Source organism: Salinispora sp. H7-4, assembly GCF_013416675.1.
In the GTDB taxonomy this organism is placed as follows: Bacteria; Actinomycetota; Actinomycetes; order Mycobacteriales; family Micromonosporaceae; genus Micromonospora; species Micromonospora vitiensis.
In genome coordinates this window covers 1-57,671 of record NZ_JABZED010000009.1, presented here as the reverse complement: position 1 = coordinate 57,671, position 57,671 = coordinate 1, and the positions used below count along the sequence as shown (strand labels likewise).

Annotated in this window: 40 protein-coding genes (1 of these 40 running past the window's edge); 14 read left to right on the top strand and 26 right to left on the bottom strand. The window is 70.4% G+C overall.

The window, feature by feature from the left end; genetic code table 11:
- Positions 1-124, top strand: the final stretch of a protein-coding gene (locus H0524_RS10705; RefSeq protein ID WP_180198528.1) for a lantibiotic dehydratase. The gene continues 2,126 nt to the left of window position 1, outside the view; the window shows 124 of its 2,250 coding nt (coding positions 2,127-2,250); its start codon lies beyond the left edge, outside the window; its stop codon occupies positions 122-124.
- Positions 125-181: 57 nt separating this feature from the next.
- Here H0524_RS10705 and H0524_RS10700 read toward each other — a convergent pair whose 3' ends face one another.
- Positions 182-3,088 (bottom strand): condensation domain-containing protein, encoded by a 2,907-nt coding sequence (locus H0524_RS10700; RefSeq protein WP_180198527.1) that lies wholly within the window; start codon positions 3,086-3,088, stop codon positions 182-184.
- Positions 3,089-3,320: 232 nt separating this feature from the next.
- On the opposite strand from H0524_RS10700, the gene H0524_RS10695 reads away from it, so the two are divergent.
- Positions 3,321-6,851 carry a WD40 repeat domain-containing protein gene (locus H0524_RS10695; protein ID WP_180198526.1) on the top strand — a complete coding sequence of 1,177 codons (3,531 nt, stop codon included), beginning with the start codon at positions 3,321-3,323 and terminating at the stop codon, positions 6,849-6,851.
- Here H0524_RS10695 and H0524_RS25395 read toward each other — a convergent pair whose 3' ends face one another.
- From H0524_RS25395 to H0524_RS24595, 15 genes are all read right to left on the bottom strand, one after another.
- On the bottom strand, positions 6,852-7,118 hold the full coding sequence (locus tag H0524_RS25395) for an NIPSNAP family containing protein (protein ID WP_309225067.1): 267 nt from the start codon (positions 7,116-7,118) through the stop codon (positions 6,852-6,854). It abuts the gene before it with no gap.
- A 485-nt stretch (positions 7,119-7,603) separates the two neighbouring features.
- Positions 7,604-8,881 (bottom strand): methylaspartate mutase, encoded by a 1,278-nt coding sequence (locus H0524_RS10685; protein ID WP_180198524.1) that lies wholly within the window; start codon positions 8,879-8,881, stop codon positions 7,604-7,606.
- Positions 8,878-9,375 carry a cobalamin B12-binding domain-containing protein gene (locus tag H0524_RS10680; RefSeq protein ID WP_180198523.1) on the bottom strand — a complete coding sequence of 166 codons (498 nt, stop codon included), beginning with the start codon at positions 9,373-9,375 and terminating at the stop codon, positions 8,878-8,880. The genes H0524_RS10685 and H0524_RS10680 overlap by 4 nt, the downstream gene beginning before the upstream one ends.
- Positions 9,372-11,195: a non-ribosomal peptide synthetase gene (locus tag H0524_RS10675; RefSeq protein WP_180198522.1), complete on the bottom strand. Its 1,824-nt coding sequence runs from the start codon at positions 11,193-11,195 to the stop codon at positions 9,372-9,374. Before H0524_RS10675 ends, H0524_RS10680 begins: the two co-directional genes overlap by 4 nt.
- Positions 11,196-11,223: 28 nt before the next feature.
- Positions 11,224-11,436, bottom strand: coding sequence for an MbtH family NRPS accessory protein (locus tag H0524_RS10670; protein WP_180198521.1), 213 nt, complete (start codon positions 11,434-11,436; stop codon positions 11,224-11,226).
- Positions 11,437-11,477: 41 nt separating this feature from the next.
- The gene (locus H0524_RS10665; RefSeq protein ID WP_180198520.1) at positions 11,478-18,803 is read right to left on the bottom strand and encodes a non-ribosomal peptide synthetase; all 7,326 of its coding nucleotides are present in this window, start codon (positions 18,801-18,803) and stop codon (positions 11,478-11,480) included.
- Positions 18,800-23,404, bottom strand: coding sequence for a non-ribosomal peptide synthetase (locus tag H0524_RS10660; protein ID WP_180198519.1), 4,605 nt, complete (start codon positions 23,402-23,404; stop codon positions 18,800-18,802). The genes H0524_RS10665 and H0524_RS10660 overlap by 4 nt, the downstream gene beginning before the upstream one ends.
- Positions 23,401-23,625, bottom strand: a complete 225-nt coding sequence (locus H0524_RS10655; RefSeq protein WP_180198518.1) for a hypothetical protein — start codon at positions 23,623-23,625, stop codon at positions 23,401-23,403. Before H0524_RS10655 ends, H0524_RS10660 begins: the two co-directional genes overlap by 4 nt.
- A 35-nt stretch (positions 23,626-23,660) precedes the next feature.
- A complete protein-coding gene (locus tag H0524_RS10650) occupies positions 23,661-25,535 on the bottom strand; it encodes a non-ribosomal peptide synthetase (RefSeq protein ID WP_180198517.1) in 1,875 nt (624 codons plus the stop codon).
- Positions 25,532-26,443, bottom strand: a complete 912-nt coding sequence (locus H0524_RS10645) for an LLM class flavin-dependent oxidoreductase (protein ID WP_180198516.1) — start codon at positions 26,441-26,443, stop codon at positions 25,532-25,534. Before H0524_RS10645 ends, H0524_RS10650 begins: the two co-directional genes overlap by 4 nt.
- Complete coding sequence (locus H0524_RS10640; protein ID WP_180198515.1) at positions 26,440-27,798, bottom strand: FAD-dependent oxidoreductase; 1,359 nt, start codon at positions 27,796-27,798, stop codon at positions 26,440-26,442. Before H0524_RS10640 ends, H0524_RS10645 begins: the two co-directional genes overlap by 4 nt.
- Entirely contained in the window at positions 27,795-28,922 is a 1,128-nt protein-coding gene (locus tag H0524_RS10635; RefSeq protein WP_180198514.1) for an aromatic ring-hydroxylating dioxygenase subunit alpha, read from the bottom strand. Before H0524_RS10635 ends, H0524_RS10640 begins: the two co-directional genes overlap by 4 nt.
- 1,205 nt (positions 28,923-30,127) lie before the next feature.
- Positions 30,128-30,610 carry a Clp protease N-terminal domain-containing protein gene (locus H0524_RS10625; protein ID WP_180198513.1) on the bottom strand — a complete coding sequence of 161 codons (483 nt, stop codon included), beginning with the start codon at positions 30,608-30,610 and terminating at the stop codon, positions 30,128-30,130.
- 2 nt (positions 30,611-30,612) lie between these two features.
- Positions 30,613-30,840 (bottom strand): hypothetical protein, encoded by a 228-nt coding sequence (locus H0524_RS10620; protein ID WP_180198512.1) that lies wholly within the window; start codon positions 30,838-30,840, stop codon positions 30,613-30,615.
- A gap of 121 nt (positions 30,841-30,961) precedes the next feature.
- Positions 30,962-31,237 (bottom strand): hypothetical protein, encoded by a 276-nt coding sequence (locus H0524_RS24595; protein WP_255435879.1) that lies wholly within the window; start codon positions 31,235-31,237, stop codon positions 30,962-30,964.
- A 246-nt stretch (positions 31,238-31,483) separates the two neighbouring features.
- On the opposite strand from H0524_RS24595, the gene H0524_RS10610 reads away from it, so the two are divergent.
- A complete protein-coding gene (locus H0524_RS10610; protein ID WP_309225066.1) occupies positions 31,484-32,458 on the top strand; it encodes a hypothetical protein in 975 nt (324 codons plus the stop codon).
- Positions 32,459-32,562: 104 nt separating this feature from the next.
- On the opposite strand, the gene H0524_RS10605 is transcribed toward H0524_RS10610, so the two are convergent.
- Positions 32,563-33,348 carry an SUMF1/EgtB/PvdO family nonheme iron enzyme gene (locus H0524_RS10605; RefSeq protein ID WP_180198510.1) on the bottom strand — a complete coding sequence of 262 codons (786 nt, stop codon included), beginning with the start codon at positions 33,346-33,348 and terminating at the stop codon, positions 32,563-32,565.
- Between H0524_RS10605 and H0524_RS10600 the strand changes: the two genes are divergently transcribed.
- From H0524_RS10600 to H0524_RS10585, 4 genes are all read left to right on the top strand, one after another.
- Complete coding sequence (locus H0524_RS10600; protein ID WP_180198509.1) at positions 33,334-33,933, top strand: hemerythrin domain-containing protein; 600 nt, start codon at positions 33,334-33,336, stop codon at positions 33,931-33,933. The genes H0524_RS10605 and H0524_RS10600 overlap by 15 nt on opposite strands.
- Before the next feature lie 296 nt (positions 33,934-34,229).
- Complete coding sequence (locus tag H0524_RS10595) at positions 34,230-36,020, top strand: HSP90 family protein (RefSeq protein ID WP_180198508.1); 1,791 nt, start codon at positions 34,230-34,232, stop codon at positions 36,018-36,020.
- Complete coding sequence (locus H0524_RS10590; RefSeq protein WP_255435877.1) at positions 36,017-38,065, top strand: hypothetical protein; 2,049 nt, start codon at positions 36,017-36,019, stop codon at positions 38,063-38,065. Before H0524_RS10595 ends, H0524_RS10590 begins: the two co-directional genes overlap by 4 nt.
- A gap of 12 nt (positions 38,066-38,077) precedes the next feature.
- On the top strand, positions 38,078-38,419 hold the full coding sequence (locus H0524_RS10585) for an HIT family protein (RefSeq protein WP_180198507.1): 342 nt from the start codon (positions 38,078-38,080) through the stop codon (positions 38,417-38,419).
- Between the two features lie 81 nt (positions 38,420-38,500).
- Here H0524_RS10585 and H0524_RS10580 read toward each other — a convergent pair whose 3' ends face one another.
- The 3 genes from H0524_RS10580 to H0524_RS10570 are packed head-to-tail and all read right to left on the bottom strand — an operon-like array spanning position 38,501 to position 44,786.
- A complete protein-coding gene (locus H0524_RS10580; RefSeq protein WP_180198506.1) occupies positions 38,501-40,141 on the bottom strand; it encodes a hypothetical protein in 1,641 nt (546 codons plus the stop codon).
- 11 nt (positions 40,142-40,152) lie between these two features.
- Entirely contained in the window at positions 40,153-43,227 is a 3,075-nt protein-coding gene (locus tag H0524_RS10575; RefSeq protein ID WP_180198505.1) for a helicase-related protein, read from the bottom strand.
- Positions 43,224-44,786: an RNA polymerase sigma factor RpoD/SigA gene (locus tag H0524_RS10570; protein ID WP_180198504.1), complete on the bottom strand. Its 1,563-nt coding sequence runs from the start codon at positions 44,784-44,786 to the stop codon at positions 43,224-43,226. Before H0524_RS10570 ends, H0524_RS10575 begins: the two co-directional genes overlap by 4 nt.
- A 302-nt stretch (positions 44,787-45,088) precedes the next feature.
- On the opposite strand from H0524_RS10570, the gene H0524_RS10565 reads away from it, so the two are divergent.
- The 4 genes from H0524_RS10565 to H0524_RS10550 all read left to right on the top strand — a co-directional run bounded on the left by H0524_RS10565 (position 45,089) and on the right by H0524_RS10550 (position 47,937).
- Positions 45,089-45,250: a hypothetical protein gene (locus H0524_RS10565; RefSeq protein WP_180198492.1), complete on the top strand. Its 162-nt coding sequence runs from the start codon at positions 45,089-45,091 to the stop codon at positions 45,248-45,250.
- 64 nt (positions 45,251-45,314) lie between these two features.
- Positions 45,315-46,007: an ATP-binding cassette domain-containing protein gene (locus H0524_RS10560; protein WP_180198503.1), complete on the top strand. Its 693-nt coding sequence runs from the start codon at positions 45,315-45,317 to the stop codon at positions 46,005-46,007.
- Positions 46,004-47,320, top strand: a complete 1,317-nt coding sequence (locus H0524_RS10555) for a hypothetical protein (RefSeq protein WP_180198502.1) — start codon at positions 46,004-46,006, stop codon at positions 47,318-47,320. The genes H0524_RS10560 and H0524_RS10555 overlap by 4 nt, the downstream gene beginning before the upstream one ends.
- A complete protein-coding gene (locus tag H0524_RS10550) occupies positions 47,317-47,937 on the top strand; it encodes a hypothetical protein (protein ID WP_180198501.1) in 621 nt (206 codons plus the stop codon). The genes H0524_RS10555 and H0524_RS10550 overlap by 4 nt, the downstream gene beginning before the upstream one ends.
- Positions 47,938-48,028: 91 nt before the next feature.
- On the opposite strand, the gene H0524_RS10545 is transcribed toward H0524_RS10550, so the two are convergent.
- Both H0524_RS10545 and H0524_RS10540 read right to left on the bottom strand, forming a co-directional pair.
- Positions 48,029-50,359 carry an ABC transporter permease gene (locus H0524_RS10545; protein WP_180198500.1) on the bottom strand — a complete coding sequence of 777 codons (2,331 nt, stop codon included), beginning with the start codon at positions 50,357-50,359 and terminating at the stop codon, positions 48,029-48,031.
- On the bottom strand, positions 50,356-51,042 hold the full coding sequence (locus H0524_RS10540) for an ABC transporter ATP-binding protein (protein ID WP_180198499.1): 687 nt from the start codon (positions 51,040-51,042) through the stop codon (positions 50,356-50,358). Before H0524_RS10540 ends, H0524_RS10545 begins: the two co-directional genes overlap by 4 nt.
- A 138-nt stretch (positions 51,043-51,180) precedes the next feature.
- Between H0524_RS10540 and H0524_RS10535 the strand changes: the two genes are divergently transcribed.
- The 3 genes from H0524_RS10535 to H0524_RS10525 are packed head-to-tail and all read left to right on the top strand — an operon-like array spanning position 51,181 to position 52,860.
- Entirely contained in the window at positions 51,181-52,014 is an 834-nt protein-coding gene (locus H0524_RS10535) for a sensor histidine kinase (protein ID WP_180198498.1), read from the top strand.
- Complete coding sequence (locus tag H0524_RS10530; RefSeq protein WP_180198497.1) at positions 52,011-52,676, top strand: response regulator transcription factor; 666 nt, start codon at positions 52,011-52,013, stop codon at positions 52,674-52,676. Before H0524_RS10535 ends, H0524_RS10530 begins: the two co-directional genes overlap by 4 nt.
- A gap of 1 nt (position 52,677) precedes the next feature.
- Positions 52,678-52,860 carry a hypothetical protein gene (locus tag H0524_RS10525; protein WP_180198491.1) on the top strand — a complete coding sequence of 61 codons (183 nt, stop codon included), beginning with the start codon at positions 52,678-52,680 and terminating at the stop codon, positions 52,858-52,860.
- A 354-nt stretch (positions 52,861-53,214) separates the two neighbouring features.
- Here H0524_RS10525 and H0524_RS10520 read toward each other — a convergent pair whose 3' ends face one another.
- The 4 genes from H0524_RS10520 to H0524_RS10505 form a co-directional block, all read right to left on the bottom strand.
- Positions 53,215-54,282 (bottom strand): MerR family transcriptional regulator, encoded by a 1,068-nt coding sequence (locus H0524_RS10520; protein WP_180198496.1) that lies wholly within the window; start codon positions 54,280-54,282, stop codon positions 53,215-53,217.
- Positions 54,283-54,387: 105 nt separating this feature from the next.
- Positions 54,388-54,996, bottom strand: a complete 609-nt coding sequence (gene prfH, locus H0524_RS10515; protein WP_180198495.1) for a peptide chain release factor H — start codon at positions 54,994-54,996, stop codon at positions 54,388-54,390.
- Positions 54,993-56,180, bottom strand: coding sequence for an RNA ligase RtcB family protein (locus tag H0524_RS10510; protein WP_180198494.1), 1,188 nt, complete (start codon positions 56,178-56,180; stop codon positions 54,993-54,995). The genes prfH and H0524_RS10510 overlap by 4 nt, the downstream gene beginning before the upstream one ends.
- 296 nt (positions 56,181-56,476) lie before the next feature.
- Complete coding sequence (locus tag H0524_RS10505; protein WP_180198493.1) at positions 56,477-56,866, bottom strand: VOC family protein; 390 nt, start codon at positions 56,864-56,866, stop codon at positions 56,477-56,479.
- Between the last annotated feature and the right edge of the window lie 805 nt (positions 56,867-57,671).

The window sequence follows — 57,671 nt, the reverse complement described above, 5'->3', positions numbered from 1 at the left end:
CGACGATGGTCAAGACGTGACGATCAGTGAGATGCTCCCGGCCCCGAACCGCACCTGGCTGCCGGACGCGCAGGGCCGCCGATACACGAGCGAGCTACGCCTGGTCGCCATCGCCCGCCCGTGAAGGCGATCGGCACAACATCGGCGCCGTTCACGGTGGGCTGGGCGGCTGATTCGGATGTCAGGCGAGCCGAGCCGCGAACTCCGGCACCGTGGGGGCATCGAAGATCCAACGAGCAGGGACGTCCACTCCGAACGCCTCGCTGACCCGTAGCGCGACCGACAATGCGAACAGTGAATGCCCGCCCAGCTCGAAGAAGTCTCGGTCGCCGGTCGCCAGTTCGCGCTCCTCGTCCGGTCCGCAGCCGAGTACGTCGGCCCAGATAGCGGCGATCCGGCCTCGTATCCCCTGATCGTCGGGGTCCTCGTCGACCGGCGGCGCGGCCGCGACCAGCCCGGCCAGCGCGACCGGATCGATGCCACCGGCACCGGTACGTGGCAGCCGGGGCGCGACCACCACCCCGCCGAGGGACTGCCGGCCGGTCGATGTTGCGCGGGTGCGGCGCAGCAGGAGCGCGGGCGCGATCGTGGCACCCGGTGCGGGCACCACCACCGCCACTCGTCGGCCGTCGACTGTGGTGACGGCCGCGTCCGCCACGTCCGGCTCGGCCGTCACGGCGTCGGCCGGTGACGCCGGCAGCTCCAGGTCGCCCTCCGGTGAGACCCGGGCGACCTCGTCCCCGAGGAACACCCGTGCGCCGCGCCGGTCTCCGAATGGGTCCGGGCGGAACCGGTCAGCGGTACGCACCGGATCTCCCGCGTAGCCGATCGCCAGTCCCGCGCCGGTCAGGCACAGCCGTCCGCTGTGCCCGGCAGGCATGAGCCGTCCCAGGTCGTCAACCAGGTAAGCCCCGCCGCTGCCGAGGGTCTTCGCGGTGCGAGTAGGCGTCGTGCAGTTCACCGGGTAGCCCGCCTCGACCGGGCCGGCGAGGCATTGCACGGGGAACGGGAGCCGGACCTGGTCACGTCCGGCGACCACGGCGGCTCGCAGCCGCGAACCGTGTGTCGCCGCCCAGAATCCCAGCTCCGCGACGTCCGCACCGCCGGCGAAGGCCACCATGGTCCGCGTCCTCGCGGTACCCGTCTGCAGGACCGCACCGGAGGACAGTGCGGAACAGACCTCCAGCAGCCAGGCTGCCGGTCCGGCCGCGCGCCACGCCACGACATCGGCTGGTGTGAGCCCGGACAGCGTGGCGGCGCGCCCGGCGAGTTCCGCGAGGACGGACCGGGGAAGGACGACCGGCGCGGGCGGGGAGCCGTCACCCGCCGCGTCAAGCAGCACGGCTGCGGCGGTCGCCCGGACCACGCTCGGCAGTACCGGCACGTCCGGCGCAGCATCGGGATCCACCGTGGTTAGGTGTGCTGGCCACTGGCCGGACGGGTCCGAGCCGGCCAGCAGCACTGTGGCACCGGCCCGATCGGCCAGCGCGGCTCGTCGCCCCGGTGGCGTCTCCGGGTCGAGCAGCAGGCAGGCCGCACCGGTCCTCAGGATCCCGAGCAGCCCGGCTGCGGTACTCGGCGTCGCCTCGGCGTGCAACGCCACCACGGTGCCCGCGACGCAGCCGACCGCGCCGAGAGCACCGGCCACCCGCCACGCCCTGCGGTCCAGCTCGGCCCAGATGACCTCGCCCGTGCCTGCGTCCACCGCGACTGCGTGCGGTGTGGCGCTCGCTCGCTCCGCGACAACCGTGCTCACGTCCGGATGCCCGTGCCCGGCAGCCGGCCTGATCACCGCACGTGCCACCTGTCCCGCCGGCAGCGCCGCAAGGTCCGCGAGCGGCCGGTCCGGGTCGGCGGCGATCGCGGTCACGATCTCGTGCAGATGCTCGGCGTAGCCGGCGATCGTCCCGGCCGGGAACCGGGATTCGTCGTGCAGCAGCTTCAGCAGGACCGCGCGCTCTGCGAAGACCTGGAGAACCAGCGGATAGTTCGGTTGGCGCAACACCCGAAACCGCCGCCTCGTCCAGGCGTCTCCCTGGGCCCGCAGGGCCGCGTCGAGCAGGAAGTTCTCGAAGACCACGAGCGTGTCGAACAGGCGCTCGCCGGCTGCGGCGCGCTGGATCTCCATCAGCGACGCGTGCTGATGGTCGCGGACCTGTACGGCCTGGCCGCGCAGCGCGACGATCAGCTCCCGAACGGTCGACGAGGCGCCGACCCGGGCCCGTACCGGCAGGGTGTTGAGCATCAGGCCGATCATCGTGTCCGATCCGGGAACGGTGTTCCGCCGCACCGACCGTACCGCTCCGAAGACGACGTCCTCCCGGCCGTGACAGCGGCCGAGTAGCACGGCCCAGGCCGCCTGCATCACCGTGTTGAGCGTACCGCCGCACTCATGCGCGACCTCGCGCAACCGCTCGGACAGTTCCTCCGTCAATTGCAGGTCGTGCTCGGTGTGCTGGATACCGGAGGTCTCCCGCCGATCCCCGGCGATCAACGTCGGGCCCGGCAGATTGCTCAGCGTCGCCCGCCAGAAGTCGCGCTCGGCCGTATCATCCCGCGTGGACAGCCAGTCGATGAACGCGCGATAGGGCACGGCCGACGGCAGGTCAGGGACCGTGCCGGTCCGCAGCGCGTCGTACGTCGCGAAGACCTCCCGCAGGAGCAGCAGCAGCGACCGCCCGTCCAGCACCGAGTGGTGGAATGTGAGCAGGAACCGCACCGCACCCGCCTTCCGCTGGACGGCACCACGCACCAGCGGTAGTCGATCCACCCGGAATCCGTGCGCCCGATCGGTACGCAGAAACCACTCCCAGTCCCCGGTTACCACGGTGATCGGGAACGGCATCGGCGGATACAACTCCTGACGCACCTCGCCGTCCCCGCCGATCCGGAAGGCGGTCCGCAGGGCGCCGTGCCGGTCCGCTGCCCGCTGCCATGCCGCGCCGAAAGTGTCGACGTCCAGATCAGACTCCAGGTCGCACTCCAGCTGTATGACGTCGAGGCTCGGCCCGTCCGCGAGCGGGTTGTCCGCGACGATGCCCAACTGCATGGGCGAGAGGGAATAGGTGTCGATCGGGCCGTCGGTCATGGCGGTCCTCCCGGGCGCGAAAGTCTGCGCCAAGAGTACGTATCGATCCTCATGATCGGCATGGCAGGACTTCCGTCGCTCGGCCGCCCCCCAGCTTGCTTCACCCGCAGCCGGCGTGAGCCCGAACGCCTCGTGCGGGGTGGTGTGTGGCGGTGCGGTGATCTCGGGCTGTCACGGTCGGTTGTTGCTCAGCTACGGTGGATGCGGCGGGGTGGTGGTGTGGGGAGGCGGGATGCGGCAAGGCCGACGTCCGTCGCTGACATTGCAGCTGTCTTTGCTGGTGGCGGCGATTCTGTTGGAGGTGGTGGCGAACTTCGCGGCGAACGCAGCTGCGAGTTCCCGTTTCGCTGCCGTGGTGCAGACTTTCTCTGGGCCCGTGCTGATCGTGTTGTTGGTGGTGGTGATCGCTGGGGACGCGGTGGTGTTGTGGTGGGAGAGTCCTCGTGGTGCTCGGCCGGTGTGGGACGGTGATCGGTGTCCGTTCCCCGGTTTGGGGGCGTTCACCGAGCAGGACGCCGCGGTGTTTTTCGGCCGGGAGCAGGTGACCAGGGACCTGGTTCGGCGTCTGCATGTGCTTACCGGACAGCCGGCGGCCCGTTTCGTGTGTGTGACGGGAGCTTCGGGTAGCGGTAAGTCGTCGCTGGTGCACGCGGGGGTGGTGCCGCGTTTGCGGGGGCATCGGTGGCATGTGTTGCCGTCGGTTGTTCCGGCGGGGGAGCCGTTGGGACGGTTGGCGGCGGTGGCGGCGACGCTGACCGGTGGGCAGCGGCACACTGCGCTGCGTGCGATGTGGGCTGATCAGGATGGGGTGGCGCAGAGCATCGCGGCGTGGCGGGCGAAGACGGGAAACCGGTTCGGCCGGGCGCTGCTGATTGTTGATCAGCTTGAGGAGCTGGTCACGTTGTCCGGCCCGGCCGAGCGGAAGCTGTTCGTCGACCAGATCGCTGCCGCGCTCGCTGCGGACCGTCGGTTGTGGGTGTTGGCCACGCTGCGGGTCGAGTTTCTGGCGGACCTCCTAGCGGGTGAGCACGCTGAGCTGTTCGCCGGGCCGGTGGCTGTTGGGGCGATGCGTCCCGCTGATCTGGTGGAGGTGATTGAGCAGCCTGCCCGGCTGGCGGGGGTGAGTTTCGAGGCGGGGTTGGTCACCGAGATCGTGGAGGAGACCGGGACGCCGGATGCGTTGCCGCTGTTGGCGTACCTGTTGCAGGAGATGTACCTGACCGTTGGTACGGGCCGGGTGGTGACCCGGCAGATGTATCAGGCATCGGGTGGGGTTGCGGGGGCGCTGGCCCGGCAGGCGGACACCGTCCTCGCTGAGCTGCGCATTCAGTACGACCCGGAGGTGATTCTGTCGACGCTGCTGCGGCTGGTGTCGATGGATGGGGCGGAGCCCACCCGGCGTCGCGTCCCGGTGGCTGAGCTGTCGGCGCAGCAGCGTCAGATCGTGGAGGTTTTTACCCAGGCCCGGCTGCTGACCTCCGACGTCAACGACGGCCGGCCGGTGGTGCAGGTGGCGCATGAGGCGTTGTTCCGTCAGTGGGCGCCGCTGCGCCAGCAGGTCGAGACGAGGGCCGTGCATCTGAAACGGCGCGCTGAACTGGAACGCTGGGCGGGTGACTGGCAACGCTCCGGGCGCAGCCCCGACTATCTGCTCACCGGGGATCGGCTGGTGCTGGCAGGGCAGTGGTTGGAGGCGATGAGTTCGGCCGGGCAGGACACGCCGGCCGCTCGTGGGCTGGTCGAGGCGTCTCGGCGGCGGGACACGGCGTTCCTGCAGAGGGTGTCGGAGTCAGTCGGCCACTACGCGTTGACCAATGTTGACCGGTTCCCGGAACTGACCGTACTCCTGACCACCGCGGCGTTGACCGAGTGCCCCGTCACCCCGGTCGCCCGACGGGCGCTGATGTCCGCGTTGGCGTCCAGCCACATTGAGGCCGTGCTGACCGGGCACACCGACGTCGTACGAGGGGTTGCCTGGGCGCCCGACGGGCGCAGCATCGCGACTGCCTCCCGCGACGGCACCGCCCGGTTGTGGGATGCCGACACCGCGATGGTGACCCACGTGCTGCATGGCCACACCGGCATGGTCGAGGCCATCGCCTTCTCCCCGGACTGCACCATGGTTGCTACCGCGTCGCGGGACACCACCATCCGAGTCTGGGAGACGGCCACCGCCACCCCGATCACGGTATTGACCTGCGGCGACCACGCCCGCAGCGTGGCCTGGTCCCCAGACGGCACCGCCCTGGCCGGGACCAGCCGCGACCACCTCACCCACCTGTGGGACACCGCCACCTGGACGGAGCGGAGCACCCTGACCGGCCACGCGGGCGATGTGTGGGGTGTTGACTGGGCACCGGACTCGTCCCGCCTGGCCACCGCCGCCCACGACCGCACGGTCATCGTCTGGGACGCGGCCACCGGCCAACCTGCCGTCACGCTGCGTGGCCACCTCGACCTCGTCGAAGCCGTCGCCTTCTCACCCGACGGCCACTGGATCGCCACCGGATCGACCGACCGCACCGTGCGCATCTGGGACGCCCACAGCGGCAGCCAACACCGATGCATCGGCGGCCACCGCGACGCGATCTGGTCGCTCACCTGGGCCTCCGACGGTGAACGGCTCACCCTCGCCGCCGGCGACGGCACCATCCGAGTGTGGGATGTGACCCGGCTGCACGAGGTCGCCGAGCTACGCGGGCACGAACACACTGCCTGGAGCGTCGCGGTCAGCCCGGACGGCACCCGGGTCCTCAGCGGCTCCGCCGACCACACCGCAAGGCTCTGGACCCTGCACCCCCGCGGCGCCGAGCAGGTCCAACTCGCCGGGCACAACGCGGCGGTCACCGCCCTCACCGCCGCCAACGGCGGCATCGTGACCGGATCCGCCGACGACAGTGTGCGCCGCTGGCACCCCGACCGCCGCGCACCCGCCACTTCCCACGCGCTGCCGGCGGCGGTGGTCGCGCTCGCCGGCACGCCGACCGACGCCACGCTCGCCGTCGCCGTGCAGGACGGATCGACGTACCTTCTCGACGCTGGCGGCGCCCGCCGGCTGCTCGCCGGCACGGGGGAGTGTGAATCCCTGGCCTTCTCCCCGGACGGTAGCCGCCTCGCCGCCGGCGCCAAGGACAACACCATCCGCGTCTTCGACGTGCGCACCCGCACCCTGGTGGGCATCCTGTCCGGACACGCTGACTGGATCGGCGCGCTCGCCTGGTCGCCCAGTGGCCGGTATCTCGCCTCCGGCTCCGACGACCGCACCGTGCGCATCTGGGACATGCACCATCCCAGCACCAGCACCGTCCTGGCCGGGCACCAGAACTACGTCGACGGGGTGGCCTGGGCGCCAGACGAACAACACCTCGCCAGTTGCTCCGCCGACTGGACCATCCGCGTCTGGAACCTGACCGACCACACCCCGGTGCGCGAGCTCACCGGCCACGACCGGCGAGTACGCGCCGTCGCCTACTCACCCGACGGTCGATACCTGGCCTCCGGTGCCGACGACCGCACCGTACGCCGCTGGGACACCCACACCAACTACGAAGGCGACGTCATCGGAGTCCACCGCGACGCCGTCACCTGCCTGGCCTGGCTACCCGACGGCAACCACGTCGTCACCGGCTCAACCGACGCCACCACCCGAATCTGGCCCACCGAGGTCGACCTCGACGCACTCCTGCACGCCGCACGCCACCGAGTCGTCCGGACCCTCACCCCCGACGAACGCGCCGCCCACCGCCTTCCGGCAGCAGAGTAGCTACAAGACCTGCTCCACCTCACGGACCTGCTCACCCACCAGGAACTCCGCCGGATTCACCCCCAACCGCTCCCGCTGCGGCGAGGCCCAATAGTCGGCGTTAGCCTCCGCGAACGACTGACCTCCCTCGTAGGAAACCACCCAAATATGGGCGTTCGCGTCGCGGTCCACCCACGAACCGTGCACCTCAAAACCGAATTCCCGTCGCAACGGAACAATCAACCTCCGCCACGCATCAACCCACTCATCCAACCGACCCACCCGCACCAGATACGTACGAACCTGAACTGTCCTCACCGCGCCCACACCCCTCCCGGTACGACAACATGCCACCACGACGCCGCTTACTGTATGGCCAGGACTTTCAGAAAAGCGCAGGCCAGTGCCGATTTCGATCGCAGGCGAGTCGACCGATGCCCCAATTTCCCCAGGTGATTGAACGAATCCGACTTCAATGCCCGGATGGCGACCCGTTACTGGATCGGGGTCAACCGCGAGAAGGCGTTCACGTAGTCGTACGCTGCGTCTGGTCCCCGTAACAAAATGTGACGGCCGACCGTATAACTTAGCCGTTGTGCGTCAGCGTGAGCAGCTTGGGAACGTCGACCACACCCGCGCCGCTCGTCGTGGGAAGCGAAAGCGCCGATCCGTTAGGCCGCTCTGCAGAGAGCTCGGTGCCGAACCGCGGACGTCGCTGGGTGTCGCTCGCCTTACTGGCGCAGACCCGCGGTGGTGGGTGGGCCTGCCGTCGGTCAGCGGACGGCCGCACCGGTCGAGTCGAAGCGGTCCGCCACGTAGTTCAGCATGCTGATCAGCTCCTGTGCGCCCACCGCGTGCCCGGCCGGACGTGGCCCGTCGATCGGCAGGGAGCCGGCATGTGCCCACTCCAGCCGTCCGTCGGGGCCGACCCGGCTCCTGGCCCGGCCCTGAGTGTCCGGGTGCAGGCAGTACGGAACGTCCAGCAGGCCACGCTGGAAGGCGATGTGCAGGGCGGTGCCCAGGTCCGGGTCGAGTGACCGGACCACGTCGATCATCGTGCGGGCCTCCTCGTACAGCCCGGACTCCGACGGCGTCCAAGGGTGGCGGCCGGCGGCCCGCATCTGTTGGGAACACCGGACCTCGCGCTCGGCCCGCTCCACGGCCGCGACGTTGTCGGCGATGTCAGGGATTCGGACCGACTCCATGACGGTCTTGACGATGAGCCGCTCGGCGCCACCGAAGACAGCGATCCGGGCGCTTTCCTCGAGCAGGGCGGAGGAGCCGGTCCGGGTCCGGGGGAAGACGCCCATGTACGTGTACAGGACGACGTGGACGTCAAGGTCCGGCAGCAACTCACCGATCAGGCGCCGGAGGGCGGCCAGGGCCTCCAGGTCCTGTTCGGGCTGGGTCTGCTGGGCGTAACTCAGCGAGATGCTCGGCACCCCATGCTGGGCGAAGAACAGACCTTCCAGCACGGCGATGGCCACCAGCAGCGACGGCGGGCACATCTGCCCCAGCATGCAGCCGCCGAAGCTCTCCAGGTGGGCCGGTCGTTCCGGCGTCGACATCTCGGCCAGCCGGTCGCAGGCAGCAGCCCACTCGCTGACCGCGGACCGTAATGGGGTGCGGCCGTACGGTAGGCAGTAGGAGACCGGTCCACCCTCGGTGGCGTCCAGTCCGATCCGTGCCATGGCTTCGATGATGTGCCCGGGCCGCGCTGAGCCGTGCCGGATCTGGATCGGGAATCCGGGCCGGTACACCTCGGACAGCATGGACCTGGTGGTGTCGTCGGGATGGGTGCACAGCGGGTAGCCGTTGAGCCCGGTCCGGGTCCGCAGGGCGGTACGGGCGCTGTGCAGGTCGCCGACGCGGGTGTAGCTGTCGAGCGTGATCGTGCCGACCGTGGTTGCCCGGGCGTCCCGGACCGCGACCAGCCCCGCCCGCATGGCTGCCGGCTCGGCGAAGCCCATCCGGGGCTGGACGACCACCAGACCGTCACGCCGAGTGTTGTTCATCGCACCGGCGAAGCCCGTCCCCGGTGGTGCTGTCATCGCGCTCCTTCCAGTTGGCGGGCGGCGGCGGGAGTGGCGGCGGCGGCAGGGGCAGCGACGGCAGCGGGAGTGGCAGCGACAGCGGTACGGATCTCGGCGAGCAGCCGCATCAGCTCCGGCAGGTCGTCCTTCTCGAGGACGGCGGTCACCCCGGCGGCCTCCAGCGCGGGCGCGTGGACGGCGTTCGGGTTCCCGGCGGTGCCGAGCAGCCCGCCCACGATGATCGGCATCGCGTCGTGTCGGGAGTCGTGGCGCACCACCGCGGCCGCGCGGGCGGCATCGGCGTGGCCGTGCCCGTTGACCGAGCTGATCACCAGTGCGTCGGGTCGCAGCCGGACGCAGGTCTCGGTCAGCAGGTCGTCCGGGACGCACGGCCCGAGGTTGGTGACGTCGTGGCCGGCCTCCTCCAGGGCGAGTTGCAGGAATATGAGGTTCCAGGTGTGGGCGTCGGACGACGTGCCGGTAACCAGTACGTGCAGGCGGCGCAGGGTCATGCTGGTCGCCCACCGATCAGGGCGGCCAGCTCGGCCGGAGTACGGTGTTCGAACACGTCCACATAGGTCAGCTCGGCGTCGAACCGCCGGTACACCTTCGAGATCAGCCGGGTGGCCTTCAGGGAGTCCCCGCCCGCGTCGAAGAAGTCGTCGTTCACGCCGCACGGGGAGCCGAGGACGGCGGAGCACAGGTCGGCCAGCTCGGCGGCGACCGGGTCAACCTCGGGCGTGGCGGGCGCGGTCTCATTGCTGGAGATCATGCTGAGGTTCACCTTTCCGTTCGGGAGCAGCGGGAGCCGGTCGGCGATGCGCAGGGTCGCGGGTACGAGGTAGCTGGGCAACCGCCCGGCGAGCCAGGTGCGGATCGCGGCGGCTTCCGGGGCGGTGCCGGGGCCGAGCGGGACCACCCAGGCGGTGAGACCGCTCGGGCCGTCCGGGCCGGCAACCGGCGCCACGGCCGCGACGTGCAGCTGCGGGTGGGCGCAGAGAGCACGTTCCACCTCCTCGGGTTCGACGCGCAGTCCCCGGATCTTGAGCTGCCGGTCGCGGCGGCCCAGGTAGTCCAGCCCGCCGTCCGGCCGCTCGGCGACCAGGTCGCCGGTGCGGTAGTAGCGGCCGGTGCCGTCCGGGCCGGGACCGAACCGGGCGGCGGTCTCCTCCGGCTTGCCGGCGTAGCCGAGGCTGAGCGACGGCCCACCGACGAGCAGTTCGGCGGCGCCGTCCTGGTCCGGCAGGAGTATCTGTTGCACGTGGTCCAGGGGTGTGCCGATCGGGATCCGGTCGTCGGGCCCGATCCGCCGACCGAACCCGCCGCCCAGCTCGGCGGCGTGGGTGACGAGCACCGTCTCGGTCTGCCCGTACGTGTTGAGCAGCCGGATCCGGTCGGGGGCGCGCTCGCCCCAGGTCCGTACCTGGGGCGCCCGGACCTCCTCCCCACCGATGATCACCAGCCGGAGGTCGCCGAGCAGCGCCGCCGTCGCCTCCGGGGTCTCGTCGGCCTCGGCGAGGAATGCCACCAGCTCGTACCAGAAGGCCGTGGGCAGGTCGATGACGGTGATCCGGTGGCGCCGGACCGCGCTCAGCAGGGCGGGCACGGATCCGCTGGTCGCGGCCGGGTCGATGACGAGGGTGGCTCCGGACAGGAACGCCGACCAGATCTCCTCGCCGCTGGTGTCCCAGCTCAGTGCGGCAAAACTCAGCACCCGGTCGCCCGGGCCGGTGCCGCACCGCCTGATCAGCGAGGTGGCCGCCGCGTACAGGGCGCCCTGTGACACCCGGACGCCCTTGGGGTCGCCGGTGGAGCCGGAGGTGTGGATGACGTACACCGGGTCGTCGGGTTCCGTGACGCCGTCGTCCAGGCATTCGTCGGACCGCAGAGTCGCATCGATGTGCAGGAATTTCACAGCAAGGCTGTGCGGGAAGCCCATCAGGGCGTCGGACCGCCCGATGACTGTCCGGACACCGCTGCCCGCGATCATCCGTTCGAGGCGGGGAGCGGGTTGGGCCGCGTCGAGCGGCGTGTAGGCCGCGCCGATCCGGCCGAGCGCCAGCATGCAGAGCAGGCTCTGCCGAGTGCGTTCGGCGGCGACGCCGACCACCTCGCCGCGGCCGATCCCGTAGCGGCGCAGGGACACGGCGAGTATCCCCGCCTGGGACCACAGGTCGTGGTAGGTCAGGGTTCCATCCGGGTCGACGAGGGCGGGGGCACCGGGCCACAGCGCCGCCGAGCGCCGCAGCGCCGCGACGACGGTGCCGGGGTTCGGTCCAGGGTCGGTCACCGGCTCGGCGGCCGGGCCGGTGCGGGGGTAGGTCGCTGTCATGGTGTCCTTGGGTCGGAGGCGGTGGGGATCAATTCGTGGCGGCGTGCCGGCGTTGCCGGAGGCTCAGCGGCCGCATGTCGGTCCAGAGGGTCTCGATCCGGTCCAGGCAGGTCTGCTTGGGACCGCGGGTCCCCTCCTCCCGCCAGCCTTGTGGGGCCGGGCGGCTGGCCGGCCAGATCGAGTACTGCTCCTCGTCGTTGAGGACGACCTTGAACTGTTCGTCGGTGTCGACGTCGGACACGGCTTCGCCTTTCTCGGAGGTGACGCGGGAACGGTGGGGTGTCAGTGCCGGCGAACGCCGTCCGCCGTGCACAGTGCTTCCACGCAGGCGCTGACGACGGTCGGACAGCGGTCGGTGGTGAGCATGGTGGCGTGGATCCCCGGCAGGTGGATGGTCCGCGGCGCCGCGGACCGGCCCAGCAGCTTCCGCCACCCGGCCGCGTACGGGCCGTAGGCGGTGTGCGAGGTACCGGAGGGGCGTTCGGGCGCGGCGTCGGTGCATTCGGCCGAGACCATGAACCAGGTACGCACGTTCGACTCGTCCGGCAGCGGGAGTGGGCGGTACTCGGCGAAGGCCGCCAGCATCTGGCCGCAGGCGCGCATCGGCAGGGCGTCGCCGAGGCTGACCTCGCCGGCCGAGTACCCGGCGTCTTCCAGCAGCCGGGTCAGTTCGGCCCGCAGCCGGTCGCCTTCCGGGTCGTCGGCGGGCAGCCGGAGGATCCGCTCCGCGAGGTCCGCGCCGCGCAGGTAGCTGTCCCGGGCCGGCCGGTGCAGGTCGATGGTCCGGGCCACCTCGGGCAGGGTGGGCTCGAGCAGGATCAGCTGGACCGGTTCGCTGAGCCGGTCCAGCTGCCGCGCCAGCTCGAAGGCGATGGCGCCGCCGAGGGACCAGCCGACCACGACGTACGGGCCCTCGGGCTGCACCAGTCGCAGGTCGGCCAGATACCCGGCGGCCATGTCCTCGATGGTCTCCGCGGGTGCCTCCCGCCCGTCCATGCCGAGCGGCTGGAACGCGTGCACCGGGTGCGCCGTCGGCAGGGCGCGCGCCAGGGGCAGGTACCAGGCGACGCCGCCGCCGCTCGGGTGCACGCAGAACACCGGACGCCCGTCGCCCCCGGCACGTAGCGTCACCACCGTCCGCGTCGTGCCGGTGTGCCCGGCGCCGAAGACGGTGTCCAGCACCGGGGCGTCCGCATCGGCGCGGCTCCGCGCGATCGCGCGCATGGCCTGCCCACGGACGGTCGGTTGCTCGAAGACGTCCTTGGGCGAGATCTCCACCCCCGCCCGGCGGCAGGCACCGGAGAGCTGGATGACGGAGATCGACGTACCGCCGAGGTCGAAAAAGTTGTCCCCGATCCCGACCCGGTCGGTGCCCAGGACCGTGGACCACAACTCGGCCAGCAGCTGCTCGCCGGGGGTGCGTGGGGCCTGGTACCGGTCCTCGAGTTCCGGTCGTTCGGACGTCGGGCCGGGCAGCGCCCGGTGGTTGACCTTGCCGTGCGGCGTGAGGGGGAAGGCGTCGAGCACGACCCACTGGTTCGGCACCATGAACTCCGGCAGCTGCTCCGCGCAGAACCGGCGCAGCGCCGACACGGTGACCGGCGGGTGGTTCTCGGCCGGGATGAACCAGCCGACCAACTGCTCGTCGCGGACCAGCGCCACCGCGTTCTCCACCCCGGGGTGTTCGGCCATCCGGGCCTCGATCTCACCCAGCTCGACCCGGTAGCCGCGCAGCTTGACCTGGTCGTCGACCCGTCCGACGAAGTCGAGGAGCCCGTCGCTGCGCCACCGCACCAGGTCCCCGGTGCGGTACATCCGCGCCCCCGGCTCGCCGGCCGGATCGGGCAGGAACCGCTCGGCGGTGAGGGTGGGCCGGCCGAGGTAGCCGCGGGCGATGCCGTCGCCGCCGATGAACAGCTCCCCGACAGCCCCGACCGGAACCGCCTCGAGCCAGGCGTCGAGAACCTGGAGCCGGGTCTCGCCGAGCGGGCGGCCGAGCGGCAGTGGGCTGTCCGCGGCCAGCTCCCCGACATCGCGCACCGGGTGCACCACGCGCCCGATCACCGTCTCGGTCGGCCCGTAGTGATTGATGACCTCCGCGTCCGGGCGCAGCTCCAGCAGCTGCTGCACCAGAGCCGGGTCCAGCGTCTCGCCGCCGACGACCCAGCCGCGCGCCGCCGGTGGTACCTGCTGGCCGGTCCAGTGCCCGACCAGGTGGCGCAGGTGCGACGGGGTGAGCCGGATGTAGTCGTACGCCAGCGGCCCGGACAGTTCCTCGGCCAGCTCGGCCAGGGTCGCATCAGCTGACATCAGGGTGACGCCGCGACCGGACACCAGCGGCTCGAAGAGGGCCGACATGGTCAGGTCGAAGCCGACCGACGAGTGCGCCAGGGTGCCGCGCCGTCCGGCAGTCGGATAGTTCGCGGCCGCCCAGCAGAGGTAGCGCACGAACCCGATGTGCTCCACCGCGACGCCTTTCGGCTGCCCGGTCGACCCGGACGTGAAAATCGAGTAGGCCAGGCTGCGGGGGTCGACGGTCACCCCGGGGCGGTGGTCCGGCATCGTGGTGAGCCGGTCGGCCACCCGGTCCAGCGCCACCACCGGCACGCCGCCGAAGACCGCTGGCCCCGGTCGGCATCCGCCCTGCCCGGTGCGGGCCCCCGGTCGGCGCCCGCCCTGCCCGGTGCGGGTCAGGACCAGCGCGGGTGTCACCGTGCCGGCGATCCGGGTCAGCCGGGCCGTCGGGTAGCCCGGGTCCACCGGGATGAAGTAGCCCCCTGCCTTGAGGACGGCGAGCATCGCGACCACGAGCTCCGGGCTGCGGTCCAGCAGGAGCAGCACCGGTGTCTCCGGGCCGACCGGCGGTGCCCCCAGCGCCCCGGCGCGCAGGGCGTGGGCCAGGCGGTTCGCCTGGGCGTCGAGGCAGGCGAAGGTGAGGCTGCTGGCGCCGGTGCGCAGCGCGGTCCGCCCCGGGGTCCGGTCGGCCTGCGCCTCGACGAGCTGGTGCACCGTACGGTCGTCGCCGACGTGCTGCTCGGAGAGCCCCCACCGGGACGTGCGTACCGTGTCGCTCTCGGACGTGATGGCCAGGCGGGTGACCGCGATGTCCGGGGTGCGGACGGCTGCGGCGAGCAGATTGGTCAGCGAGGTCACGAGCCGTTCGGCGGTGCCGGGCAGATAGAGGTCGTCGGCGTACTCGAGGACGCCCTCCAGCGCCGAGCCGTCGTCCACCACGGTCAGGACGAGGTCGAACTTGCAGGTAGTGACCGGTACGGGTACGGGATCGAGGTCCACCTCGCCGGCGCTCCGGCCGGCCGGCTCCTGGCTGCTGAAGCTGTACATGATCCGGAACAGCGGCCCGCTGCCGGCGCCACGGTCGGCAACCAGATCCGCGAACGGGAGCTCCTGGTGGGCCAGGGCCTCCGCGGTCCGGGCGTGGGTGCGGCGCAGCAGTTCGTGGAATGTCGGTGCGCCGGACAGGTCACCCCGCAGGACCACCGTGTTGACCAGGCAGCCGACCAGGTTGTCCAGCCGCGGGTCGACGCGCCCGGACACGGTGCCGCCGAGCACGACGTCGTCGCCGCCGGTGATCCGGTACAGCAGGGTCTGCAGCGCCGAGAGCACCACGGTGGACACCGTGGTCCCGCACCGGCGGGCCAGCTCGCGGACGCCCTGGAACTGCCGCGGCGCCAGCGCGAACTCCACCGCGCCGCCACCGCCGCCGGGCGTGGTCGGGCGCGGGAGGTCGCCGGCCACCTCGGTGGCGACGGCGCCGGTCAGCTCGGTGCGCCAGAAATCCAGCTCCGCCGCGTACCGCCCGCGCTGCGCCGACCGGCGCTGCCAGACCGCGTGGTCGGCCTGCGCAAGGGCTGGCTCGCCGAGCTCGGGTTCACGGTGCCCGGTGTCGGCCGCGTACAGCTCGGTGAGGTCGCGCTGGATCAGGTCCATCGACCAGGCGTCAACCGCCACGTGGTGGGCGGTCAGCAGCAGGACGTGCTCCCGCTCGTCGAGGCGCCACAGCACGGCGCGCAGCGGGTGCTCGGTCGCGAGGGCGAAACCGAGGGCGGCTTCCGCCAGCAGGAGCTGCCCGAGGTCCGTGCCCGGTGCGGCATCGCGCTCGTCGAGCGTCGCGCCGCACCCAGCAGGGTCCGCGACCTGGACCGGCATCCCGTCCGGGCCGGGGTAGATCCGGGTACGCAGCATCTCGTGCCGGTCGACCACCCGGTTCAGCGCGCGGCGCAGCGCCCCGCGGTCCAGCGGGCCGATCAGCCGCAGCGCCAGCGGCACGTTGTAGACGCTCTCGCCGGCGGTCACCTGATCCGCCAGCCAGATCGATTCCTGCATCGGCGACAGCGGCAGCGGCTCCTCATCCCGGGGCACCGGGGTCAGGTTGACGGCCTCGTCATCGGTGGACGCCTCGACGGCGAGTTCCGCGGCGACGGCGGCGACGGTCGGGGCCGCCAGCAGCTGCCGCAGGGAGAAGCCGGTGCCGAACTCGTCGCGGATCCGGGAGAGGAGCCGGAAGGCGAGCAGCGAGTGGCCACCGAGGGCGAAGAAGTTGTCGCCGACCGCCACCTCCGGCAGGCCGAGCACCTCGGCGAAAGCGGTGCAGAGGAAGCGCTCCCGGTCGTCCCGCGGCGGGCGGGCGGTGCTGCGGGTGCCGTAGTCCGGCGCGGGCAGCGCGGTGCGGTCGAGCTTGCCGTTCGGCGTTGTGGGGAGGTCCGGCACCGGCACGATCGCCGCCGGGACCATGTAGTCGGGCAGCGTCCGGGAGAGCTCGGCGCGCAGCGCGTCGGGGTCGACCGGGCCGTCCGGGATCACGTACGCCACCAGTCGCAGGTCACCGGGCCGGTCCTCGCGGACGACCGCTGCGGCCCGGCGCACCGGACCGGCCTCGATCAGCGTCGTCTCGATCTCTCCGAGCTCGATCCGGAAGCCGCGGAGCTTCACCTGCTGGTCGGTGCGGCCCAGGTACTCCAGGTCGCCCACGGCGGACCAGCGGACCAGGTCGCCGGTGCGGTACATCCGGGTGCCGGGCGGGCCGAACGGGTCGGGCAAGAACCTCTCGGCGGTCAGACCGGGCCGGTTCCAGTACCCGCGGGCCAGCCCCTCTCCGGCGATGTGGAGTTCACCGGGGACCCCGATCGGGGCGGGACGCAGGTTCGCGTCGAGGACGTACACCTGGGTGTTGTCGATGGGCACGCCGACGGATCCGCGGCGGGTGCCGCCCTCGCTGGCCGGGCCGGTGGTAGACCAGATGGTGGTCTCCGTCGGTCCGTACATGTTGGTGACCTCGGCGCCGGCGTCGCGTAGCCGGCCGGCCAATTCGGCGGGCAGGGCCTCACCGCCGACCAGGACCCGAATTCCGGCCAGCGCCGGTCCGGAGAGCTCCGGTACGAGGGCCTGCCACAGGGTCGGTGTGGCCTGGGCCAGGGTAACCCGGTGGCGGCCGGCGAGGTCGATCAGTGCCGCCGGGTTGCGGGCGGTGTCCGCGTCGGCGAGCACGACACCGGCGCCGGAGCGCAGCGGCAGGTACAGCTCCAGGCCGGCGATGTCGAACGAGACGGTGGTGGTGGCCAGGACCCGGTCGTCGGTGGTGAGGGGGAACCGTTCGGCCATCGCCGCCAGGAAGTTGTCGAGCGCGGCCCTAGTGATCACCACGCCTTTCGGTCGGCCGGTCGATCCCGATGTGTAGATCACGTACGCGGCGTGCCCGGCGGGGACGGCGGGCAGCTCCGTGGCGGGATAGCCGCCGGTGTCGGTCTCCTCGAGGACCACGAGCCCGGTGCTGTCGTGCCGGCCGAGCCGCTCAGCCGTGGCGGTGTCGGTCACCACCAGCACCGGGCGGGCGTCGGACAGCAGGTAGGCGATCCGGTCGACCGGGAAGTCCGGGTCGATCGGCAGGTACGCGGCCCCGGCCTTCATGACGGCGAGCAGGGTGACGAGCAGGTCGGCGGACCGCGGGAGCAGCACGGCCACGAACGTCTCGGCGCCCGCGCCCCGCTCCATCAAGAGCCGGGCCAGCCGGTTCGCCCGCTCGTCGAGCTCGCGGTAGCTGAGCGTCGTGTCCCCCTCGATCACGGCGACCGCGCCGGGGGTGCGGCGGCACCACTGTTGGAAGCGTTCGCGCAACGACACGGCGGGCAGCGGCCGGGCGGTGTCGTTCCACGTGCGCAGGACGGTGTGCAGCCCGTCCGCGTCCAGCAGGTCCACCTCGGATACCAGCCGGTCGGGCGCGCCGGCCAGCCCGGCGAGCAGGCTGAGAAACTGGCCGGCCCGTTGTTCCGTGGCCGCCGGGGTGAACAGGTCCGCTGCGGCCACCAGGGTGACAGTGAGGCGATCACCGTCCTCCAGGACGCTCAGGTCCAGGTCGCATTTGGCGAGGGCCACGTCGACCGGCTGCTCGGTGCCGGTCACCTCGCCGAACGCCAGCGCCACGCCGGCCGGTTCGGTCCCGGCCATCGCCTGCACCAGCGGCTGGCTGCCCGCGATGCGGTCCCGGCGCAGCTCGCGGACGAGCCGGTCGAACGGGATCTGCGGGTGGGCGAAGTCGTTGCGCGAGCCGGCGACCGTACGGCCCAGCACCTCGTCGAAGGCGGGCCGGCCGGCCAGGTCCAGCCGGACCGGTACCACCCCGGCGAAGAGGCCGACCACCGATTCGAGGTCGGTACGCCCGCGACCGGCGACCGGTACGCCGACCGCGAAGTCGTCCTGGCCGGTGAGCCGGTGCAGGAACGTGCCGTACGCGGCGAGCAGCACGGTGAACGGTGTGGTGTCGTGGGCTGCGGCCAACCGGCGGACGGCCGCCGCGGTGGTGGCGGGCAGCTCCCGCCGGACGCTGTGCGCGCGCCAGTCCCGGTCTGCCGGGCGCTGCCGGTCGCCGGGAATCTCCAGGTCGGGCAGCCCGGCGAGCCGCTGCCGCCAGTACCCGAGCTGGTCGTCCAGTGCACCGGCGGCGAGGCGCCCGTGCTGCCAGGCGGCGACGTCACGGAAAGCCGGTGCCGTCCCGCCCGCCGGGAGTTCGCCGGCGTAGGCCCGGGCCAGGTCGGCGAGCAGCAGGCCGCCCGACCAGCCGTCCAGGACGATGTGGTGGACGGTGACGAGCAGGACGTGCTGCCGGGTGGAGACCCGGTGGAGACAGGCCCGCAGCAGCGGCCCGCGTGCCAGGTCGAAGGGCTGTTCGGCGACGGTACGCAGCGCCTGCGGCAGCTCGGCCTCGGTGACGTCGATGACTGGGAGCGCGACCGGTGCCGCGGGAGCGGTCTGCTGGACTGGTTCGCCGTCCGGCCGGAGCTGGAACACGGTGCGCAGCGCCTCGTGCCGGGCCGTCACCACGTCCAGCGCCGCACGCAGTGCGGCCACGTCGAGCGGGCCGGCCAGCCGGACGGTGAGCGGCACGTTGTACAGCGGCGTCCCCGGCCGCAGTTGTTCGGAGAACCAGATGCCGGCCTGTCCCGGCGCCAGCGGCACGGGTCCGGGCGGTTGGACCGGTAGGCCGCCGCTGTGCGCCGAGCCCTGGCGCAGCCGGGCGCCGGCGCGAGCGATCCGGGCCCGGACCGCCTCCAGGCGCGGGTCCGTCCCGGCGCGCGGCAGCTCTTCGATGGTCATGCAGTGCCTTCCTGCGTGTCGGCGACGAGGGCGGTCAGCACGGATTCGGCGACGGCGGCCACCGTCCGGGTGGCGTACAGCCCGGTCAGGGAGAACTCGATGTCGAAGCTCTCGCGGAGGCGGGCGACGAGCTGGGTCGCGCGCAGGGAGTGCCCGCCCAGGTGGAAGAAGTCGTCGAACACCCCCGGCGGGTCCGTCTGCAGGACCGCGGCGAACAGGTCCGCGACGAGCTGCTCCAGGTCATTGCGGGGTTCCGTGCGGCTGCTACCGCGCAGGCCGTGCTGCCGCGGATCGGGCAGGGCCGGCCGGTCCACCTTTCCCGCCGTGGTCAGCGGCAGCCGGTCGATTTCGACGAACAGGGTCGGGATCAGGTATGACGGGAGCGTCGCGGAGCAGAAGCGGCTGAGGGCGGCGGCGTCCAGGCGGTGCCCGGCCGCCGGCACCACGTAGCCGACCAGGACGCGTTCCGCGTCGGGATCGGGTGCGAGGTGGTCGACGACGACCGCCGTCTCCACACCGGGCGCCACCGCGAGCCGGGCCGCGACCTCACCCGGTTCCACCCGGTGGCCGCGGATCTGCACCTGGTCGTCGGCCCGACCCAGGAAGTCGAGGCGCCCGTCGGGCCGGGCCCGAACCAGATCGCCGCTGCGGTACATGCGTTCGCCGGGGACCACCGGGTCGGGCAGGAACCGCTCGGCGGTCAGCACGGGCCGCCCGAGGTACCCGCGGCTGAGGCACCCGCCGAGGTACAGCTCGCCGGTCGTGCCGGGTGGCACCGGCCGCAGGGCGTCGTCGAGCACGTGCACCCACGCGCCGTACCGGGGGCCGCCGATGCCGACGATCTCCGCCTGCGCCTCGGCCAGGGTGACGTCGACGGCGGTGGCGGTGATGGTCGCCTCGGTCGGGCCGTACGTGTTCACCAGCCGGCACCGCGGGGCCCACGCGAGCCAGCGTCGGGCGACGTCACCGGATACGGCCTCACCGCCGAGTACGAGCAGCCGGAGCCGGTCCGGCGGCGGCGCGTCGCCGCGGCGGTTGACGACGGCGGACCAGTAGGCGGGCGGCAGTTCCGCGACGGTCACGGCCATGCGTCGCAGCAGCTCCGGGAACTCCTCCGGCTGCCACAGCTCGTCCGGGCGCAGCACCACCGCGGCGCCGACCGTCAGTCCGGGTAGCAGTTGTTCGAGCGAGGCGTCGAACGAGTGGCTGGCGAACTGCAGGACGCGGTCGGCGGCGGTGAGCTCGTACGCCGCGGCCATTGCCCGGCAGTGCCGCGTCAGCATGCCGTGCAGCCCGATGACGGCCTTGGGGCGGCCGGACGTTCCCGAGGTGTAGATGAGGTACGCCGGCTGCTCGACGTCCACCGCGGGCAGCGGGGCCGCGCCGGCGTCCGGGCCGGTGACCGCGCCGACATCCGGGCCGGCGTCCGGACCGGTGACCGGGACCGGGACGATGCCGTCGGGCAGAGCCAGGCTGCCGTCGGGCAGGGGCAGGCAGCCGTCCACGACGGCGAACCTGGTCCCGGAGTCGCGCAGGAGTGCGCGTTTACGTTCGGCCGGCAGGACCGGGTCGACCGGCAGGAGGGCGCCGCCGGCCCGGAGTACCGCCAGCAGGGCGACCACCGAGTCGACCCCACGCGGCAGGTGCACGGCCACCGGCTGCTCCGGCCGCACGCCGAGGGCGACCAGCCGCCGGGCCAGGTTTCCGGCCCGCTCGGTCAGTTTCGCGTAGGTGAGCCGGTCCGCGCCGCAGACCACGGCGGTGGCCGAGGGGGTACGCGCCGCCTGCTCGGTGATCAGGACATGGATCGGGCGGTCCGGTTCGTCCGTGGGTGTCGGCGCGTCCCACGGGAGAACCTCGGGACCGCCACCGTCCAGTTCGCTCACCCGGATGTCCGGGTTGGCGGCTGTCTGTTCCAGCACGGCCAGGAAACGGACGGCCAGTTGCTCGGCCGCTGCGGTGGTGAACAGGTCGGTGGCGTACTCGATCGTCGCGCTCAACCCGCCGTCCGCGTCCAGTTCCAGGTCAGCGGTCAGGTCGGCCGAGGCGCTGAGCCGGGGGAGCGCGGCGTTACGGACAGTCAGGCCGGCGACGGCCACCGGCGTCCGGTCCACGTGTCGCACGTCGAACAGCACGGTGAACGGACTCTCGGCCGGCAGGTCGCCCCGGCGGCGTAGCTTGGCCAGCAGTCCCTCCACCGAGCAGCCGGGGACCGCCCGGCCCGGCGCCGACCGGACCCGGCCCCGGGAGTACCGGTGGGTGTCCAGATCGCCGGTGCGGACGGTCTCGATCAGCGACAGCATTGTCGGGTCCGTGGACAGGTCGACCGGGCGCGGGACGGTGTCGACGAAGAAGCCCGCGACGGACTCGCCGTCCGCGTGCAGGCGGTCGGCCAGCGGCGTGCCGACACAGGTGCGGGTGGCTCCGGTCCAGCGGGACAGCAGCGCGTGGAAGCAGGCCAGCAGGACCATGTTCGGGGTGGTCCGCGAGCTCGCGGCCAGTCGGCGCAGCGCCGCCGTGGTGCCGTCCGGGACGGTGACGGTGAGCGTGGCGCCGCGCCCGGTCCGCGCCGCCGCGCCGGGGACGTCGACTGGCAGCCGCGGTGCGACGGCCCCGGCGAGCCGGCGGCGCCACCAGTCGAGCCGCTCCGCGGCGGGCTGGGCCTCCTCCGCCACCCGGGCCAGCGTGAAGTCGCGGAATGACACCGGCTCGGGCAGGGCCGGGCCGTCCCCGCCGGCGGCCTCCCGGTACAGGTGCAGCAGCTCGTCGCGCAGGACGTCGAGCGACTGGCCGTCGGCGGCGACGTGTGCGACCGACAGCAGCAGCACATGCTGGTCGTCCCCGGTGCGGACCAGCAGGACCCGGGTCAGTGGCCCGGCGGCGAGGTCGAACGGGCGGGCGAGCTCGTCCGTCAGGCGGTCCGTCAGCGCGGCGGCCGGGTCGGCCGCGTGCCGGACGTCGGCGTACCGGGGGATGATCGCGGCCGGGCGGCTCGCTGTCCAGTGCGGACGGCCGTCCGCGCCGGCGACGATGCGGGCGCGCAGGGCCTCGTGCCGGGAGACCAGCCCGGTCAGCGCCGCGGTCAGGGCGGCCCGGTCCAGCGGGCCGTCCAGCGCGAGGGCCAGGGGACACGCGTGCTCGGCGGAGTCCGGCCGCAGCTGGTGCGCCGTCCACATCCGCTGCTGACCGGCGGTCAGGGCGAAGTCCGCCGGCGCCGAGCGTCGGGACGGGACCGGGCCGAGCGGTGCCAGCAGCCGTAGGGCACCAGACGGCGCGACGGCGAAGACGTCCACCCCGGCGTCGCCGTCGGCGGCCACCGCCGCCAGCCCGCGCGTCAACGCCTCGCTCAGGGCCTCGATGCCGGCCGGGTCGAACAGCCCGGAGTCGTACTCCAGGAACGCGGTCATCGCGCCGGCCTCGTCGGCGACGTCGAGCAGCAGGTCGAACTTGGCGGTCGCCCGGGGCACCGTGACCGGCTCGACCGAGATTCCCGGCAGGTCCAGTGTCTCGCCCACAGCGTTCTGGTAGTTGAAGCCGACCTGGAACAGGGCGGTCCCGGTCGGCGTCCGCTGTGGGCGCAACCGGCGGACCACCTGGTCGAAGGGGATGTCCTGGTGGGCGTAGTTGTGCAGTGCGGTCCGCCGGGTGTCGGCCAGCAGGGCGGTGAACGAGCTGCCGGGCACGACGCGGACCCGCTGTACCACCGTGTTCACCAGGTAGCCGACGACGTCCTCGCTGCCGGGAACCGACCGGGTGGCGACCGGTGAGGTCACCGCCACGTCCGGGCCGCCGCTCCAGTCGCCCAGGGTGGCCTGCAGCGCTGCGAGCAGCACCATGTACACCGACGAGCGGGACGTCCGGGCCAGCGCTCGGATGCCGTCCGCCGTATTGGCCGGGACGACGAAGTGGATGGCGGCGCCCGTGCCGCGGTGATGCCGGTGGCGGGGCCGGTCGGTGGGCACGGCCAGGTGCCGCAGCCCGGCGAGCCCGTCCGCCCAGTAGCGCAGGTGCTTCTCGGCGTCCAGCCCGGCCAGCCGCTCGTTCTCCTGCCGGATGAGGTGCGGATATTCCAGCTCCGGTCCCGTCCAGGCTGCCCCCTTCTGGTACGCCGCCCCGAGATTGCGCAGCAGGATGCCGGTGGACCAGTCGTCGAAGACGATGTGGTGGACGTTGAACACCAGGACCGCGTCGTCGGGACCGAGGCGCAGCAGCCGGGCCCGGGCCAGGGGGCCGTTCGCCAGGTCCAGCGGCTGCCAGCCGAACCCCGCGGCGGCGGTTCGGGCCGCCTCGAGGGTACCGCCGGTCAGGTCGGCGACATCGAGGTCGAACGGGGCGTCCGGGTCGATCTCGTGCCACGGCTCGCCCTTCTCGTCGACCGTGAACCGGGCGCGCAACGCGGCGTGCCGCCGGGCCAGGGTGTCCAGGGCGGTCCGCAGCCGCTGCTCGTCGAGCGGGCCGCGCAGGCGAACCGCCACCGGGACGTTGTAGGCGGGAGCCGCGTCCTCGAAGGTCTCGGCGAACCAGATGCGCTGCTGCCCGGCGGTCAGCGGCAGGCGGACGGCCTGCTTGGTCTGCGGCGGCGTCCCGTTCCGCGTGCTCATCGGCTCACCTGCTCGGCGGGCGCGTGCCGGCGCCACCACCGCCGGCCGCTCGCCGGCAGGCTGTGAATCAGGTCGTGGCGGTGGTGACCGGCCACCCCAGCCGGGTTGTCGGTCTGCGCGTCGAGGACGGTGCGGTGGTTCCTGGTCCAGTAGCTGAGGCGGGTCTTCGCCACCTGCGGGATGCGCAGCGCGGCGGCGGCGTCGAGGGCGGTCACGGTCACGTCGTCCTCCTCATGAGGTAAACGGGCGTGGAAGGTCAGCGGGCAGGGTCCTCGACCGCGGCGGCGAGACCGGCGATGGTGGGCTGTTCGAGCAGGTCGAAGTAGGTGAGCCGGACGCCGTGCGCGCGCTGGATCGCGTGCAGGGCGCGCGCGGCGAGCAACGAGTGGCCGCCCAGTTCGAAGAGGTCGTCGTCGGCGCCGATCGGGTCGACCCTCAGCAGCTCGGACCAGATCCCGGCGATGCTGGTCTCCAGCTCTCCCCGCGGTGCCCGGAAGACGGCGGTGCAGTTGCGGCCGGCCACGGCGGGTCCGTGCAGCGCGGACCGGTCGACCTTCCCGGTCGGCCCCAGCGGTAGCTCGTCCAGGGCGGTGACCGTGTGCGGGATCTGGTAGGCCGGCAGCGTCTCGCGGAGCCGGTCCTGCACGTGCGCGACGAGGGCCGGTCCGGCCGGTGCGTCCGGGGCGGTGACCACGAAGGCCTGCAGCCGCTTGGTGCCGTCGTCGTCGGCCTGCGCGACGACCGCCGCCTTGCTGATCTCTGGCAGCCGGGTCAGGGCGGCTTCGACCGCGCCCGGTTCCACCCGGAATCCCTGGATCTTGACCTGCTGGTCGGCGCGGCCGAGGAACGTGATGGTGCCGTCCGGCTCCCAGCGGGCCAGGTCGCCGGTGCGGTACATGCGGACCGGGGTTGCGTCCGGTCCGGGCAGGTTCAGGAACTTCTCGGCGGTCGCGTCCGGGCGGCCCAGGTAGCCGCTCGCCAGGCCGTCGCCGAAGGCGTACAGCTCGCCGTCCTCACCCACCGGGACCGGCTGGTGCCCGGCGTCGAGCAGCGCCACCCCGGTCCCGCTGACCGGCCGCCCGATCGGGACCGGCCCGTTGATGGCGGCCGGGCCGTGCACCGTCCAGCAGGTGGTGAAGGTGGTGTTCTCGGTCGGACCGTAGCCGTTGGTGAAAGTGAGGTGCGGGTGCGCCGCGAGCAGACGACCGACGAAGTCGGGCGACAGGACGTCCCCACCGGCGAGCAGGTGCCGCAGGCCGCCGAGGGCGTCGAGCCGGGTGTCGACCATGTGGTGGAAGAAACCGGCCGTCAGCCAGAGCACGCTGACCTGCTCTTCCGTCAGGACCTCGGCGAGAGTGTCGGGGCTGGTGCGGCCGGCTGGGTGGATCGCCAGCCGGCCCCCGAGGGTCAGCGGGGTCCAGATCTCCAGCGTGGACGCGTCGAAGGCGACCGGCGCGAGTTGCAGGAACACGTCGTCCGCGGTGAACGACGCCCAGTCCGGCTGCTGCACCAACCGGGCGACCGCGCGGTGCGGGACGCACACACCCTTCGGCTCGCCGGTCGACCCCGAGGTGTAGCTGACGTACGCCAGGTCTTCCGGGGTGACCGGGATAGCAGGCACCGGGTCGGTGACCGGTTCGGCGAGGAGCCGGTCCAGGTCGGCCACGGGTGCACCGCATGCGCCGACGGCGCCGGACAGGGACGGGTCGGCCAGCAGTAGCACCGGGTCCGCGTCCGCGACGAGGGCGGCGAGGGCGGCCGGCGGGGCGTCGTGGTCGAGGACGAGGTACGCGCCGCCCGCCTTGAGGATGGCCAGGAGCGCGACGATCAGCCGCGGGGACCTTCTGGCCAGCACCGCGACCACCCGATCCGGTCCGGCTCCGCGCTTGACCAGGTGTGCGGCGAGCGCGGTCGCGACGGCATCCAGTTCGGCGTACGTCAGCCGGTCTGCGCCGCTGGACACCGCCACCGCGTCCGGGTTGCGGCGGGCTGCCTCCGCGACGAGGTCGTGGATGCACCGGGCGGGCGCCGGTGGGGCGGGGTGCCCGCTCCACGAGCGGATCGGTTCGGGCCAGGGGCTCGGGTCCGCGCTGCGTGGCCCAGCCGGACGAGCCGGCGACGTGGCGGTCATTCTGCTCTCCGATCGTGGTCGGGCGGGCCGGCGTCGAGCCAGCCGGTCAGTTCCTTGGGGGATCGGTGCCAGGGGTCGAACGCCTCGATGCGCCAGGTCGCCCCGGCGGCGGCCAGCAGACCGGTCCGGTCGGCGGCCTGACCGGTGCCGGGCCGGCTGCGGTCCAGGGCGACCACCTCGTACGGGCGGTCCGGGGACTGCCCGGGTGCCAGTTCGGCCAGGCGGGTCAGAATGGCCGTCAGCTCCGCTGGTTCCGGGCCGCGCAGGTGCCCGCGGTCGTCGCGGACCATGGGGGCGACCCCGTCGAACCGGGCGGCGCGGCGCAGCGCTCCGATCCGCGCGGCGGGCCAGGTGGCGGCACTCCAGATCGTGACGGCCGGGTGGCCGTGCCGGTCGGTGCCGCGGGGCGTCGGCAGGAAGGTGGCCCGGTCGACCCGGTAGTGCTCGCCGGTGTGGCTGAACTCGGTCCCGCGCCACAGGCCGGACAGCACGCGCAGCGCCTCGTCGAGTTTCGCGGCCCGGGTCCGCAGCCCGGTGGGTTCACCGAACGCCCCGAAGTCGAGGTCCGGTTCGGCGCCCAGTCCGGCCCCGAGCACCAGCCGCCCGGCGGACAGGTGGTCGAGTGTCGTCGCCTCCCGGGCCACCTTCCACGGCCGGCGCCGGGCCAGGGGGGTCATCAGCGGGCCGCTGCGCAGCCGGGTGGTGCGGGCGAGGATCGCGGTGACGACGGTCCACGCATCGGCCATCGGGAGGCGCAGTTCGCGGGCGAACATCAGGTGGTCCCAGAGGAACAGTCCGTCCCAGCCGGACTCCTCCGCGCGGACCGCGACCTCGACCAACCGCGCCGGGTCGGCGTAGTAGCCGGCGTTCGGGAGCAGGAGCCCGTGCCGGACGCCCGGAGCGCTCACCGCGGTACCCGTTCGCCGGATCCGGCCGGGCGGGGGATCCGCCGGACGGCAGCATTGGCCGAGCGGACGGCGCCCTCGAGGTGGCCGAAGAAGTACGGCGAATGCTCTGCACCCACCCGGTGCAGTGGACCGCCCGGGTCGCCGGGGGATCGGGCGTCGAGCCAGGCGCCGGGATGTGGCACCGCCGCGTAGCAGCCCTGGACCCACGGCTGCCGCTGCCAGTCCTGCGCGGTGACGTGCACGGGCGCCAGGGCCGGGGGTCCGAACCAGTCCGCCAGCCGGGCCGTGAGGTCTGCCCAGGTGATCCGGCCGGCGCGGTAGGCCCGGGCTTCCGCCCCGGTCAGGAATCCCACCAGGACACCGAGGCCGTTGCGCCCGTTGGAGTCGTCGACCAGGAAGCGCAGCGGTGCCCGGTCCGCGGTGACCCAGCCGCTGAGCCCGCTGTCGCGCCAGAACGGCGTCCGGTAAACCAGGTGGACCTTCACCACCGAGCCGCCGGTGGATGCCGGCACCGGTGAGGCGCCCGCGCCCGGGATCGCCACTTCGACGGCTCGTTCCTGTGCTGGGCCGATCGCCAGGATGACCCGTTCGCAGTCGGCGACGAAGCCGTCGGCCTCCACCCGGATCCCGCCGGTGGTGCCGCAGACGCGGTGGACCGGGCGACCGGTCCGCACCGGGCGGTTCAGCCGGGCGGCGAGCCGCTCGCTGAGCCCGGCGGCTCCACCGGCCAGGCGGAACTCCTGGGCGCCGCCGGTGAAGGCGGTGAGGAAGTCGAGACCGCCGCCGGATTTGACGTAGAAGAGAAAGTGGAGCAGGGACACCTCGTCCGGCTCGGAGGCCAGCATCTCCCGGACGATCTGCTCGATGAGCACCGTGGTCGCGGAGGTCATCCGTTCGGTGCTCAGCCACCCGCGGACGGTGGTCCGGTCCTGCTGCGCCGCGTCCGGTGACGAGCCGGGCGAGTGGAGGTCGACCGCCTCGGCCAGCTCTTCGATGCGGTCCAGGGCGAGGCCGAGGGCCAGAGCGTTGAAGGGCGCGTCGGCGTCGTCGTCCCGGTACCGGCGACCGGACAGGTCGAACAGCGCGGCGCCGGGGGCGACAGTACGCTGGAGCGGCACGCCCAGCCGGTCGGCCAGCTGCCGGACCTCGGTGTGCCGGTTCCCGAGGTACGCAGCGCCGCAGTCCAGTTCGAGCCCGAGCGGCGCCGCTTCGGTGCGGGTACGTCCGCCCAGCCGGTCGGAGGCCTCCAGGACCTCGACGTCGTGCCCGTCCGCGGCGAGAGCCTCCGCGGCACACAGACCGGACAGACCCGCCCCGACGACGACGACGCCGGTCCGGATTCGCGTACCGCTCACCGTGCTGTCCATAGCGGACGGAGCTGGCTGTCGGTGCGGTACGCGTCGGCCAATGCCCGTACGAAGGTGTGGAGCTCCTCCTCGTGCGAGGCGAGCGGGCCGGCGACGTACCGCGGATCGGCGACACCGCGCTGGGTGGACGAACAGGCGTCCCAGTCCTGCTGATTGGTGGTCTTCCAGAAATCGATCGCGTAATCCGGCGTTAACCCGGTGCTGGTCAGCAGTTCTTCCGGAAAGAACCATTCGCAGATCACCCGGGTGCGATCCGGGGCCACCGGGTCGAGGCGATGGGTGACCACGTAATCATGCATCGCGGTGACGAAAAGACCGGGTAGCACCGCGTGGTAGCAGACCTGTCGGGCCCGGTTCTCGTCGAGCTCCGGAAAGGTCCACTCCGGGCCCTTTCCGTCGAGGGACATGCTCGCCGCAGAGTTCTTGAGATCAAGGGAACCGCCGAGCCACATCCCGGTGCTGGCGAATCCCTCGCCGTTAACGGTTCGTTGGACCTTGCTGAGTTCGGGATGCGTGCTGGGGCAGTGGTAGCACTCCAGGTAGTTCTCGACGAGGAGTTTCCAGTTGGCGTGGACGTCGTAGACCTCGGTGCCGACCTGTGTGAGGGTGCCGAGATGATAGGGCGCGAGAATGTCGGTGAGATTGCCGAGGGATTCGCCGAAGTCGTCCGCGTCCCCGGAGTGGTTGACGAACAGCCATCCGTTCCATTCGGTGGATCGGACCGGGAGTAGGCCCATGCCCTGCGGGTACCGCCCGGCGGCGTCCTCGAACCGCGGCGCCCGGCGCAGCTCGCCGTCCAGCCCGTAGACCCAGGCGTGGTAGGCGCACCAGACCTGGGCGCGCCGGACCGTGCAGGCGGGGGCGACCAGCTCGTGCCCCCGGTGACGGCAGGCGTTGACGAAGACGTTCACCCCGTCGCCGGTGCCGGTGATCAGGATGTTGCGCCCGGCCGACATGACGGCGGCCTGGGTGCCCTTTTCGGTGAACTCGGCGACCCGGCCGACCGGCAGCCAACCCTGCCCGAAGAATCGCTCCAGCTCCCAGGCGAACAGGTCTTTCGACGTGTAGGCGAGACCAGGTAAGGCGCGTGCATCCTGGATATCGGCGATCATTCGATCGATTGTTTCGGATCTGGCTAAATTGGATGGTGCCCCACTTTTAGGCAGCATCGAGCGCATATATAATTCACCTTTGTCGGGACGGGTCGACAGTCAAGGAGTGGCGCAGCACTGAGCGCGCCGGGTCGGCCGGTCGCGCTCAGCTACACGAAATTTTGAGGACCGAATCGGTGATTGCGTGAGAAGTCGCTACTCGGGGTAGGGGGTAGATCTGCCGAGTTCGTAAAGTTCGGCCCGCCGCCAGCGCATTGTGGTTCCCTCCCCTGGTGCGTGGCCATGAAGTTGGGATGATTATTTACCATTGTGAGTCTGCCTAGAAGGGCATGTAATACTCGTCATAATCCCTTGTGGATCCTTGACCGCAGGGCTTCGGCAAGGTAAAGAATATGGCGAGTGGGGGCGGACGCTCCGGATCGCGGCGATATGGCGGCGGGCGTCACCCTCGGTGATCATCCAGGTGCCGATGGGTCCTCGTGGGCCGGCGACGGGTGTGCAGCATGATCAACCCCTGGGTGGAACCGGGTCGCCGGTGCCTGCTGGTCCGGATCGACCTCTCGTACGGACCTCCCGCCGGTGGTCCGTCCGGGACGGATGATGGCCTGGATGTTCGCGTCGAGGTCGCGGTGTCTGCCGGAGTGTCAGGGCAGCGATGGCTTCGCCCTCGACCGACGGGGTGGTTTCCGTTCTCCGCCAGCTTGGAACCGCAATCGCGACGGCCACCAGCACCGGTTGACCCTGGGCAGGTTTCTCTTGCTAGCCGTCTCTTCTGCGACGCCAGGAGTAATGCAGGACGGCGGCGACCGGAGCTGCGGCGATGACACTGACGAACACTGCAAAGATTCCGGCGGCGTCGTTGAAAACAGCCTGTAGCAATACAAAGTATGCCGCGAAACCGATCCAGCTCCACCAGAACACGCCAGCCCTGGTCCCGTTCAACGACTACCTCCTGTCGTTCTTCGCGTCGCGGTCAGGCGCAGCGTCGGCGGTGTGATCCGGGCTTACCGGGCCGCAGCCCGGCCCGCGGCAGCTGCAGTACGCGCCGGACGAGCGTAGCTCGTTGTCTCCACCGCACTGGTAGGCGTGCGGCGGGCGGAGACCTCCGGTCAGTAGGTCGCTAAGCCAGGTGTCCGCCGGGTGGACCCGCAGAGCGGGTATCGGCCGGGGCCAGGTAGGAAGGTGCGAGAGAAGCAGGGCGCTCGTCAGCCATCGTGGACGGTGAGTACCTCGATCACCCGCATCGTGAGCTCGGACTGGTTGATCCCGGCGGTGGCGAGCGCTCGCGGCACGGCGCCCTTCTCTGCCTGCAGAATGCCGAGCAGCAGGTGCAGCGGTGGCGACCCACCCCGACGCTTGCCCAAGCCCCGCTCAAGGGCCAGTTTGGCCGAGGCGCCGAGCTTGGTGGGGCGGGCGTGGCTCGCCCCGGGACGAATCGCCACGTCGAAGGTGGCGAGCGACACCCCGGCCACGCCAAGGCTCTGCTCGAACTCCCGCTGCAGAGCGGTACGAATGCCCTCGTAGTCGAGACCAGCTGCGCTCAACACCTGCTGCGTGTTCGCCTCGGGTTCTGCGGCTATTGCCAGGAGGAGGTGCTGAGCCTCGATGGCTGCGGCACCTTCCTTCTGGGCCTCGATCCCGGCCTGGTCGACGACGGCCTGCACGTACCTGCGAACTGTTGTGGACATGGTCAACGCCTCCTCAGTACAACGCCGGCAGCAACGAGCCGCTTGGCATGCTTCTTGTGCACCGCCTGCCGTGTCACACCGAGCGCCTCAGCAACCTGCGGCCAACTCCAGCCGGATCGCATGGCCCGCTCCACGGCAGAATCTTCCAGCTGGTCAGCCAGGCGCCGCAGTGTCGTGACGGCGGCGAGTGCAGCGCCGGGATCCTCCGAGGACTGGACTTCAATCGACATGCAAGCAACTTTAGTTGACTAGCGATGAATAGTCAACCAAAGTTGCGCAGAGCATCACCGGCCCGGCCGGCCTGGCCTGACCACCCGATCGGACCAGGCCGGCTCAAGTGCGACGATCCGGTCAAGCGTCCTTGCGACGCATGACCCACCAGCCGGCGAGCAGCGCGGCCACCGCCCAGGCGGCCACGATCAGCAGGCCGACCGCCGGGGGATAGGGGTCGCTGCTTCCGCGCAGGTAGTGGTCGCCGGCGGTCCCCGGCAGCGCGGCGGCCAGGTGGTTGAGGACCACGTTGTCGGGGGTGGTGAGAATCGGTGGGATGACCACCAACACGACGAAGATCGAGACGAGTGGGGCGACCGGACCGCGCAGAGCGGCGCTGAGGCCGATCGACAGCACCCCGATCAGTGCCAGATAGACGCCGATCGCGAGGGCGTGGCTGGTGATCGGTCCGCCCTGGACGTCACCGCGGTCCCCGAGCAGCGGGATCGCCAGGCCGGCGCCGAGCAGCCCGAGGAGGATGCCGGCGAGCAGGACGGTGGCCCCGACGACCGCGGGTCAACAGTGAGACCTGGCATGGCTTCCACCTCAGCGATCGATCTTGTGGTTGCTGGGTCAGTTAAACTCATGATCATGGAGAAGACCGTGTTGCTCGGCGAGGTGACGTGCCCATCAGGAGAGCTTGTGCTGATGGACGGTGGCTACCTGGAGCTGTGGTCGGGAGGCCGGTCCCCTGACGAGCTTGACGGCGCCACAGCCCTGCCCGCATCCGACTTCGAGATCGTCGGTTCCGACGCGGAGGTGGCGGCGAGGTTGTTCGATCACCAATCCGGCCGGATGCTGTATGACATCCCGCAGCACGGTGTCGACGAGTTCTCGAGGCTGTTCGCCCAGCATTGCCGTGCACACGCCAAGGACGCTGCGCTGCGCCTGTTCCCCCAGCGGATCTCGCATCGGGACAGGGCTCGACTGGCAATCGCCGAGGGGAATCCCGACTTCTTGATCATGGGTGTGCCGGTCGTCCCTGTCGGCGGTGTGCCCACAGAACGGCCGTTGCCGGTGACCGCGGTGCCGGGGGAGTGGGGCTGGTCGCAGCTGCGGATCGGGTTGCGCGAGGGCGCGGCCGTCGCTACCCGCCAGCTCGGCAGAATCGGGGTGGACTACGCCCGGTTCGTCTTCGCCGACGCGGACGCCCTCGGGTCATGGGTGCACGAGTATCCCCTCGACGGGCTCGCAGACGTGGTGTTCTGGGGGCGGGACGAGGAGCAGGTCGCGGCCGAGTTCGGCGCACCGCGCACCGGTACGCCGGGGGAGGACGGCTACGGCTGGCTCAACCTCCCGGTTCGAGACGCCTACGCACGGGCGGTCGCGCTCAACGACCACAGAAACGTTGCGCCGAGCCGTAAATTTGCCTTCGACTTTCGTCCACACTCACACCACTGGCAGGTCATGGCAGGCGTACGGGCGTCCGACAACGAGGCCGCCACCATCGAGATCGGCGGTGCTCGGGTCATGATGGCAATGACCTCCGTTGGCGATGGCTTTTTCCCCGTTCACCTGGAGGTCAATGCCGCGGGGAGCCCCGTCGCCATCCGTATTTCCGTGGCTGGAGACGGCTGACACCCGCACCTCGGCCCGCTGCCGCCATGGTCGTCAGCAACGGTGCAGTCGCCAGTGGTCGTCCTTCTAATCCGGGCGCGGCGCCAGATCCATGGAAACGACGGTCAGCTTGGTGGCTGTGGTGCGACCGGGCGGACCGCTGTGAACTGTGCGTGCTCGTATCGCATGGCGGAAAGTAGCAGGAGCCACTCGTCACAGCCCTGCCACGGATAGACATCGGCGGCTCCGCCGCGCGTGGTCCTGGGCCCCTTGCCCGTCCGCGGTAGCGCGTCTGCCGGCGCGCCCGCAAACCCGGGAATCCACGTGTCGGCGCAGAGCTCGTTCTCCGACCCCATCGCCGCCAGCCCGAACGCATTTTCCCCGGCGGCCGTCCGCGTCTCGTCGCCGAAGTCGTCGAGCAGCTGGTCCTCGCCGGGCTTCCCGTCACCGCGGAAGGTCAACGTGGTGGTGCCGGCCCGGGCCGCGTACTCCCACTGCGCCTCACTCGGCAGCCGGAACGGCAACAGGTCGAGCAGGTCTTCCAGGTCATCTTCGAGCCGGGCCGTGCCGGTGTCGGCGTCGGCGTATTCGTCCTCGTAGTCGGGCAGCCAGTGTTGGACCTGTGCCACGGTCAGCGGGTGCCAGGCGATCAGGAACGGCTCGACCCACACCTCGCGTACCGGCTGTGCGTCCTCGGCACGGGCGAGGAACGGCTCGAGGGTGTCTTCGACACCGCCGCTGCGCTCGATGGCGCGAAGGGCGTCCAGCTCCGTGTCGGACAGACCCATCCGGAAAGAGCCGGCCGGTACCTTCCGGAACACGATGCCCGATGGGGTGTGCCGCCATGCCGGGCGCCCAGCCACGATCTCCTCACCAGGGCATCCGGGTACCAGGTCATGGTCGTCGTCCATCGGGCCATGGTGCGCGACGTCCAGCAGATCAGCGACGCGGCCCGCGCGCTCGCCGACCGGCCTGATCCGGTGCGGGCGAAGGCCCTGTGTCGTTACGGTGACCGGGTCCTCCAACTCATCGCGCACCACCACGAGGTCGAGGATGAGGTGTTCTGGCCGATGCTGCGGTCGCGTGGTGCTCCGGTGGAGGCGATCGAGCTGATGACGACCGAGCACGACGAGTTGGCGGGCCTGCTGGAGCGGGCACGGGAGCTACTCGCCGAAGCCCAGCGGGGTGAGGACGCCTTCGCGGCGCTGGCCGAGGTGGGGCTCGCCCTGCGTCAGGCGTTGTTGACGCACACCGCAGACGAGGAGCGGGAGCTTGCGGGACGGCTCAAGCCCGTGCTCGGTGATCGGGAGTGGAAGATGCTCGACCGGGCAATGGTGCGATCCGCGCCGAAGTGGAGCCTTGGTTTCATGCCGCCCTGGATGGCGTCGGCTGCCCGCCCCGAGGAGCGCAAGGCGCTGCCGGCCGCGCCGATCGCCTTGCTGATGCGGGGCAGCTTGAGAAGACAACGGCGACTGGCATTCGGGAGGCGGGCCTGAGTCGGCGCGCTGGCGGCGTCCGCCGACGAAACGTAGCGCCGGTCGGTGGCGCCGGCTCTGGTGTTCCGGCCGACGTGCGCAAGCGCGGTCCTGACACTGGTGTTCGGCGGACTTTCGTCGCCTTTGCCCAGATCGCGGAAATTTCGAGGCATTGATGGGATACAAGCGGGCGGCAAATCGCCGTGCTTGCTGGTGGGCGGCGGCCGCTAAGTCGGTCGCACCGATTAGGGGTAGGCGGCGGACGGGGTGAGCAGGTACGGTGCACCGGTTGACCTTGAGCAGGAGGAACGGGGCGCGTGGGCTACACCTTTCATGTGGACCTTCGAGGGATTGTTGATCTGCTTAGTCACCATCTATACGCTAGCCCTCGCGTGTATGTGCGGGAGCTGATGCAGAACGCGGCAGATGCGATCACCGCACGCCGCCTGGGTGAGGTGATGGCGCCGGGTGAAGTGTGGTTTGAGCCATCCGAACTCACCGGAGATGGCACGCTCAGGGTCCATGACAGTGGGATCGGACTTACCGAATCGCAGGTCCACGAGCTGCTAGCCACGATCGGCCAGAGCTCTAAACGCGACGATCTGAATTTTGCCCGGCACGAGTTTCTGGGCCAGTTTGGCATCGGCCTGCTGTCGTGCTTTTTGGTGGCCGACGAGATTCGGGTGTTGACCAGATTTGGCAATGGGCCGTCCGTGGAGTGGATCGGACACGCCGATGGTCGCTACGAGGTGAGCGTACTGGCACCAGACCGGCAGCGCCAAAGTCAGGGAACGACCGTGACGCTGGTGCCTCGGCGGGGCGAGGAGCATTGGCTCAACAGCAAGAACGTGACCGAGCTGGTAATACTGTACGGTTCGATGTTGCCGATCACTCTTCGGGTCGGCGACCAGATTGTCACGACCGGGCGCGTCCCGTGGGAAACCGATTCGACTGAACCAGCTGCGTTGCGTCGGGCGAGGCTGGACGCGTACGCCCACGAGGTATTCGGGTTCACTCCATTCGATGTGATTGACCTTGACGTCGCCGAGGCGGGTGTACGTGGGGTCGCGTTCGTGCTTCCGATGCCGGCGAATCCGGCGTCACGCGTGGCGCACCGGGTCTATCTGAAGCAGATGCTGCTGTCGGAGAGCATCGAGGGCCTGTTACCGGACTGGGCGTTCTTCGTGCGATGCGTGGTGGACACCAGTGAGTTGCGCCCGACCGCCAGTCGGGAGGCGCTGTACGAGGACAGCCTGCTGGAGCAGGTGCGGGAGGCGTTAGGCGAACGACTGCGGGGCTGGATGTCGCGGCTCGGAGTCGCCGACCCGCGGCGGCTGCAGGACTTTCTCCGCATTCACCATCTTGGCGTCAAGGCTCTTGCAGTTCACGACGACGAGATGTTGCGCCTCGTAGCCCAGTGGTGGCCGTTTGAGACTAACGTCGGCCCGCTGACATTGGCCGAGTTCAGCGACCGATACGGCGTGGTGCGGTACAGCCCTTCGGTGGATGAGTTCCGCCAGCTGGCTTCGGTGGCGGCGGCGCAGAGCATTCCCGTGGTGAACGCGGGCTATGTGTACGATGCGCAGTTACTGGCTCGGATGTCTGTGCTTGACGAGTCTGTTCCGGTGGAGATTCTGAGTCCAGCCGATCTGACGATGCGACTCGAGTCGCTGGAGTCGGCTGTGGAGTTGTCGATCCAGCCGTTCCTGTCCCTCGCCCAGCACACTCTGGACCGGATGGGCGTCGAGGTGCTGGTGCGCGCATTTGATCCGGTCAGCCTGCCGGCACTGTATTTGCTCGGTGGCGACACCGCACTACAGGTTGATCTCCGGCGTGGCCAACAGCAGGCCGATTCGGTGTGGTCCTCGATTCTGGCTTCGTTCACCGAGGGTCGGGATGACCGGCCCCAGCTGGTGCTCAACTACCGCAATCCGCTGGTGCGCCAGGTTGTTGGATTGGGTGATCAAGAGCTGTCCGGGTTCGCGGTGGAGGGCCTGTACGTGCAAGCGCTGCTAATGGGCCGCCAGCCTTTGCGCCCAGTGGACACTGCGGCGTCGAACCAGTCGTTTCTTGGTCTGCTGGGCCGGGCCATGCGGGGGCCGCAATGACGATGTCCGAGCAGGAGCTACGGCAGCTGGAAGAGCAAGCCTACGATCTGCCCCGCGGGTTGAGCCGGTCCACCGCGCTGGACGCGGTGTTCCGGCACGCTGATGCCGCCGGGCATGACGCGTTCGCGTTCGAGGCGCGGATGCGTGGGGTGCGTGAATTCCACTATGCGGGCGACCCGACCCGCGCTTTCCTCGCTTTTTCTTGGTGTTTGTCCACCTATGATGCAAACTCAGAGGTGGCGTCCAGGTATCATGGGTACGATCTGCTGTGGCAGTTCAAATGGATCGTGTGGTCACTGCCGCAGTTTCCAGAAATTCCACTGGACCGCACGGTGGCCGTGCTCGATGACATGCAGCGCCGCTACCAGTTGGGTGGGCATAGCCTGCACGCGGTCTATCAGCATCGTTGGCTTGCGGCGCATCATACCGGCGACCTGGACGCAGCTCAGCTTTGGTACGACGAGCTGACCGCCGCCAAACGTGACAACCTGTCGGATTGTCGCGCATGCGTACCGTCGAGTCAGGTCCGCCATTTGACCGCAGTCGGCCGGTTCGAAGAAGCCGTCGCTGTCGGGCAACCGTACGTCAACGGCGGGTGTAATGAACAGCCACACTGGATACTGTCGGAACTGATGCTGCCGTACGTCATCACCGGACGACTGGATAAGGCAGTTGAAGCCCACCGGGTCGCCTACCGGAACTTGCGCGACAACCGGCACCACCTGGACAACCTGGCGTTGCAGGTACAGTTCTGCGGCCGCACCGGAAACGAGCAACGTGGCCTGGAACTCATCGAGCGTTACCTTCCCTGGCTCGAGCGGCCGTCCACGCCATACGCCGCCATGGAATTCGCTTCGGCGAGCGCACTGGTATTGGCCCGGCTTTGCTCCGAAGGACACGGCAGCCGTACCGTTCGGCGCCGCTTCGACGACGGCAGAACGCCAGCCAGCCCCACGGTGCAGGCCCTGCATGACGAACTGGCCCAGTTCTCCCTTGATGTGGCCGCACGCTTTGACGCCCGCAACGGCAACACCTTCCAAACCAAACGGATCAAGGAGCGCCTCGCTGCGGTCCCGTTAGTGGAACGCCTGCCGCTAACCGTGCTCGCCGGCAAGCCCGCAGTCGCTGAGAAGCAGCGAGCCACCGATCCGATCCGCCCACTGCTGGAGCGGGTAGCAGCGCAAACCGCTGCTGGCGATAGCGCAGCAGCCGCCACAACGCGTCTGCAGGTAGCGTTCGCGCTGCGCGATGCCGCGCTCTGGGAAGACGCTGCCGAGGCAGCCGAGGAGGCGGTGCGCTGCCTGGATCGCGAGAAGCTGATCGACGATGCGAGCCGCGGCAGGTACCTGCTGTGGCAGCTGTACGCCAAGTCATGGCAACACCGCGACGACGCGAAGTCGATTTTGGATGAACTGCTCGGGCTGCCCGCACCTCCCGATCAGGTGCCGCCGGCTGAGTTACTGCTTGAGGAGGCCGCTGACGTATTCAGGAACGCAGAGTCGGCACAGTTCCTGCTCAAAGCGGCCGATCTACACCGGCGTCACGGCGATTGCGTTGGAGAACACCGTGCACTGCGTAAGGCGCTGCCATGGATGCTGGCCGAATATCACGAGGCGATCGCCCCGCGGGTACTCGAGCGGTTCGACGCGCTTACCAAGCAGCAGTCAATGCCCGAAACCGCCGAGAGTCTGGGTATCGAGGTTTTCGCTGCGCGGATTCTCGCGGCAGCCGGCAAGCTGACCGAGGCCCTGAGCCGGCTTGATTTCGCTATCGCCGGGTTCCGTAGGCTCAGTCTCGAAGACCAGGAACAGCTAGCTGCCCTCTGGCGGGCGCGGGTGCTGCTGCGGGCTGGACGTGCGGCCGGAGCCGAACGGATCGCCCGCGAAGTCCTAGCCATTCAACCCGATGACTGGACAGCGGCCGTGCTGGTCGCCTCCGCACTACGGCAGCAGGGCCAGACAGCGGCAGCGGAGCAATTTATACAAGATCATAATCTGGATGAATGTGACCTGGAAGGCTATGACGACACGAACCTGGCGCCGTGAGGAAGTGGGACGATGACCGAGGACTTCTATTGTGACGAGGCGCTCAGCGGCCGAACCAAAGTTACGGTGGTGGCAGAGACCGAGGAGGTCCTTGCCTTCGAGCACACCAGGCCCTTCTGGCCGGTGCACATCGTCGTGGTGCCGAAGCGGCACGTGCCGTCTCTGGTCGACCTGGGCGATGCCAGCGTGGACCTCTTGCAGTGCGTTCTCGAGGTGGTCCGCCAGGTCGCCGGCCGGGTGGAGCAGGAGCGAGGTGCCTGCCGGGTGCTGACCAATCTGGGCCGGTACCAGGACTCCAAACACCTGCACTTCCACGTCTGTAGTGGACCGCCGCTGCGGCCCGACCTGGCATAGGGCTGCGAGCGGCCCGGGATCTGTCCGCAAGCTGATCAGTGGTGGTTGCCAGCCGTCGTGGTGCCGAAGGCCGTCGGGGGATCAGGTCGAGCGGCGCAGGTAGCCGTTCCGCCCGAACAACACGCCACGGTCGAGGAACAGGTTGAAGAATCGGCACGACGGTTCACCCAGGTGCATGCAGGCCGCACACGCGCCACTGCCGATCCCACATCCCGGATCCAGTGGACAACGGTGCTCAGCGGTAACGAACGCGGTCAACAGGTCGTCGAGGTTCGACTCGAAGACCGCCTGGATGCCGCCGAGTACGAAGTCGCTCCGGGCGGCCGGGTACAGGAAGAAGCCGAGATGGTGGGGCACGAGATACTCGCTGAGCGCGTCCCGTTCGATGCCGGAGAATACGGCGGCCTGCCGGATGAGTCGGTGGGCGTAGGTGTGAATCAACTTCAGTATGTCGGCCCCGGTCGACTCGACCCGCGGATCGTCGCGTTTGGCGGGAATCGCGGCTGACTCCAGGATGGCGACCCGGGCCAGGACCGGGTCGGTGCACTCCGGCGTCCATCCCGGTAGCCGTTGACCGCGACCGGCCAGCCACGTCGCCACCCGGATCGGGTCGAGCCGGATCAGGAACGCCTCGGTCTCGGCGAGGTTGCCGTAGAGCCGGTAGCCCCCCCGCCTGCGCCGGAACGGCACCAGCCGGCACTTCGACGGGTCGTCCTCCCCCCGCGTGTAGCCGTACATGGCGTTGAGGATCGGGAACCGATCGACCAGGTCGAGCCCGTCGATGCCGGCCCGTCGCAGGGCCGGCGGGTACTTCTCCCGATAGCGCTTCTCGAGCGGGTCGTCGGGGTCCGGCAGGCGCAACGCCGTCGTCGGCGTCCGACTCTCGGCCAGGGCCATCGCGATATCGACGGCCTCCCGTTCGGCCGCGGCACGCCGGGCCGGGGAAAGCCGGTCGACCGGGTGATCACCTGGCCTGGCCGACCGGCCAGCCACCTCGGCGGGCGTGACCACCTGCAAACCCTCGACCACCCAGATCAGCGCCTCACGCGGATCGTCGGCGAGGTTGAGGTTCCCCCCATGCTCGGGTCGAGCTGGGTTGATCAGCACCACGCCCCGGGGCACGTAGACCATGCGGGCCTTGTGCACGGTCCAGCGCACGGTGCCGGTACCGCACCCGCACCTCTGGTGGAAGCCCAGCCCCTGCATCGTCGGGGTGGCACAGACCGGGCACACGAAGCGAATGTCCGCGGCCTTGGCGCTCCGCGGCACCACCACCTGTACGTCGTCGTGCTGCGGGCACCGCCGGATCCAGGGTTCGGTGATCGCTCCGCACTCGTGCACGCCGACGAAATGGAGCTGGCCCCAGTTCCGGTTGCCGCACCTGCAGCGTGCCTCCGCGGACCTGCCGATGCGCCTACAGCACCGGCACAGCCAGGTTCGCGGGTATCTCTCGACGGTCACGCCGCGGCGCTCATTCAGCTCGACGACCTCCACCGGCACCTTGCGCAGCAACTCCCCGGCCATGCCGCCGTCTGTGTCGTTGGCGGTCCAGGCGCCGATCTCGGTCAACAGACTCCACCGTACGACGTCGGAGTCGATCTCGATCGGGTTCGGGGCCGACCACTCGTTCACCCGGTAGATGTCGCCGCGCAGGTCAACCGTCTGTGCCGGCAGGAAGGTACGCAGGATCTGGCTGCCGCTACGGGAACCCAGTTTCGCCATGTCGCCCGCCTTCAGTCGTGAATCGGAGCTTGGGCCTCGACGTCGCGAAGGCTCCGCATGGGGGAGGGGCGGCCGATCTCGCTGGTGAACCGTGCCGTGGTGGTGGGGTCCGCAAGGCTGGCGAACCACTCCCGGACCCACTCGACGATCTGCTGTCGGTGTCGGGAATCCTCCGGCCCGTCGAGACCGAGGAGCTCCGCCACGGCCGCTGCCTCGACGTCGGGCGTCAGTTCCACGTCGCGCAGGTACTGGTGCAGCTTCGCCGGGTTGCTCAACCGCTGCCTGCTGGCGGGCTCGTGCACCATCAGGGTGCGCGCCGAAACCAGCCCGGGAAGCGTGAGGGCCAGGACCCGCCGGCTGCGGCGGGTGATCGGGATAGCGTCGACGAACCGATCGCCCTGGCGTACGTACTGGTCGAAGTGCCGGAACGTCTGGGCGTCGCGCTCCCGGCCGATCTTGTGCAGGACGTACACCAGGCCCGGATGCCGACGACCGACCCGGGCGGTGGTCTGGATGAACTCGGCCGTGGTCAACGGTAGGCCCAGCATGACCATCGTGTTGAGCCGGTCGATGTCCACCCCGTGCGACAACATCGAGCTGGCCGCGACCACGTGAATGCGATCCGAGAACTCTTCCTCCGGTTTCTCCAGCCGTTCCAGGATGTCCCGCACCTCGTCGAAGTCGGTCTGTCCGGTGAGCTGCTCGACGTTGATGCCATCGACGGTGCTGTTGTTGCCGAGGCTTCGGCCGGCGGCCTCGACGTCGTACAGGGTGGAGCCGTACACCACGTTCGTACCGTAGAGGCTGAGCAGTTCCTTGACATGCCGCGGATCGATGCCGGCTTCCGTGCAGACGGCCGACGGCTCGTCCGCCAGCCGCCGTACGCTGCGCTGCAGGGCGTCCAGAGTCCGGTCGCTGACGTGCTCCACCGTTACCCCACGCGGCGCGACCGCCACGAACCGCCGCAGCTTCTCCGACCGGTGCAGCGTCCAGAAGGACTCACCGGAGCGGGGACCCGGCTGCGGGAAGACCCGGCCCTCCCGCCGGTAGAGAACCTCGACCTGCCGGTCGTACCCGATGAGTGTCGCGCTGCTGGCGACGATCTTGGCGTGGCTACCGGACAGCTCCTGCTGTAGGTGGTCGAGCAGACTCTCATAGTGTGAGTCGACGGCACCGAGACTGTCGCGGAGTAGGTGCAGCTCGTCCTGCAGCCGCAGCGACGGTGCGAACCGGTCCGCCGGCATCGGCAGCGACCGGAGCGTCCCCTGGCAGTCGGGCACCAGACAGCCGTTGGGCGCCTTCGACCTGCTCGCATAGGTGAAGCCGTGCCAGTCAACCGAGCAGATCTTCTGCGGCGGCCCGACGAGACCGCGCATCGCCTGCTGTAGGCCGATCGAGGCGGCCTTGTCCAGCGTTCCCACCACGACGGTCGGGAGGAAGCGGAAGATTTCCTGGTCAACGACGTGCACCGGCAGCGCTCCGCGCCGCCAGGGGCAGCGCGGGTTGGTGCAGTGATGTTCCAGCTTCCAGCGTTGCCGGTCGAACCTCATCCGCAGGTTCTCGTCGCGGCAGAACGGACAGTGCAGCAGTACCCGGTACTTGTCCGGCATACCCGGGCTGTCCGGACCGATCTCGTCGCCCGCCGGCCTGGGCACGATCTTGTTGGGCGTACCGGCCTGACCGACCAGGAACCCGAGGCTGAACGGCGCACCTTTGACATCGGCCACCCGACGCGCCACCGCATCCCGGCGTACCAGCTCGGCGCCGGCGAGCGCGTCGGCGAAACGTTGCGTCTGTTGCAAGCTGAGCAGCCGGAGCGGAAACCGGGACCAGGCCGTCACGCCGGTGCGCTTGCCGGTGAGCCGATCGAAGAAGGCCGTCGTCAACAACAGCCCCAGATAGGTCTCGGTCTTGCCGCCCCCGGTGGCGAACCAGACGGTGTCGACGAACTTCGCGTCCTCAACGGGTTCGGCGAGGAAGTGGATCGCGGACAGCAGGAAGCCAACCTGGAACGGCCGCCAGGCGTCGTAACCGCGCCCCTGCGCGCTCCACCCGATCGCCTGGTTCATCAGCTGGAACGACTGGCGAACATCTCGATTCGTCCCCAGTAGCCGCAGCCCGGCCCGCAGCCGGTCGAGTTCGGCGAACACCTCGGCGGCCGCCCGGTCCGCCTCGGCGCGCATTCCCGCCGTCCAGCCCTCAACCGCCTCCCGGGTGGCCAGCGCCGAGGCGGACCAGTGGGCCTGGTCGTACGCGTCGAGTGCGTCAACCAGCGCGGTGAGCTCCGGAACCGGGTCGGCGGCGAGCCGCTCGAACGACAGCGTCGGCTCCGGTCGGCTGCTGTTCCAGTAGCCGGGGCGGACGGTTTGGACCGTGGTGGTGTCCGAACTGCGGAACACCCCGGGCGCGGGCACCTCGACACCCACGTTGAGGCCGTACGCCGGCACGTCGCGGTCGTAGCGGAAACTGTCCGGCAGGGCCTCCAACTGGAACGGGGTGGTGCGGAGACCGGTGACCTCCAGCTGCGTCTCGTACAGGTGCGAGTCGGTCAGATCGCGGGACTTCCCCGGACTGGTGTTGACCAGCTGTACGACCAGCTCGGGGTCCTGATGCCAATCCTCCACCTCGACCCGGACCTCAGCCGTCCGCCCCGGCGCGCCCACCCCGGCGAAGGCGGCTCGCAGCTGCCCGGCGCCGAAGATTCCACCTTCGGCGCCGGCCACGACAGCGATCTCCTCGTCGACGGGACCGGTACGCCACCAGCGCCGGTCCGGGTCCGGACCATCCCTGGGGTCCCTCACCCAGGCGCGGGCCCGCACCGTCACCGTCATCGACCACGGCGGTGCCTCGGCCGGGCGGAACCGGATGCCGATCGCGCACGGGTCCAGCCGCTCGGCTCGGTCGTCGCTGGTGCCCTTCCGCACCTCGTCCTCGCACCCGAGTCGTCCCAGCCAAAAGGTTCCCGACGGGGCCACGTCCAGTCGATCCAGTCCGTCGCCCCGGCCCGCCGCGACCACCCGCTGATCGAGCCAGGTGACGAAGGCATCGCACGCCTCCTCCAGCGACTGCACCACCTTGCCGCTCATCGGGTCTTCCCCTCCGTCGACGCGCCGCGCCCCGGTTCGCTACCCAGGTACGGCCGCAGCGCCACCCTTTCCGTCGACCGCTGCAGCTTGCTCATGGCCTTTCCCTGGATCTGGCGGATCCGTTCGCGGCTGACGCCGTAGTCTGCGGCGATGTCGTCCAGGGTCTCTTCCGCGCCGGTGCTGAGGCCGAACCGGCGGCGGATCACGTCGACGGCTCGGTCGGGGAGTACGGTACGGAGGAGGCGGTCGATCTCGCCGCGCAGGGTCGCGTGTTCGACGATCGCTGCCGGGTCGGTGCGCCCATCACGCTCCTCGTCGTGGCCGAGGACGTCCGAGAGGCGAAGGTCACCATCCACACTGAGTAACAGGTCGATGCTGAGAGCCGGTTGGGCAAGCTCCAGCATCGCCTGGACCTTGCCCGGCTCCATGCCGGTGGCGTCGGCCAGTTCGTCGAGCGTCGGCTCTCGACCCAGCCGGTCGGTGAGCTTCCGGGTCGCCCGCCGGATCTTCTGGATCCGTTCGTGGACATGCATGGGTACCCGGATGGTCCGGCCGTGGTTGCCGATGCCCCGTTCGATGCTCTGCTTGATCCACCACGTCGCGTAGGTGGAGAACTTGTAGCCCTTGGAGCCGTCGAACAGGTGGGCGGCGTGGATGAGGCCCGTGTTGCCGTCCTGGATGCGGTCGGCGAAGGCGACGCCGGTCTGGCGGTATTGCCGGGCTTTGGCGATCGACACCACGAGCCGCAGGTTCGCGCACACCAACGCCGTGTGGGCGTGCTGCCCCTCGATCGCACGGTGGTGCAGCGACCGGCGGTCCGTCGCGGACAGGTCCGATCCGTTGGCGTCGAGTGCGGCCCGAGCCGCTGCGCCCTGCTTCATCAACGACCAGAGCTCCACCTCGCGAGCGGCGTCGAGCAGCGGGTATCGGCCGATCTCCCGGAGATACTGGCGAACCGTGTCGTCGGGTGGTTCGTTGCCCGGTCGGCCGGACCTGACCGGTCCCGTGCTGGCCGAGGCTGGGAGGTCAACGCCAGCGTCGGCCAAGAGGCCGAGTAGCTCACCGGTCTGTGCCGCGGTGAGGCTTCGCCGGGTTGCCAGCAGGGCGACGTCGGCACGGGTGAGCCTTCCCCCCGTCCGGAGCCAGTCTCCGAAAAGGTCCTCGAACGCCCGGCCGACGGCATCGTCTGCAGGAAGGGGAACGGAAGGCACCGGATCGTCATCGAACATCCACCCGACGTCACTGTCCGGTAGGTCCTCGTCCAGTGTGGCCTCGGCCCCGCCCACCACCGGCTCGGTGGCGGTTCCGGTCGCGGTCGTGGCGGTACTGGTGGTCTCGGTGGCACTGGTGGGGGTGGCGGTGGGGGCGACCTGGGCTTCGAGCGTTGGGGTGGCGTCTGGAGGACGGGTGCGGTCGCTGCTGGCCTGCGGCTGGGCCAGCGCCACCACAAGTGCATCAATGTCGCTGCGGGTAAGGCGGTGCCGGGCGACGAACTCCCCGATCGCGGACTGTGCCTGGTGTACGTCCCCGTTGTCGATGATCGCCCGTAGTTCGTCCATGAGTGCAGCAGACGCTTTCGCGGACCGCACCATTTAGGTGATGATGGCGGTAGTCATGCTTCCTCCCCTGGTTGGTAGCACTCAGCGTAGGGAATGGATGCGACAAAGAACATGAATCGAACAAATGTTCCATGACCTCGTCGGTGCGGGACGCGCTCAGCGGGTCTTCCAGCTTGAGTGCTGCGCGCATAGACTCCGTCGGTGCTTGAGGTGGCGGGGGAATTCGAGATTCACCAGCGTAGGCAACACGAACTGCGCGCAGCCGACAGCTACCCCTGCCGTTCGAAGATCGAAGCGGCGCCGTGGTGCGTCGGCATGCCGCAGTCGGTATCTTCACCGCCGAGGCGGTGCTTTCGTGGTACGTCGACTGGACCAACTTCACCGACGAGTGCCCGGCAGTCACGGGCACCGTCGAGCAGTGGATCAGACGGCTGGCACTGGCCCTCGACCGTGCTTGGGTCTGAGGAGGTTTAGCTGGTGTCCGTAGTTCTCCGGGATTGTACTTTTCAGTACCGTGCAGACATTCCGGTGTTCCGTGACCTGACCGTCGAGTTTCAGCCCGGTACGACGGTGTTGCTCGGCCCCAACGGTGCCGGCAAGTCCACGTTGCTGTCGCTGATCGTGGGGCTGCTGCGGCCAGGCGCCGGCACCGTACGGATTGGTCGGCTGGTCAGTCACGCCCGGCGTACCCGGTCGCGGTACCGTCGTTCGGTCGGTTGGCTACCGCAGCGCGTCATGGCGATGCCGGGTTTGAAGGTGCGGGAGCAGGTCGCCTATGCGGGCTGGCTGAAGGGGCTCAACCGCCGGGATGCCTGGGCCAACGCGGCGCAGGCGTTGGGTCGGGTTGGCCTGGGGGAGCTGGCGGAACGACCCAGTAAGACGCTTTCCGGTGGTCAGCTCCGCCGGGTCGGGATCGCGCAGACCCTGGTTCACGACGCGAAGCTGGTCGTGATGGACGAGCCCTCGGCTGGGTTGGATCCGCAGCAGCGGCGGGTGCTGCGGGAGGTGCTCAACGGGGTTGCCGGCGATGTCGACCTGCTGGTGTCGACGCATCAGACCGAAGACATCAGTGATATCTACCAGCAGGTGGTGGTGCTGGATCACGGCGTGGTGCGGTTCCATGGTGGGGTGCCGGAGTTTATGGCGCTGGCGCAGCCGAACGTCGAGCTGTCTCGACGGGCCGAGGACGCCTACGCGCAGTTGATCGGTGCGGAGGTATGAACGAGCGGAGCGCTGGCAGCTGGCGGACGATTTACCCCTGGCGCGCTCGTGCGGAGATCTACGTGACCGGGCCGATGCTCGCCCTGGTGCTTCTCCAGGGGACGGCAGTGGCCGATACGGTCACGTCCGGGTACTGGATGGGCGCGGTGGCCAAGGCCAACCTGATGTTGTTCATCCTCGTGCCGCTCTGCGCGGTCTGCGCCGCCTGGGAGGGGGCGCGGCACCGCGGCGGCGGCGTCAACGAACTGGGCATCGCTCGGCCGGTGTGGGTGGTCGCTGCCGTCGCGGTGGCGCCGACGCTGGTGATGGGGGTGCTCGGGGTTGCCGCAGCGGTGGTGTCGACCGCGCCTGCGGCAGTCGGTGCGCCCGGAGGCCCGCCGCTCGGGTTGATTGGTGCCTACCTGGTGGTGATGGCCGGTCACACCATTGTCGGCTACGGGCTTGGGCGTTGGCTGCCGCCGGCGCTGGCGCTGCCGGCCAGCCTGGGTGGCTCCTACGTGTGGCTGGCTTACCCGGCTGCGGTCGAGCCGTTCTGGATCCGGCACCTCAACGGACTGTCCTTTGAAAGCTGCTGCTCGATCGCTTATCAGCCGGACGGCCGGGCGGTGCTGGCCACCGTGCTCTTCGCCGTCGGCATCGGTGTTGGCACGCTGATCGCGCTGGGCGGCAGCCGGCTGTCCCGCATCGGCGGTGCGGTGAGCGGCACCGCCCTGCTTCTGGTCGCGGTCACGGTGGCGTTGCCGCTCGGCCCCGCCGTTGGTGGCCCGCGCGACGGAGCACCGCGGTGTGCTGGGCAGCGGCCCACGCTGTGCCTGTGGCCGGAGCAGGAGCAAGCCCGAGACGTCATCCACCCGGTGCTGGCATCGGCGTACTCCCGGCTCGGCGAGGTCGGCCTCATGCTGCCGGAGACGGTGACCAGCGACGTCCGCGCTGCCGACACCAAACAAGGCAACGCGGCCGAGGCGGTCTTCATCGGCCCGCCGGCCAGGCCGGACCCGCAGGTGGTGGTATGGAGCCTGGCGAACAGCTTTGTGCCGGACACATTGCCGCCCTGCGCGGCCCACGGGCGGTGGCCTGGCGTCGACAACCGTGCCGCGTTGGCGGTGTGGGTGGCGTTGGCAGCCGGCGTGCCGGCATCGACGTTGGACTCGACCGCCCCGCCGGAGCTGATCGACCTGGTGGTCCGGGTACGTCAACAACTCGACAACGAGCAGCAGCTCGCCTGGTACCGCGCCAACCTGGTGCCGATGGGCGACTGCACCACCCAGCCGCGACTTGACCCAGCTTCCTTCGCCTCGGAGCAGCCGCGGTGATCTGGTGGTGGCGCACCCGCGCCTTGACCGCGGTGACGGTCGCGTTCGCCGGGAGCCTCGCCGCCGCGATCGTGATCGGCGGTGAGGTGCTACCGCTGCCCAGTCTGGCCGGGGCGTTGCTCGTGCCGATCGTGTTCGCGCTGTTGCTGCCGCTCGTCCCGGTCGTCTTCCTCTGGCATGGCATCGACCGCAGCGGCGGTGACCTGGAGGCCACCGCGTTCCGCCTGGTGGCCGCTCGGGACCTGGGTGCCGCCGCGACGATCGTGCTGGTGACCGCGATTCTGGTCGGCGTCACCTCGGCGACCGGCTCGTGGCAGCTCGGCCCCGGATACCTGCGTAACCTCATCGGTTTCCTCGGTCTGGCCCAACTGGTCGCCCCGATCATCGGCACCCGACTCGCGGCGCTGTCCCCAGTCGGCGCGGTGATCGTCAGTGCGCTCTTCGGCACCGGCCACGGTGGCCTGGTGTACTGGTGGGCGTGGCCGGTCGCCGACACCCACTCCACACTTGCCTTCGCCGAAGCGGCACTGCTGCTGGGGATCGGTACGGCGGTAACGGTGTGGCGGTTCAACCGAAGCGGGCCTGCCCGGCTGGGCCGATGGCGAGTAGCCCGGTAGCCGGCCCAGCCGCGCTGATCCGCACACCCCGCTCCGGATCGACGATCACTGCGTCTAGGGCGGGTGGACGATGGGCCGAACCGCCGCTGGCCTACTCACTGTGGAGAACCGCGGCGATCGGGAGTTTGCCGGCTCTTCTGGCGGGCAGGGCAGCGCCCAGGACCGCGATCGCCACGCCCACGAGCACTACCAGGGACAGACCGCCGACCGTCCAGACGTTGGTGATTCGAGCCGGTAGGTCGCGCTCCGCGGCCTCGGCCATCAGCGGTAGGACCAGGCGGTGCGCACCCACCCCGAGCGGGATGCCCAGGCAACCTGCCGCCAAGCCCAGGGTGGCCATGGAGGTCACCATCATCGTCACCACCTGACCTGGCGTCATCCCGATCGCCTTCAGCATGCCGAGATCCCGGCGACGTTCTCGCGTGTTGAGCAGGACGGTGTTGAAGACGCTCAGCGCGACGACCAGGCCGATGATTGAGGCGAAGGCGATAGAAATGATCGTGACCGACACGGTGAAGGAGTTACCCAGGCCGAAGTTGGCTGACCAGGCTGACAGCCCTGGATCTGCCTGGCGAACGGCGGCCAGGTAGGTGGCGACCGGCGTGTCGGAGGCGAGTCGGATGTAGTAGAGGACTTCGTGACTCACCACCTGGTGGTCGGGTGCGAGGCGGGTGCGGAGCTGCCAGTCGGCGAAGATGGTGTCGCCGCCAAAGGCGCCCTCGATCGTCTTGCCCACGATTGTCACCGGCTCGTGGCCACCGGCATAGGCCAGTTCCAACTGGTCACCGACCTGGGCGCCCAGGTGGTGGAGGGCGGCCGAGGAGGCGACCACCTCATTCGGCGCGGTCATCCACCGGCCCTCTACGAGCTGGTCCTGATGGCCGAGGGTGGCCGAGTCGCCGCGCAGGAAACTCACCGGGACCGGGTCGCGGTGGCCGAGGGCGGTGAGTTGCATGGGCAGCTCAGCGGTGACGTGGGAGGTTCCGGGCAGCCCGCGTAGCAGCGACTCCACCTGCGGGTCGGTGCGGTCGGTGGGGGGATTGCCCAGGGACGGGTTGTTCGGGCGCACCTGCACCTGCACGGCGTCGGCACGGTCCACGGCCTGGCCGTAGCGGACCAGCGACGCGGCCAGACCGCCAGCGAACGTCACGCTGGTGACGCCGAGTAACAGCGCCGCCATGGTCAGACCGGTCCGTCCGGGACGGCTGAAGGGTAGCCCCAGACCCAGGCTGACGGCCCGGGGCAGCCGAATCCCGGAGAGCGCGCGTTGCACCCGCAGGCCGCGCCCCGTCCTCGGCGCGGCGCTGGCGCTGATCGCCTCGGCAGCGGACAACCGGCGGGTGCGGGACGCGGGAACGAGGGCAGTCAGCATGACCAGCGCCGGGACGCCGAGGAGCCCGGTGAGTGGCACCCACGCGCCGGTCTCGAGCTGACCGCCGAAGCCAAGGCCCTGAAACGCGATGCCGATCAGGGGACGGGTAGCGACCGTGCCCAGTACCGCCCCGGCAACGGCACCGGCCGTCGCCGGCACCGTCACCATGACGAGGTAGACGGACACCACCTGACGCGGTGTGAAGCCGAGCGCCTTCAGCACGCCGATGTGCCGGAGTCCGGAGACGACCGCGCCGCTGATCACGTTCGCCACGATCAGGACGGCGACGATCAGGCCGAGCACTCCGAAGACGATCAGAAACGGCAGGATCGTGCCAGGGCCGGCGGCGACGGCTTCCTTCTGGGTCAGGTAGGAGCTGGCCGCGATCAGGCCATCACGTGGCAGGCTGGCTGTCGCCACCTCCACCTGCTCGGTGGTCGCGGCGTCGCGGAAGCGGTAGAGCACCTGGGCGGTGGTCGGCCCAAGCTGGGCCATCGTGGCGGGAGAAACCCAGGCGTCGGCGGTGTGGGACACGCTGTAGGCGACACCGACGATGGTCAGCTGCGGCCGACCCGGCGTGGTGATCTTCTTCCCGATGATGTCCTGGGTGAAGTTGTCGGCTGCGCTCGGTGACGACGGCGGCAGGATGTTCACCACGATCTCGTCCGGGTCGGTGGCCCACCGCCCGGCCCAGAGGTCTACCCGGTCCACCGGCCCGGCGGGGTCAGCGCGGCCGACGACGGTGAGCGGTCCGGTTGCCCAGACCGGCCCGCCGTCCGCCGGAACGTCCAAGACGAGTTGTCCGAACGGGCCTGCGACCGCCTCGGTGTCGGTGCCGCCCGTGGGCGGTGCCGGGGTCGAGTAGGTGGCGATGACGTGCGGGCCGCGCTGTGCGGCGAAGGCCCGCTCGAAAGGGGCGCTCGACAGGTCCAGCAGCCCCGCCGCCAGTATGACCGTCGCGCTTGCGCAGAGCGCCACCAGTGCGATCACCGAGGTCTGGAACCTCCGTCGCCGTACCGCCGCCCGGGCGGCTCGCCATACCGCGCTCATGCCGTCCGTCCCAGTGCCCGCTCGCCGACGATCCGGCCGTCGGCCAACTCCACCATCCGGCTCGCGCAACGTTCGGCGACCGCCGGGTCGTGGGTGACCAGCAGCAGCGTTTGGCCGATCTGGTTGAGGTCGAGCAACAGGTCCATCACCTGCTCGCCGGTACGGCTGTCGAGTGCTCCGGTCGGCTCGTCGGCCAGCAGCAGCGCCGGGCGGTTCATCAGCGCGCGGGCCACGGCGACCCGCTGCCGTTCCCCGCCGCTGAGCGTCGCCGGGTAGGCGTTGCGGCGGTCGGCGATGCCGAGTTCCTCGAAGAGCTCCAGCGCCCGCCGCCGGGCCTGCCCGGCCCGTACGCCCATCAGCTGGGCGGCCAGCGCCACGTTGTCCAGCGCGGGCAGGTCGTCGAGCAGGTTGAAGAACTGGAAGACGAAGCCGATGCGGCGTCGCCGGAACAGGGCCAGCCCGGCCTCGCTGAGTTCGCTGAGGTCCTCGTCGTGCACCTCGACCCGCCCGGCACTCGGCCGGTCCAGCCCCGCGATCACGTTCAGCAGCGTCGACTTACCGCAGCCCGAGGGCCCCATGATGGCGACCGCTTCCCCCGACTCGACCCGGAGTGAGACACCGTCCAGGGCCGTCGCGTCGCCGTACTCTTTGCGCACCTCATCCAGGCGCAGCACCGTTGTCATGGCCCGAGGCTAGGTCGGCGTCCACGCCGGAATCGTCCCCGCCGGGATGCAGCTCGACGCCGGGTGTCATCCTGCCGATGTACGCCGCCACCACCAGGGACCGATGCGTGCCCGTGCCCGATCTGAGATTGTGGCCCGGTGATTCCCTTGGCCGCCACGCTGGCGGCAGCAGGTGTGGCAGCGGGAGCCGCCGTGGCGTTCGGTATCGCCGCGGCCCGTGCTCGTCACCGGCACCGCCGGGTCCTGGCGGAGCGGGGCTGGCTGTTGGAACGGGAGCGCCAGGCTGCCGCCGCTGCCGCGGTTGACGCCGAGCGGGCCCGCATCGCCCGGGAACTGCACGACATCGTGAGTCACCACGTCAGCGTGATGGTGGTGCAGACCGGTGCCGCGCGGGAGGTGCTGGGCGCCGCCGGAGAGTCGGTCCCACCCGAGGCCGCCGAGGCGCTGGCCGCCGTCGAGGGGGCCGGTCGTGATGCGCTGACGGAGCTACGGCACCTGCTGGGACTGCTCGCCCCCGCCGCCGACGGCCAGGAGGCCACCGAGACGCCCGACGAGTACGCGCCGCAGCCGAGCCTGAGCCAGCTGAGTCAGCTGGTCGATCGAATCGCCTTCGCGGGCCTGCCGGTCGACGTACGCGTCAGTGGCGAGCCGCATCCCCTACCGACCGGAATCGACGTGACGGCGTACCGCATCATCCAGGAGGCGCTGACCAACGTGCTCAAGCACGGCGAAGCCGACCGGGCCGAGGTCGAGGTCCGGTACGCGCACCGGTACCTGCGTGTCGAGGTCCTAAATCCGGGGCCGAGCGTCCTGTCCGGCCTGCCCGCGGCAAGGCAACCGGCCGACGGCGCCGGCCGTGGCCTGCGCGGCCTGCGCCAGCGGATCGCGGTCTACGGTGGCGACCTCGACGCCCGGCGTCGTCTCGGCGGCGGCTACCGGGTTCGCGCCCGCATCCCCCTGGACCCGGCGTGACCGGGCCACGGGTTCTCATCGCTGACGATCAGCTGCTGGTCCGCACCGGATTCCGGATGATCCTCAAGGCTCGCGGGGTGGAGGTGGTAGGTGAGGCCGCCGATGGCGTTGAGGCCGTCTCCGCGGCGAGGCGGTTCCATCCCGATGTGGTTCTCATGGATATCCGGATGCCGAACCTCGACGGTCTCGCCGCCACCCGGCAGGTCATGGCGTTGCTACCGCGGTGCCGGGTCATCATGCTCACCACGTTTGACCTCGACCGGTACGTCTACGCGGCGCTCGCCGCGGGTGCCAGCGGCTTCCTCCTCAAGGACGTGACCCCCGAGCACCTGGCCAACGCGGTACGCCTCGTCGCCACCGGCGATGCCCTGCTCGCCCCTGTGATCACCCGTCGCCTGGTGGAGCGGTTTACGATCGAGTCCGCCCCGGTGCCACCGCACCACGACCTCAGCCCGCTTACCCCGCGTGAGCTCGAGGTGCTGACCCTGCTCGGTGCCGGCCTGTCCAATGCCGAACTCGCCCAGAAGCTCACGCTCAGCGCGGCGACCGTCAAGACCCACGTAGCACGGATCTTCGCCAAGCTTCACCTGCGGGACCGGGCCCAGGCCGTCGTCCTGGCGTACGAAACCGGTCTCGTACGCCCTGGCGACCCGTCCCGCTGACTTGTTCCTACAGAGTGGCGACGGCGCGGGCGGTCCTGCGGTCGTCGGGCTGGCCAGGGGCCAGTCGGGCGGCGGCAACGAGCTCCGGTTCGCCGTGGACGGGCTGGATTTGTCCTACCTGCCGGCGATCGTCACGGCACTGAGTGGGATCGAGGCGGCGTACCCCGTGTTGGGTTCCCCGTGACGTAGCGGCCGCAGGGTCGCGACCGCAGACGTCGCCCGTCAACAACAGGACCAGGTGCTGGTCCGGTTACGGGAGTCCTCCACCTTGGATGTAGCCGTTTAGCTGGCGTTCTTCGGCTTGCCGGACCTGCTGGGCGATCTTTCGCGACTGACGTGGCGCTCGATCGCGTCGGCGTTCGCTGCGGTGAAGTGCGGAGGCCAGTTGCGGCACAAAGGCCAGCACTATTCGTCATTGCGACACACGACGACTCACTTTCCTGAACGGATGACGAGGTGCTCTGCGGAGCCGGCGCCCTTGTCGGAGCGCCGCGTAACGGCGTGGGGTTGGCAACGCCGTTACGCGGCGACGACGTCACTACGTGGCGATGATGTCGGCGACGACGCAGGCGATGTTGTCCGGCGCGCCGGCCGCGTAGGCCAGGTCGATCAGCCGTTGTGCGGTTGACTCGGGGTCACCGGACTCGGCGAGGGCGGTGTGCAGGTCGCTGCGGCTGACGACGGCGGACAGGCCGTCGGAGCAGAGCAGGTAGCGGTCACCGGCCACCGCGGTACGCAGCGCCAGGTCGGCTTCGACGGGCTGGCTGCCGCCACCGAGCGCGCGGGTGAGCAGTGCGCGCTGCGGATGGGCGGCAGCCTCCTGGGGGCTGAGCTTGCCGTACTCGACCTGGCTCTGCACCCAGGTGTGGTCCTGGGTGAGCTGCGCGAGTTCACCGCCGCGTAGCAGGTAGACACGGGTGTCGCCGATGTGCACCAGGGCTAGTTGCGTGCCGCGACGCAGCAGCGCGGTCAGGGTGGTGGCCGGCTGGTTGTCGTCGGTGCTGGTGGCGTGCACCGCGCGATCGACGTCGTCGATGGTCGCGGCCAGCATGGCGAGCAGGTCAACGGCGGGCCGGTCGGTCAGTTCGAGCGCTTTGAGTGCGTTGACGGCCGCGCTACTGGCGGTGGCGCCGGCGCCCCGGGTGCCGTCGGCGACGGCCAGCAGCCGGTCACTGGCGTAGGCGACGTCCTCGTTGCTGTCGCGCCCGATGCCCTGGTCGCAGCGGACGGCGTAGCGGACGGTCGGGGTGGGGTTGGTGGCGGACATGGTGAGGCCCTCCTGGGACAGATGTGCGACGAGGCGGGCGACGTGGTGTGCGCGGGTCGCGGTGTCGGCCGCGACCTGTTGCCAGTAGGCGGAGACCGCGCGGGCCGCCGCGTCCGGCTCCAGGTCGCACACGGTACGGATGTCGGCCAGCGGCATGCCGATGCGGCGTAACTGGGCGATCAGCCGAGCGTGCGCCAACTGCTCCGGGTCGTAGAACCGGTAGCCGGACTCGGGATCGACCGCCGCGGGCGGCAGCAGCCCCACCTCGTCGTACAGGCGCAACGCCTTCGGGGTCAGCCGCGCCGCCCGGGCGAACGCGCCGATCGTCAGCAGCTCCACGGTGTCATCCTCCTCGTGCCGGCCGGGTGGCCGGCACGGACCACGGTGCTGCTTGCCCAAGGGTCAAGGTCAAGCGCTGAGCCGTATCGCGACGGTCGGAGCCGGTCAGGGTCGTTCGACCCGCACCGGATCGCCGCGGACCAGTTCGTCGTGGGCGCGCCTTCTGGTGGCCACCAGCGCTCGCTGGGCTGCCTCGTCGCCGACGGCGAGCCGTTGCCGTAGCAGCCGCAGGGCGATACCGCGGTTGAGGCTGAACTGCCGCTCGGTGTCGACCACGACGGTGGTGCCGGTCGGACGATGCGTAGCCCGTACGGCGGTGCTGGCCTTGTTGCGATGCTGGCCACCCGGCCCACCCGTGCGTACGGCAAGCACCTCCACGTCCGCCTCGGCGAACGGCGTGACCGGGGCGTCCACCTCGCACCGGCGGGCTGCGACGTACCAGTTCTTTCTGCCCTGGCCGGCGCGGTAGGGGCTGGGCGCCTGCCAGCACAACGTCCCGGTCCAGCTGTCGGCGAACGCCTCCACCTCGGCGCCGGTGAGTCGGAGTAACACCGACCGGTAGGTGCCGGGTCGGTCGCCGACGACGCTGTCCAGCCGTACCACGTCCACGTTGTTGCGGGCGGCGTCGGCCTCCAGCCGGCGCAGCAGCCGGGCCACCGCCCAGGCGCACTCCTTGGGACCCCGGCCAGCCGACAGCAGCAGGTGCAAGCTCATCGCTGCCCCCGCCGCCGGCGCTCCGGTCGTCGGTCGGCGCGCGGGGGCATGCCCACGTCCGGGGTCTTGTAGGTGACCAGCGGGACCGTGGTCGTCACCGGGGTGGCGAGTCCATGGGCGACCAGATCACCGACGACCTGCTCGATCCGCTTGTACGCGGTCGGCGCCTCCTCGAACAGCAGTTGCCGGTCGCCGCAGACCACCAGCGAACCCAGCGGGGTACGGCGCAGCTCCTTGACCGTGTGCTTGGCCCGGCCCCGGCGCAGCGCGTCCGCCCGGGACATCTTGCGGCCCGCCCCGTGCGCCACCGAATGATTGGCCTGGGCGCCCGCGTGCGCGGCCACCAGGTACGACGGGGTGCCGCGGGTGCCGGCGACGAGTACGTCCCGGCCGTCGCCCGGCGCCGCGCCCTTCCGGTGCAGGTAGTGCCCGTCGCGTACCTCGACCAGGTTGTGGCATTGGTCCACGATCGGCGCTGTCGGCTCGGCACCCAGCGCGATCGCGGCCCGGGCGGCCAGCAGCCGTCGGTTCAGCGAGCCCCAGCGCACCGCGTCGTCGTGCCGCGCCAGGTACCCGGCCGGGTCCTCGGTGGGCCCGGCGCCGCACTGCTCGGTGTGCGCACGCAGAATCCGCTCGCCGAGGCCGCGGGATCCGCTGTGGACGACGAGGACCGTGTCGCCGGCGGTGAGCCGGAGCCGTGCGGCGTGGCCCGGGTCGAGGACCTCGCCGACGCGGGCGAGCTCGACGAAGTGGTTGCCCCGCCCGACGGTACCGAGACCGTCGAGGTGGCCGGCGGGGATGTCACCGTCCAGCACCGACCAGGCCGGGTCGTCGGCGTCGCGGTCCGGGTCGAGCGGGCGGTCCAGGTCGGGGAAGCGGGCGGCGAGCCGTTCCGGTACAACCCGCTTCAGCGCGATCGGGAAGACGGCGATGCCACAGCCAATGTCCGAGCCGACCAGGTGGGGGTAGAGCACGGTCGAGGTCATCGCGGCGCCGATCGGGGCACCCTTGCCGGGGTGCAGGTCCGGCATGCCGGCGACGTGGACCATGCCGTGCAGGGCGGCCAGCTGGCGGCACTGGTCAACGGCGTCGGACTCGACCCAGCTGGTCGGGGAGGCGAAGACGGTGACGGTGGCAGGGGTGGGTTCCGGCCGGGGCTCCGGCCGGAAGGGTGGAACAGACAAGGACGCTCACTTCTCGCCAAGGGTTGGGTGGACGGCCGCCGATCGCGATGGCATGGCGGCGACGAAGGTGCTGCCCTCACAACGACATGCCGCCAAGCATCCCGGACTTCACTGTCGCCGACAATCGACTTTTGAATCCGCCGGTGAAGGCGGATCACCCGTCGCCGGGATCCCGCGCGGTGGAAGCAACGGACCGGCACCAGCGCGGCGAGCGATCGGGGCTCGTGACCGATCGGCTGTGGAGCCACCGCCTACTGCGGATCCCGGTGTGGGCGGGTGGCACCAGCCCGAAGCGGCTAGCCGTCGAGGCTGCGCAGGACGCAGAACTCGTTGCCCTCGGGGTCGGCCATCACCACCCAGCTCCGATCGGGGCCCTGCCCCACATCGATCCTGCTTGCCCCGAGGGCGAGCAGCCTGGTCACCTCCTCGTCAGTGCTGCAGTCGATCGGGCTGATGTCGAGGTGCAGTCTGTTCTTCACGCTCTTGCCCTCGGGCACCTGGAGGAACAGCAGGGTGGGCGGCATCTGGCGATCCCGGACCGCCTCGGCGGTCGGCACCCAGGAGCCGATTTCTACCGTGCCCTCGCCCTGGTCGATCACCTTGAAGTCCAGTGCTTCGCACCAGAAGGTGGCGAGCCGCTCCGGATCGCGGCAGTCAACTGCCAGTTCGGTGAACCTGCTGGTCATTCTGCTCCTCAGCGGTACGGATGGGATTCCGAGTATCGGCCCGGGCTGCCCGGCTGGCAATCCCGAGCTTTACTTGATCACCGGGGGAGACGTCACTCGGATGACGCGCTGGCGTCGATGCGCCGGAGCAGGGCAGCGAGAACATTTCGGCGCGGGCGGGGGTGTCCGGGTGGACCGCGACGGCCAGTCGGTTCGCGGTAGTTTTGCGGCCATACCAATTTCCTAGGATGCTCTACGGGGCGTGGCATGGCGTGGCCCTGGCGTACCCCCGGTGTCGCTCGCCCCGCCGTCCTGCGGTGCCCACCTGGCCTACCAGCTGGCTGGGTGAAAGCCACTCGTCCGTGAGTCGTCGTCACCAATGGCGATGTCTATGCCGGTTTGGGGTCTGGTCGGGGCCATCGTGGTGGTGGAATCCCGGCGGGGGTGGGGGCGTTACACCCTGCGTACGACCGAGCAGGCGGCCCCGGGAATGGTGGTGGCCGGTCGGTCGTTACATCTGGACCCGGCGCCGCGATGTGTGCCCCTGGTGAGGCCCGCGGTCGCCGACCCCCTTTTCTCTTGTGATCTTTTTGAGCGCCGGACGGTGCTTGCACCCCTTTGCCGCCTGACCCCCTTCAGGCGTGTGGGTGGGTGTCGACCCCCGAATGGAGCAACCCCCATGAAGAACACGATTCTGCGTCGTAGTGTCCTTGGTATCGCTGGTCTGGCCCTGTCCACCGGTGTCGTCGCCGGCCCCCTGGCCACCCTCACCGACACCACCCCCGCAGCGGCTGCTGCTGGCGTGGCGCAGGCGGAGAAGCCGGAC

What these genes read in the sequence shown, in the direction of transcription:
- H0524_RS10605 (WP_180198510.1), bottom strand. Translation starts at nt 33,348, where the DNA reads ATGGACGACGACCATGACCTGGTACCCGGATGCCCTGGTGAGGAGATC.
- H0524_RS10695 (WP_180198526.1), top strand. Translation starts at nt 3,321, where the DNA reads ATGCGGCAAGGCCGACGTCCGTCGCTGACATTGCAGCTGTCTTTGCTG.
- H0524_RS10540 (WP_180198499.1), bottom strand. Translation starts at nt 51,042, where the DNA reads ATGACAACGGTGCTGCGCCTGGATGAGGTGCGCAAAGAGTACGGCGAC.
- H0524_RS10625 (WP_180198513.1), bottom strand. Translation starts at nt 30,610, where the DNA reads ATGTCCACAACAGTTCGCAGGTACGTGCAGGCCGTCGTCGACCAGGCC.
- H0524_RS10650 (WP_180198517.1), bottom strand. Translation starts at nt 25,535, where the DNA reads ATGACCGCCACGTCGCCGGCTCGTCCGGCTGGGCCACGCAGCGCGGAC.
- H0524_RS10580 (WP_180198506.1), bottom strand. Translation starts at nt 40,141, where the DNA reads ATGGCGAAACTGGGTTCCCGTAGCGGCAGCCAGATCCTGCGTACCTTC.
- H0524_RS10675 (WP_180198522.1), bottom strand. Translation starts at nt 11,195, where the DNA reads ATGACAGCGACCTACCCCCGCACCGGCCCGGCCGCCGAGCCGGTGACC.
- H0524_RS10620 (WP_180198512.1), bottom strand. Translation starts at nt 30,840, where the DNA reads ATGTCGATTGAAGTCCAGTCCTCGGAGGATCCCGGCGCTGCACTCGCC.
- H0524_RS10680 (WP_180198523.1), bottom strand. Translation starts at nt 9,375, where the DNA reads ATGACCCTGCGCCGCCTGCACGTACTGGTTACCGGCACGTCGTCCGAC.
- H0524_RS10570 (WP_180198504.1), bottom strand. Translation starts at nt 44,786, where the DNA reads ATGGACGAACTACGGGCGATCATCGACAACGGGGACGTACACCAGGCA.
- H0524_RS10665 (WP_180198520.1), bottom strand. Translation starts at nt 18,803, where the DNA reads ATGACCATCGAAGAGCTGCCGCGCGCCGGGACGGACCCGCGCCTGGAG.
- H0524_RS10555 (WP_180198502.1), top strand. Translation starts at nt 46,004, where the DNA reads ATGAACGAGCGGAGCGCTGGCAGCTGGCGGACGATTTACCCCTGGCGC.
- H0524_RS10590 (WP_255435877.1), top strand. Translation starts at nt 36,017, where the DNA reads ATGACGATGTCCGAGCAGGAGCTACGGCAGCTGGAAGAGCAAGCCTAC.
- H0524_RS10635 (WP_180198514.1), bottom strand. Translation starts at nt 28,922, where the DNA reads ATGATCGCCGATATCCAGGATGCACGCGCCTTACCTGGTCTCGCCTAC.
- H0524_RS10660 (WP_180198519.1), bottom strand. Translation starts at nt 23,404, where the DNA reads ATGAGCACGCGGAACGGGACGCCGCCGCAGACCAAGCAGGCCGTCCGC.
- prfH (WP_180198495.1), bottom strand. Translation starts at nt 54,996, where the DNA reads ATGAGCTTGCACCTGCTGCTGTCGGCTGGCCGGGGTCCCAAGGAGTGC.
- H0524_RS10685 (WP_180198524.1), bottom strand. Translation starts at nt 8,881, where the DNA reads ATGACAGCACCACCGGGGACGGGCTTCGCCGGTGCGATGAACAACACT.
- H0524_RS10700 (WP_180198527.1), bottom strand. Translation starts at nt 3,088, where the DNA reads ATGACCGACGGCCCGATCGACACCTATTCCCTCTCGCCCATGCAGTTG.
- H0524_RS10545 (WP_180198500.1), bottom strand. Translation starts at nt 50,359, where the DNA reads ATGAGCGCGGTATGGCGAGCCGCCCGGGCGGCGGTACGGCGACGGAGG.
- H0524_RS10585 (WP_180198507.1), top strand. Translation starts at nt 38,078, where the DNA reads ATGACCGAGGACTTCTATTGTGACGAGGCGCTCAGCGGCCGAACCAAA.
- H0524_RS10600 (WP_180198509.1), top strand. Translation starts at nt 33,334, where the DNA reads ATGGTCGTCGTCCATCGGGCCATGGTGCGCGACGTCCAGCAGATCAGC.
- H0524_RS10505 (WP_180198493.1), bottom strand. Translation starts at nt 56,866, where the DNA reads ATGACCAGCAGGTTCACCGAACTGGCAGTTGACTGCCGCGATCCGGAG.
- H0524_RS10575 (WP_180198505.1), bottom strand. Translation starts at nt 43,227, where the DNA reads ATGAGCGGCAAGGTGGTGCAGTCGCTGGAGGAGGCGTGCGATGCCTTC.